The sequence below is a fragment of the Dactylosporangium sp. NPDC051485 genome, assembly GCF_040682015.1.
In the GTDB taxonomy this organism is placed as follows: domain Bacteria; phylum Actinomycetota; class Actinomycetes; order Mycobacteriales; family Micromonosporaceae; genus Dactylosporangium.
In genome coordinates, this window is sequence record NZ_JBFAZW010000006.1 from 93,160 (window position 1) to 148,300 (window position 55,141).

General features: G+C 73.1%; 54 protein-coding genes, 1 tRNA gene and 1 pseudogene (1 of these 56 cut by a window edge). 24 read left to right on the forward strand and 32 right to left on the reverse strand.

All coding sequences use genetic code 11. The annotated features are described in order from the left end of the window. Positions 1-18: 18 nt before the first annotated feature. Positions 19-1,203: pseudogene (locus AB0M46_RS05010) on the reverse strand (ABC transporter ATP-binding protein/permease); the annotation flags it as partial. 332 nt (positions 1,204-1,535) lie between these two features. Between AB0M46_RS05010 and AB0M46_RS05015 the strand changes: the two are divergent. From AB0M46_RS05015 to AB0M46_RS05040, 6 genes are read left to right on the forward strand one after another with little or no spacing between them, the layout of a single operon-like run. Further along, the gene (locus tag AB0M46_RS05015) at positions 1,536-2,069 is read left to right on the forward strand and encodes a hypothetical protein (RefSeq protein ID WP_363332996.1); all 534 of its coding nucleotides are present in this window, start codon (positions 1,536-1,538) and stop codon (positions 2,067-2,069) included. 8 nt (positions 2,070-2,077) lie between these two features. After that, positions 2,078-3,106 (forward strand): hypothetical protein, encoded by a 1,029-nt coding sequence (locus AB0M46_RS05020; RefSeq protein WP_363332997.1) that lies wholly within the window; start codon positions 2,078-2,080, stop codon positions 3,104-3,106. Beyond that, positions 3,103-4,434 carry a Dyp-type peroxidase gene (locus AB0M46_RS05025; RefSeq protein WP_363332998.1) on the forward strand — a complete coding sequence of 444 codons (1,332 nt, stop codon included), beginning with the start codon at positions 3,103-3,105 and terminating at the stop codon, positions 4,432-4,434. The genes AB0M46_RS05020 and AB0M46_RS05025 overlap by 4 nt, the downstream gene beginning before the upstream one ends. A gap of 2 nt (positions 4,435-4,436) precedes the next feature. Then, the gene (locus AB0M46_RS05030) at positions 4,437-5,330 is read left to right on the forward strand and encodes a hypothetical protein (RefSeq protein WP_363332999.1); all 894 of its coding nucleotides are present in this window, start codon (positions 4,437-4,439) and stop codon (positions 5,328-5,330) included. Positions 5,331-5,384: 54 nt separating this feature from the next. Continuing rightward, entirely contained in the window at positions 5,385-5,924 is a 540-nt protein-coding gene (locus AB0M46_RS05035; protein WP_363333000.1) for a MarR family transcriptional regulator, read from the forward strand. Continuing rightward, complete coding sequence (locus tag AB0M46_RS05040; RefSeq protein ID WP_363333002.1) at positions 5,924-6,304, forward strand: hypothetical protein; 381 nt, start codon at positions 5,924-5,926, stop codon at positions 6,302-6,304. The genes AB0M46_RS05035 and AB0M46_RS05040 overlap by 1 nt, the downstream gene beginning before the upstream one ends. 40 nt (positions 6,305-6,344) lie before the next feature. Here the strand turns inward: AB0M46_RS05040 and AB0M46_RS05045 are convergent, their stop codons facing one another. Continuing rightward, positions 6,345-7,325, reverse strand: a complete 981-nt coding sequence (locus AB0M46_RS05045; RefSeq protein ID WP_363333003.1) for a WYL domain-containing protein — start codon at positions 7,323-7,325, stop codon at positions 6,345-6,347. A gap of 93 nt (positions 7,326-7,418) precedes the next feature. Between AB0M46_RS05045 and AB0M46_RS05050 the strand changes: the two genes are divergently transcribed. Beyond that, on the forward strand, positions 7,419-7,787 hold the full coding sequence (locus tag AB0M46_RS05050; RefSeq protein WP_363333004.1) for a VOC family protein: 369 nt from the start codon (positions 7,419-7,421) through the stop codon (positions 7,785-7,787). A 454-nt stretch (positions 7,788-8,241) separates the two neighbouring features. Then, positions 8,242-8,826 carry a dihydrofolate reductase family protein gene (locus tag AB0M46_RS05055; protein WP_363333005.1) on the forward strand — a complete coding sequence of 195 codons (585 nt, stop codon included), beginning with the start codon at positions 8,242-8,244 and terminating at the stop codon, positions 8,824-8,826. Positions 8,827-8,995: 169 nt separating this feature from the next. Here AB0M46_RS05055 and AB0M46_RS05060 read toward each other — a convergent pair whose 3' ends face one another. After that, positions 8,996-10,003 (reverse strand): RNA polymerase subunit sigma-70, encoded by a 1,008-nt coding sequence (locus tag AB0M46_RS05060; protein ID WP_363333007.1) that lies wholly within the window; start codon positions 10,001-10,003, stop codon positions 8,996-8,998. Positions 10,004-10,477: 474 nt separating this feature from the next. Between AB0M46_RS05060 and AB0M46_RS05065 the strand changes: the two genes are divergently transcribed. The 4 genes from AB0M46_RS05065 (at position 10,478) to AB0M46_RS05080 (ending at position 14,068) form a co-directional block, all read left to right on the forward strand. Next, a complete protein-coding gene (locus tag AB0M46_RS05065) occupies positions 10,478-10,798 on the forward strand; it encodes a helix-turn-helix transcriptional regulator (RefSeq protein ID WP_363333065.1) in 321 nt (106 codons plus the stop codon). Further along, positions 10,798-11,877, forward strand: coding sequence for a hypothetical protein (locus AB0M46_RS05070; protein ID WP_363333008.1), 1,080 nt, complete (start codon positions 10,798-10,800; stop codon positions 11,875-11,877). Before AB0M46_RS05065 ends, AB0M46_RS05070 begins: the two co-directional genes overlap by 1 nt. Before the next feature lie 437 nt (positions 11,878-12,314). Further along, complete coding sequence (locus AB0M46_RS05075) at positions 12,315-13,046, forward strand: dienelactone hydrolase family protein (protein ID WP_363333009.1); 732 nt, start codon at positions 12,315-12,317, stop codon at positions 13,044-13,046. Between the two features lie 77 nt (positions 13,047-13,123). Beyond that, positions 13,124-14,068 (forward strand): acyltransferase domain-containing protein, encoded by a 945-nt coding sequence (locus AB0M46_RS05080; protein WP_363333010.1) that lies wholly within the window; start codon positions 13,124-13,126, stop codon positions 14,066-14,068. Positions 14,069-14,105: 37 nt separating this feature from the next. Here AB0M46_RS05080 and AB0M46_RS05085 read toward each other — a convergent pair whose 3' ends face one another. After that, on the reverse strand, positions 14,106-14,654 hold the full coding sequence (locus tag AB0M46_RS05085; protein ID WP_363333011.1) for an RNA polymerase sigma factor: 549 nt from the start codon (positions 14,652-14,654) through the stop codon (positions 14,106-14,108). Between the two features lie 46 nt (positions 14,655-14,700). Between AB0M46_RS05085 and AB0M46_RS05090 the strand changes: the two genes are divergently transcribed. Continuing rightward, entirely contained in the window at positions 14,701-16,125 is a 1,425-nt protein-coding gene (locus AB0M46_RS05090; protein WP_363333012.1) for a serine/threonine-protein kinase, read from the forward strand. Here AB0M46_RS05090 and AB0M46_RS05095 read toward each other — a convergent pair. The 3 genes from AB0M46_RS05095 to AB0M46_RS05105 all read right to left on the reverse strand — a co-directional run bounded on the left by AB0M46_RS05095 (position 16,079) and on the right by AB0M46_RS05105 (position 18,568). After that, a complete protein-coding gene (locus AB0M46_RS05095) occupies positions 16,079-16,717 on the reverse strand; it encodes a hypothetical protein (protein WP_363333013.1) in 639 nt (212 codons plus the stop codon). The genes AB0M46_RS05090 and AB0M46_RS05095 overlap by 47 nt on opposite strands. 486 nt (positions 16,718-17,203) lie before the next feature. Next, a complete protein-coding gene (locus tag AB0M46_RS05100; protein ID WP_363333014.1) occupies positions 17,204-17,992 on the reverse strand; it encodes an alpha/beta hydrolase in 789 nt (262 codons plus the stop codon). A gap of 9 nt (positions 17,993-18,001) precedes the next feature. Beyond that, positions 18,002-18,568, reverse strand: coding sequence for a hypothetical protein (locus AB0M46_RS05105; protein ID WP_363333015.1), 567 nt, complete (start codon positions 18,566-18,568; stop codon positions 18,002-18,004). A gap of 54 nt (positions 18,569-18,622) precedes the next feature. Here AB0M46_RS05105 and AB0M46_RS05110 point away from each other — a divergent pair. After that, positions 18,623-18,718, forward strand: a tRNA-Sec gene (locus tag AB0M46_RS05110). Positions 18,719-18,944: 226 nt separating this feature from the next. Beyond that, positions 18,945-19,649 carry a hypothetical protein gene (locus AB0M46_RS05115; RefSeq protein WP_363333016.1) on the forward strand — a complete coding sequence of 235 codons (705 nt, stop codon included), beginning with the start codon at positions 18,945-18,947 and terminating at the stop codon, positions 19,647-19,649. Here AB0M46_RS05115 and AB0M46_RS05120 read toward each other — a convergent pair. The 4 genes from AB0M46_RS05120 to AB0M46_RS05135 form a co-directional block, all read right to left on the reverse strand. Continuing rightward, positions 19,618-20,241, reverse strand: a complete 624-nt coding sequence (locus AB0M46_RS05120; RefSeq protein ID WP_363333017.1) for a hypothetical protein — start codon at positions 20,239-20,241, stop codon at positions 19,618-19,620. The two genes, AB0M46_RS05115 and AB0M46_RS05120, sit on opposite strands and share 32 nt — an antisense overlap. Before the next feature lie 8 nt (positions 20,242-20,249). Next, a complete protein-coding gene (locus AB0M46_RS05125) occupies positions 20,250-20,651 on the reverse strand; it encodes a MerR family transcriptional regulator (protein WP_363333018.1) in 402 nt (133 codons plus the stop codon). Positions 20,652-20,672: 21 nt separating this feature from the next. Beyond that, the gene (locus AB0M46_RS05130) at positions 20,673-21,434 is read right to left on the reverse strand and encodes an SDR family oxidoreductase (protein ID WP_363333019.1); all 762 of its coding nucleotides are present in this window, start codon (positions 21,432-21,434) and stop codon (positions 20,673-20,675) included. Positions 21,435-21,504: 70 nt separating this feature from the next. Next, positions 21,505-21,798, reverse strand: a complete 294-nt coding sequence (locus AB0M46_RS05135) for a hypothetical protein (RefSeq protein WP_363333020.1) — start codon at positions 21,796-21,798, stop codon at positions 21,505-21,507. Between the two features lie 166 nt (positions 21,799-21,964). Between AB0M46_RS05135 and AB0M46_RS05140 the strand changes: the two genes are divergently transcribed. Both AB0M46_RS05140 and AB0M46_RS05145 read left to right on the forward strand, forming a co-directional pair. After that, complete coding sequence (locus tag AB0M46_RS05140; protein ID WP_363333066.1) at positions 21,965-22,306, forward strand: PadR family transcriptional regulator; 342 nt, start codon at positions 21,965-21,967, stop codon at positions 22,304-22,306. After that, complete coding sequence (locus AB0M46_RS05145) at positions 22,303-23,076, forward strand: hypothetical protein (protein ID WP_363333021.1); 774 nt, start codon at positions 22,303-22,305, stop codon at positions 23,074-23,076. Before AB0M46_RS05140 ends, AB0M46_RS05145 begins: the two co-directional genes overlap by 4 nt. A gap of 159 nt (positions 23,077-23,235) precedes the next feature. On the opposite strand, the gene AB0M46_RS05150 is transcribed toward AB0M46_RS05145, so the two are convergent. The 11 genes from AB0M46_RS05150 to AB0M46_RS05200 all read right to left on the reverse strand — a co-directional run bounded on the left by AB0M46_RS05150 (position 23,236) and on the right by AB0M46_RS05200 (position 36,798). Continuing rightward, a complete protein-coding gene (locus AB0M46_RS05150) occupies positions 23,236-23,943 on the reverse strand; it encodes an ABC transporter ATP-binding protein (RefSeq protein ID WP_363333022.1) in 708 nt (235 codons plus the stop codon). Further along, positions 23,916-24,737, reverse strand: a complete 822-nt coding sequence (locus tag AB0M46_RS05155; protein WP_363333023.1) for an ABC transporter permease — start codon at positions 24,735-24,737, stop codon at positions 23,916-23,918. The genes AB0M46_RS05150 and AB0M46_RS05155 overlap by 28 nt, the downstream gene beginning before the upstream one ends. After that, entirely contained in the window at positions 24,734-25,699 is a 966-nt protein-coding gene (locus AB0M46_RS05160) for an aliphatic sulfonate ABC transporter substrate-binding protein (protein ID WP_363333024.1), read from the reverse strand. Before AB0M46_RS05160 ends, AB0M46_RS05155 begins: the two co-directional genes overlap by 4 nt. Positions 25,700-25,783: 84 nt before the next feature. Then, positions 25,784-27,544, reverse strand: a complete 1,761-nt coding sequence (locus AB0M46_RS05165; RefSeq protein WP_363333025.1) for an ABC transporter ATP-binding protein — start codon at positions 27,542-27,544, stop codon at positions 25,784-25,786. Further along, complete coding sequence (locus tag AB0M46_RS05170; RefSeq protein WP_363333026.1) at positions 27,534-29,306, reverse strand: ABC transporter ATP-binding protein; 1,773 nt, start codon at positions 29,304-29,306, stop codon at positions 27,534-27,536. Before AB0M46_RS05170 ends, AB0M46_RS05165 begins: the two co-directional genes overlap by 11 nt. Further along, positions 29,299-30,951, reverse strand: a complete 1,653-nt coding sequence (locus AB0M46_RS05175; RefSeq protein ID WP_363333027.1) for an ABC transporter ATP-binding protein — start codon at positions 30,949-30,951, stop codon at positions 29,299-29,301. The genes AB0M46_RS05170 and AB0M46_RS05175 overlap by 8 nt, the downstream gene beginning before the upstream one ends. Further along, positions 30,948-31,754: an ABC transporter permease gene (locus tag AB0M46_RS05180; RefSeq protein ID WP_363333028.1), complete on the reverse strand. Its 807-nt coding sequence runs from the start codon at positions 31,752-31,754 to the stop codon at positions 30,948-30,950. The genes AB0M46_RS05175 and AB0M46_RS05180 overlap by 4 nt, the downstream gene beginning before the upstream one ends. Beyond that, entirely contained in the window at positions 31,751-32,737 is a 987-nt protein-coding gene (locus tag AB0M46_RS05185; protein ID WP_363333029.1) for an ABC transporter permease, read from the reverse strand. Before AB0M46_RS05185 ends, AB0M46_RS05180 begins: the two co-directional genes overlap by 4 nt. Further along, entirely contained in the window at positions 32,737-34,377 is a 1,641-nt protein-coding gene (locus AB0M46_RS05190; RefSeq protein ID WP_363333030.1) for an ABC transporter substrate-binding protein, read from the reverse strand. The genes AB0M46_RS05185 and AB0M46_RS05190 overlap by 1 nt, the downstream gene beginning before the upstream one ends. A 28-nt stretch (positions 34,378-34,405) precedes the next feature. Then, complete coding sequence (locus tag AB0M46_RS05195; protein ID WP_363333032.1) at positions 34,406-35,596, reverse strand: acyl-CoA dehydrogenase family protein; 1,191 nt, start codon at positions 35,594-35,596, stop codon at positions 34,406-34,408. Next, a complete protein-coding gene (locus tag AB0M46_RS05200; RefSeq protein ID WP_363333033.1) occupies positions 35,593-36,798 on the reverse strand; it encodes an LLM class flavin-dependent oxidoreductase in 1,206 nt (401 codons plus the stop codon). Before AB0M46_RS05200 ends, AB0M46_RS05195 begins: the two co-directional genes overlap by 4 nt. A 137-nt stretch (positions 36,799-36,935) precedes the next feature. On the opposite strand from AB0M46_RS05200, the gene AB0M46_RS05205 reads away from it, so the two are divergent. Next, a complete protein-coding gene (locus tag AB0M46_RS05205) occupies positions 36,936-37,430 on the forward strand; it encodes a flavin reductase family protein (RefSeq protein WP_363333034.1) in 495 nt (164 codons plus the stop codon). Positions 37,431-37,466: 36 nt separating this feature from the next. Here AB0M46_RS05205 and AB0M46_RS05210 read toward each other — a convergent pair whose 3' ends face one another. The 5 genes from AB0M46_RS05210 to AB0M46_RS05230 all read right to left on the reverse strand — a co-directional run bounded on the left by AB0M46_RS05210 (position 37,467) and on the right by AB0M46_RS05230 (position 43,185). Then, the gene (locus AB0M46_RS05210; RefSeq protein WP_363333035.1) at positions 37,467-38,639 is read right to left on the reverse strand and encodes a rhodanese-like domain-containing protein; all 1,173 of its coding nucleotides are present in this window, start codon (positions 38,637-38,639) and stop codon (positions 37,467-37,469) included. Position 38,640: 1 nt separating this feature from the next. Beyond that, positions 38,641-39,948, reverse strand: a complete 1,308-nt coding sequence (locus tag AB0M46_RS05215) for an FAD-linked oxidase C-terminal domain-containing protein (protein WP_363333036.1) — start codon at positions 39,946-39,948, stop codon at positions 38,641-38,643. Continuing rightward, positions 39,941-40,939 (reverse strand): 2-dehydropantoate 2-reductase, encoded by a 999-nt coding sequence (locus AB0M46_RS05220; RefSeq protein WP_363333037.1) that lies wholly within the window; start codon positions 40,937-40,939, stop codon positions 39,941-39,943. The genes AB0M46_RS05215 and AB0M46_RS05220 overlap by 8 nt, the downstream gene beginning before the upstream one ends. A 187-nt stretch (positions 40,940-41,126) precedes the next feature. Then, a complete protein-coding gene (locus AB0M46_RS05225; RefSeq protein ID WP_363333038.1) occupies positions 41,127-42,230 on the reverse strand; it encodes an LLM class flavin-dependent oxidoreductase in 1,104 nt (367 codons plus the stop codon). 85 nt (positions 42,231-42,315) lie between these two features. Continuing rightward, the gene (locus AB0M46_RS05230) at positions 42,316-43,185 is read right to left on the reverse strand and encodes a LysR family transcriptional regulator (RefSeq protein ID WP_363333039.1); all 870 of its coding nucleotides are present in this window, start codon (positions 43,183-43,185) and stop codon (positions 42,316-42,318) included. A 57-nt stretch (positions 43,186-43,242) separates the two neighbouring features. Between AB0M46_RS05230 and AB0M46_RS05235 the strand changes: the two genes are divergently transcribed. Then, on the forward strand, positions 43,243-43,380 hold the full coding sequence (locus AB0M46_RS05235; protein ID WP_363333040.1) for a hypothetical protein: 138 nt from the start codon (positions 43,243-43,245) through the stop codon (positions 43,378-43,380). Positions 43,381-43,585: 205 nt separating this feature from the next. Here the strand turns inward: AB0M46_RS05235 and AB0M46_RS05240 are convergent, their stop codons facing one another. Genes AB0M46_RS05240 through AB0M46_RS05260 form a run of 5 tightly spaced genes read right to left on the reverse strand, consistent with a single transcriptional unit; the run spans position 43,586 to position 49,845 of the window. Beyond that, positions 43,586-44,779: a glutamate-cysteine ligase family protein gene (locus AB0M46_RS05240; RefSeq protein ID WP_363333041.1), complete on the reverse strand. Its 1,194-nt coding sequence runs from the start codon at positions 44,777-44,779 to the stop codon at positions 43,586-43,588. Further along, a complete protein-coding gene (locus tag AB0M46_RS05245; RefSeq protein WP_363333067.1) occupies positions 44,767-46,641 on the reverse strand; it encodes a chorismate-binding protein in 1,875 nt (624 codons plus the stop codon). Before AB0M46_RS05245 ends, AB0M46_RS05240 begins: the two co-directional genes overlap by 13 nt. Beyond that, positions 46,641-47,273 carry an isochorismatase family protein gene (locus tag AB0M46_RS05250; RefSeq protein WP_363333042.1) on the reverse strand — a complete coding sequence of 211 codons (633 nt, stop codon included), beginning with the start codon at positions 47,271-47,273 and terminating at the stop codon, positions 46,641-46,643. Before AB0M46_RS05250 ends, AB0M46_RS05245 begins: the two co-directional genes overlap by 1 nt. A 9-nt stretch (positions 47,274-47,282) precedes the next feature. After that, complete coding sequence (locus AB0M46_RS05255; protein ID WP_363333043.1) at positions 47,283-49,235, reverse strand: 2,3-dihydro-2,3-dihydroxybenzoate dehydrogenase; 1,953 nt, start codon at positions 49,233-49,235, stop codon at positions 47,283-47,285. Further along, positions 49,228-49,845 (reverse strand): NAD(P)H-dependent oxidoreductase, encoded by a 618-nt coding sequence (locus tag AB0M46_RS05260; protein ID WP_363333044.1) that lies wholly within the window; start codon positions 49,843-49,845, stop codon positions 49,228-49,230. The genes AB0M46_RS05255 and AB0M46_RS05260 overlap by 8 nt, the downstream gene beginning before the upstream one ends. Before the next feature lie 183 nt (positions 49,846-50,028). On the opposite strand from AB0M46_RS05260, the gene AB0M46_RS05265 reads away from it, so the two are divergent. The 5 genes in view from AB0M46_RS05265 to AB0M46_RS05285 are tightly spaced (at most 17 nt apart) and all read left to right on the forward strand, a layout consistent with a single transcriptional unit that may run on beyond the window. Continuing rightward, positions 50,029-50,946 carry a transposase gene (locus AB0M46_RS05265; protein WP_363333046.1) on the forward strand — a complete coding sequence of 306 codons (918 nt, stop codon included), beginning with the start codon at positions 50,029-50,031 and terminating at the stop codon, positions 50,944-50,946. Between the two features lie 16 nt (positions 50,947-50,962). Further along, positions 50,963-52,000: a ketoacyl-ACP synthase III gene (locus AB0M46_RS05270; RefSeq protein ID WP_363333047.1), complete on the forward strand. Its 1,038-nt coding sequence runs from the start codon at positions 50,963-50,965 to the stop codon at positions 51,998-52,000. Beyond that, positions 51,987-52,745 carry an arylamine N-acetyltransferase gene (locus AB0M46_RS05275; RefSeq protein WP_363333048.1) on the forward strand — a complete coding sequence of 253 codons (759 nt, stop codon included), beginning with the start codon at positions 51,987-51,989 and terminating at the stop codon, positions 52,743-52,745. Before AB0M46_RS05270 ends, AB0M46_RS05275 begins: the two co-directional genes overlap by 14 nt. Before the next feature lie 17 nt (positions 52,746-52,762). Further along, positions 52,763-53,851, forward strand: a complete 1,089-nt coding sequence (locus tag AB0M46_RS05280; protein ID WP_363333049.1) for an AMP-binding protein — start codon at positions 52,763-52,765, stop codon at positions 53,849-53,851. Further along, positions 53,852-55,141, forward strand: the 5' portion of a protein-coding gene (locus AB0M46_RS05285; RefSeq protein WP_363333050.1) for an aldehyde dehydrogenase family protein. The gene runs 69 nt beyond the window's last position; the window shows 1,290 of its 1,359 coding nt (coding positions 1-1,290); the start codon lies at positions 53,852-53,854; its stop codon lies off the right edge, out of view.

The window sequence follows — 55,141 nt, forward strand, 5'->3', positions numbered from 1 at the left end:
GGGGTCGAGCTCGCGCAGGTCGACGCCGTCCCACAGGATCGCGCCGCGGGTGGGGTCGTAGAAGCGGCACAGCAGCTTGACGAGCGTGGACTTGCCGCAGCCGTTGCGCCCGACGAGCGCGGTCGCGCGGCCGGCCGGGATGGTCAGGGTCAGGCCGCGCAGTACCCACGGATGGTTCGGCCCGTACCGGAACCACACGTCGCGCAGCTCGATGCCGGTGCGCAGCGGCGGGGCGGGAATACAGACCGGCGATACGGCCAGGTCGGGCGGGTCGGCGAGCACGGCCCGGTAGCTGTCGAAGAGCAGCAGGGCCTGGATGGCCTTGGCGGCCTGCGTCGCGGCCGTGGCCAGCGCGGTCTGCACGCCGAGCACCGCCGCGAGGAACATCGCGATGTCGCCGACGCTGTGCCGCCCGCCGCGGGACTCGGCGGTGACCACCAGCAGCGCGGCGCCGGCCACGACGGCCGCGGCGGCGGCCAGGCCGGCCTGCACGAGCATCGCGCGGCGGTCGGTGACGTGCTCGGCCGCCTGGGCGGTGCGCCGCTCGCGCAGCATCCGCTCGCGCAGGAACCCGCCGAGGCGGAACAGTCGCACCTCCTTCGCGGCCTGCTCGGTGGCGAGCATGTCGCGGTAGAACAGCTCGCGGCGCTTGGCCGGGCTGATGTCCCACTCGGTCCAGGCGCGTTCCCGGCCCAGGATCAGCTCGGCGGCCAGGACCGGCAGCCCGGACAGCAGCACGGCGACGGCGACCGCGGGGCTCACCGTCCACAGCGAGGCGGTGAGGCCGCCGACGGTGAGCACGGCGGCGAACACGCCGAACGCGCTGTCGATGACCTGGCCGGGGCCGCGGCCGCCGGACTCGTCGGCGAGCATGAGGCGGTCGAGGTACTCCGGGTCCTCGAACCGCGCCACCCCCACCACCCGGTCGACCGCTCGGAACAGGCGGTCCTTGGCCAGCAGCGCCACCGCCCGCTCGACGTCGGCGCGGCCAGCAGCAGCACGATCGCCGCCTCGCACCCGACGACGAGCACGGCGACCCGCCGCACGAGCCGCTCGGGCAGGATCGCCATGCGCCGCGTCGACCGGCGAAACGCCCCGAACGCGGCCGCACCGCGGAGCTTGGTGAAAGGCCGAGACCGCGAACACGGTCGCGATGAGTACCCTGCCGAAGAGCGCGACGTACAGCACCCGACCTCCCCCCATGCATCGCCGTGGGTCGATCGTGCTAGCGCAGCGTTGGAAATGCGTGAACTTTTCGTTGCACGCCTGGCCGCGGACTGTGACGAAGACAGGCGACCGACGCGACGCCCCCGCAACGCGTGGGACGGTACGGCCCGAGGACGGTCTCTCGTCCAGGACCGCAACCGAACGCGGAGGGTGAGGCCACGGGAGTTACGGTCTGCACCCCGACGGACGCCGCGGTAGCTCTATGTATGTCCTTCATCCACAGCAGGTGATGACTTGGCGTGTTCGTCGTCTGCATGGTTGACCGGTATCGAGGCTGCCGTCATGGTTGTTCGTCGTAGGAGTGCTGGATGCAGATCGTGCCCGAGGCCGTGGTCCTACCGGCGGACACCAGCCGGCTGCCGCAGGGCAAGCACGGGCCGGTGTATCCGCGGACGCCGGCGTGTTACGGGTTCACGGTCATCGCGACGGTCAAGCCGGGGCGCGCGGATGCGGTGCGCGGCTATGGGCAGACGCTGGCCAAGGCGCTGGAGGTGGACCCGCGGCTGCTCGCGCCGTTGAAACTGCACTACCTGCGGTGGGTGCTGTTCGACAACGACACCCGGTTCATGTACCAGGGAATCTTCGACACCGACTTCGACAAGTACACCGAGGACGCCGTCGCGTTGTTCATCAAGGCCGGCGTGGCCACGGTGTTCGAGAATCTCGAGGGCTTTCCGGAGGACTGGCGCACGAATCCGGATGCCTTCATCAGGTTCGTACGGGAACACCAGTGCCCGAGCTTCATGGAGTACGGCGAGTACCCGTACGTGACGGCCGACGAGATCAAGCGGGCCCTGCAGGTCAAGGACGCCTTGTCCACCATGCTGGATCAGCTGCAGTAGGACCGTCGATGGACCAGTGGAGCACCGCCCGCACGTACAACCAGCGCCACCAGCGCCGACCGGCCACACCGGGACGCCGGCGGGTGAGTGTCTACGTCGCCTGGAGCTATCCGGCCGAGGCCGGTCGCGACCCGGCCGAGCTGGACAACCGGTACTCGACGATGACCGAGGTTCGCCGGGCGGCGTGGCCGGCCTACGAGGACCCGCAGTGGTCGGATCCGGGCCGCTATCTGCAGGGCATCGCCGGCTCGCTGGAACTGTTCTTCCTGGCCTGGGAGCCGTTCCAGCAGTTCGCGCTGGAGGTGACCGGTCATCCGGTCGCGGTGTATCAGCGCGTCGACCAGGCGGGCGCCGCCACGCCGCTGGACGAGCGCGTGCTGGGCGACACCGACGTGCTGCTGCTGTTCGGCCTCGACCACATGGTGACCGGCCAGGAGGCCACCGACGCCGAGATCGAGGCGTTGCGGCAGTTCCTGACCCGGCCCGAGGCCCGGCTGGTGCTCGGCCCGCACCACGACGTCGGCGCGACGGACGACCTGCGGCAGCGCGACGCTGAGCACCACCATCACGGCGATCCGCTGGTGCCCCGCCAGCAACGCTTCGGCCGGTACACCCGCTCCGTCATGGCCGGGCTCGGCGTGCCGGTGGAGAACCGCTGGGGACTGCGGCCCGCGGTCCGCGACGATGGCGGCATCGCCCCGCTGTCGATCGACTCCGACCTTGACGAGCGGGGCTGGCTGGAGGGCGTCACCGGCTTCAACTTCCACCAGCACCTGCCGCACTACGCCGTGACGACGGACGCCCCCGATGTCGTGCGGGTGCTGGCCCGTCAACCCATCGACACCTCGCGGCCGCACCCGTTCGTCGAGGCGGGCAACAGCCAGTTCAACTCGCTGCTGTGGATGCCGCCCGACGCGCAGCGGGCCGCGGACATCCTGGTCGCCGACTCGACGGTCTTCAGCACGCTGTTCGGCGCCGACGACAGCCTGCGCCGGTTCTGGCGCAACCTCGTCACCGACCCGCGGCGCCGGACATGACGCGGGCCACCACGCGGCTGGACCTGCACGACATCCAGCGAGGAGTGCTCAGCCCCCGGCCCACGCCGTACGCGGCGACGTACCTGCTGCTGCGCATCGACGACCAAGCCGACGGCCGCCAGTTCATGCGCCGCGCCGCCGGGGTCGTGACGTCGGCCGCGGACGAAGCACACCCGTTGGGCGATACGTCGGTCAGTGTCGCGGTCACGTACCACGGGCTGCGCGCGCTCGGCGTGCCGCAGCGCTCGCTCGACACGTTCGCGTGGGAGTTCCGCCAGGGCATGGCGGCCCGCGCCGCGGCGCTCGGCGACACCGGCGACAGCGCCCCCGAACGCTGGGAACCGCCGCTGGGTTCGCCCGACGTGCATCTGGCGCTGACCGTGGTCGCGCCGGACAGCGACCGGCTCGCCGCCGCGATCGACCGCGCCCGCCCGGCCTACGCGGCGCTGCCCGGCGTGACCGCGATCTGGCGGCAGGACTGCCACGCCACGCCCGACGAGACCGAACCGTTCGGCTACCGCGACGGCATCAGCCACCCGGCCGTCGAGGGCAGCGGCATCCCCGGCTCCAACCCCCTCGAGACACCCCTGCAACCGGGCGAGTTCGTCCTGGGCTACCCCGACGAGCTCGGCGGCACCCAGCACGTCCAGCCGGAGATCCTCGGCCGCAACGGCAGCTACGTCGCGTTCCGCAAGCTCCACCAGCGCGTCGCGGCATTTCGCCGGTACCTCACCGAACACGCCGCCACGCCCGACGAGGAGGCCCTGCTGGCCGCCAAGTTCATGGGCCGCTGGCGCAGCGGTGCCCCACTCGCGCTCAGCCCGCACCACGACGACCCGGCGCTCGGCGGCGACCCGCACCGGCGCAACGCCTTCGGCTACGCCGACGACCCCACCGGGTACGTGACGCCCGGCGGGAGCCACATCCGGCGCACGAACCCCCGCGACGCCGACGTGGCCGGCGAACCGCGGTTGCACCGGATGATCCGCCGCGGCACCGTCTACGGCCCGCCGCTGCCCGACGGCGTCCTCGACGACGACGGCGCCGATCGCGGCATCATGTTCGCCTTCGTCGGCGCGCATCTGGGCCGCCAGTTCGAGTTCGTCCAGTCCGAGTGGATCAACGACGGCGTGTTCTTCGGCGCCGGCGCCGCCCGCGACCCGATCGCCGGCGAGCACCGGCCCGAAACCGACGACTACACCATCCCGCAACGACCGGTCCGCCGGCGCCTGCACGGGCTACCGCAGTTCGTCGTCACCCGCGGCGGCGAGTACGGCTTCATGCCCGGACTGCGCGCGCTGCGGTGGCTCGGCGACCTGCCCGGCTGACCATGGACGTCGTACTCCTGCTGGTCAACGTGGTCACGATCGTCTTCATCACCAGCACCATGTTCGGCGCCGGCCTCGGCTCCACCATCAGCGCGCTGACCGCCGTCGCCACCGATGTGCCGCTGCTGCTGCTCGCGCTGCTGGTCAACATCGTGCTCGTCCCGTTGGTCGCGTGGGCGCTCGGCGTCCTGTTCCACCTGAACGCCGCGGCGTTCATCGCGCTGGTACTCGTCGCGGCGTCGCCGGGCGGGCCGTTCGGCGCCAAACTCGCCATGATGCAACACGGCGACACCACCACCGGCGCCGCCATGCAGGTCCTCCTCGCCGCCGTCGGCAGCGTCACCTTCGCACCCGTCGCCAACACCGTCATCCGCGCCGCCGGCATCGCGGAAGGCTTCACACTCGACGTCGGCGCGCTCATCCGCACCGTGGCCCTGCTCCAGCTCGTCCCCTTCGCCATCGGGTTGCTGATTCGCCACACCCGGTCCGAACTCGCCGGCCGCTGGCAGCCGCGCACCGCCGCCCTGTCCAACGGCACCTTCCTCGCCGTCCTCGCCGGCATGCTCGCCGGGAACTGGCAGCAGATCGCCGCCCTGCTCGGCTCCCGTACCCTCCTCGCCGGGATCGTGCTCACCGCCGCGGCCGGCGTCGCCGGGACCCTCCTGGCCACGGGCGCCATGCCTCGCCGCACCACCATGGGCGGCGTCGCGGCCACCCGCAATGTCGGCCCTGCGCTCACCGCTGCCGGTCTCGCCTTCCACAACGACCCGGCGATCCTCGGCGCGCTCGCCGGAATCCTCGCCATCGGCATGGTCGTGTCCGTTCCCACCGCCGCGGTCCTCGGCCGCGGACGCCGTCCACCGGACGCAGCCGAGCAGCCGGCAACCGAGCCATGACCGCCACGGGCGTCGTGACAGATAGGGAAGTACGTACTAAAGTAGTGCTTCACTATGAAGGAAGAACTCAGCCGGGACTCGGACGACCTGCTGTTCGACCCACGGGTCCGGACCGCGCTTGCCCAGTTCACGCTCGGCGATGACACCGGTGCGCTGGAGGCCGCCGCAGCCCTCCGCGCAGCCGCTCGCGGCCTGGAGCGGCTGCAGTCCAGAGGCACCGACAGCCGCGGGCTCAGTCCGGGCGCGCTGGACATCCTGATCCGGCTCAGCGGGAACGAAGCGGGGATCAACATCAAGGACCTGGCCGGCTCCGTCGGGGTGAGCTCGAGGAACGTGACCGGCCTGGTCGACACCCTGGAACGAGGCGGACTCGCCGAGCGGGTTCCCGACCCGCACGACCGGCGTTCCGTGCTCGTCCGGATCACGCCGCCCGGACGGGCATGGCTCGACGAGTTCCGACAGCCCACCCAAGCGGCCATGGCAGCCTTCTTCCGCGGCTTCTCCCCCGCCGAGGCGGCCCTGCTGCGACACCTCTGCCTACGTGTCGTGCAAAACCAGCACCAGCTGGCCCACTATCTGGAGGAACAGACCTGATGACCAGCGCGACAACCCGGACCCGGCAGACCGTCCAGGCCTATCACCAGGCGAGGTTCACCGGAGACGTACCCGCCGCGGCCGCCCAGCTCGCCGGCACGTTCACCTTCCAGAGCCCGCTCATCAGCTCCGGCGACGCCGCCGGCCACTTGGCCGGGCTCACCGGATTCCTCCAGGTGGTCACCGGCGTCGAGATGATCAGCGAGCTGTACGGCGAATCGGAGGCCACGCTCGTCTATGACGTGCACACCGCCACGCCGGTAGGCATCCAGCGCACCGCCGAACACTTCCGGCTGCGGGACGGCCGGATCGAGTCCATCACCCTGATCTTCGATGCCACACGCTGGCACCCTGTCATGGCGGCAGCGTCCGCACCCTGATGGCGCTTGGAGATCCCCCGAGCCATGACAGTGTTGCTGTTCAGGACGTTGGTGACGGCGCGTAGTGGTGGGCAAGGTTGGTGGCGAGGGCGCGGAGGTGAGCCCTGGCTTCGGTGGGGCCGTGGACAGTGACGGCATTCCCGAACGGCAGCAATGCTCGCACGTCCTCCAGGTGCAGGAAGCGAATTGTTACCTTGTAGCCGGTGGCAGATTCTTCATCGTCGTCCCGGACGAGTCGTAGGCCGAAAATCCGTTGCGCTCGCTCGATCTGGGTCTGGTCGATGGTGGCGCTGACCTCTATCGCGTGGTTGTGTGCCCACTGATCAATGAGCGCTGCAGCGACGGTGGCCAGGGTTTGGTTCTCGCGGAGCCGTCGTGGCTGGTCGACTTCTTTCCACGTGGTGATCCGTTCGAGTCGGTACATCCGTGGCACTCGGGCACAGTCGGCAACGAGGTACCAGATGCCGGCCTTGGCGAGCAGCCCGTAGGGATCCACGACCACCTCGCGTGGGCATGATTCGCGTGGGCATGATTCGCGTGGGCTGTCGTACACGATCCGTAGCTGGCGACCCCGCCGCACTGCGCCGATCAGCGAAGCCGGAGTCGTGCCGGAAGCTCGTGTCTGGAGCCAGGGACGGCTGTCCACGTGCACGACGTCGGTGAGCGGCAGGAGCTCATGAACTCGACGTGACTGTGTCGCGGCGAGCTTGGCGAGCGCGCGTCGGCTTTCGGCCGATGCGTTGAGCTCCGCGCGTTGCTTCTCATCCAGCCCGATGAGCGAGAGATGATCACGCTCGCCAGGCGTGAGTCGCGTGAGGTCGAGCCCGGGCCCGGGCAGCATGGTCACGCCGCCGAGACGGCCCCGGTGCGCGGTCACCGGCAGACCGGCGTCGCGGAGCCAGTTCAGGTCCCGGGTGATGGTTCGGAGGGAAACCCCGAGCGCCGAGGCAAGTTCCTGGGTGGTCGCGCCATCCCTCGATTCGAGGAGCAGCATCAGGGCGAAGAAGCGGTCCGGGGTCACACACCAAGCTTTCCAGGAAATTGCGACACGATGCGGCGCATATTCCGGCCAGGCTGGTGGATGCGTACCTCCGACCTGTGAGAAGGAACAACCATGACCACATCCGTCGTGTCCATCGTCTATGTGAACGACGCTCCCGCCGCAGCTCGTTTCTACGGCGACCTCCTCGGCATCAGCCCTTCGTTGGAGACTTCGGGATACATCACCTTCGACCTCGGGCCAGGCGCTGAGCTCGCTCTGTGGTCCGGCCAGTTCGAGGATCTGTCGCCGGACGTCCCGCGTACCAGTGAGGTTTGCCTGGCCATCGGCGGTGGACGACCCGACGAGATCAACGCGATCTTCAAGCAGTGGCAGTCCAAGGGCGTCACGATCCTGCACGAGCCTCACGATGCGGGGTTCGGGCTGACCTTCCTCGCAGCCGATCCTGACGGGAACCGCATCCGGGTCGCACCGAAGGACTGAAAGGCCACAATGCGGCAGGCGCGCACGTCAGGTGTCGCGCCTGCCGTTGTCTGACTTCGAGAGGACGACTAGTGCCCACGCGAATGCGCCCCTGAGCGTCGAGGGCCGTAGGCGGCTCGCTTGGTGTGGTCTGGCCGCCGCGGCTGGGATGGCAGAGCGCCTTGGCGCGGTCGTAGTTGCAGAACAGGAACGCCACAGCGCCTGTTGCTGGTGGCCGTGGAAGGCCTTCCCGTCCGGGCAGACGGCAGCAGCGGTCGCGGAGAGCTGGCCATGGGTTCGCCGCTGCCCATACGAAGGTGAATCGAGATCCGGTGGGTGCTGCTCGAGCCCAGCCGAGTACGCCGTGCCGAGTCCGGGACGCGAGGACTACCTGCGGACGCAGATCGCGCACCGATTAGGTTTCCCCGCCGCGCCCGTCTGTACGTGTGAGACCAACTCACGGGAGGCTGGCACGATGCGGAAACTGATCTTCGGCATGAATGTGACCCTGGACGGCTACATCGCCGCGCCCGGCGACGACCTCGGCTGGAGTGGGAGTGAGGGACCGGACTCGTCGCCGGGCGACGAGCTGTTCCAGTGGTGGTCCGACCGGGTGGCGGCGACGGGCCTGGCGCTGTATGGGCGCAAGCTGTGGGAGACGATGAGTTCCCACTGGCCGACCGCCGACCAGCAGCCCGGCGCCACACCGGCGGAAATCGAGTACGCCCGCCGCTGGCGGGACATGCCGAAGGTGGTGTTCTCCTCGACCATCGACAAGGTCGACTGGAACACCCGCCTGGTCACCGGCGACGCGGTCACCGAGATCACCCGGCTCAAGACAGAGGACGCCGGCCCGATGGACATCGTCGGCGCGACACTCGCCGGGGCGGCCATGCGGGCCGGGCTGATCGACGAGTACGTGCTGGTCACCGCGCCGGTCCTGGTGGGCGGCGGCACGCCGTTCTTCACCGCGCTGGACAGCTGGGTAAACCTGACCCTCGTGGAGACGCGGACGTTTCCCGGCGGCGTGGTGCTGACCCGATACGAGACGAGGCGATGAGCACGGGCCAGCTGCTCGGCTCGTGAGGCCGGGTTCGTCGGGCATCGAGATGCCCCGCCGGCAATGCCGGCGGGGCGGTGGTGTTCAGCTGGTCGGGGTGTTCATTCCGCGGTGACTTCGGTGACGGCAGCCCGTGCGCTGGACTCGTCGACGATGGGGACTTGTCTGATCACAGTGTCGGGGGCAGGCCCAGCCATGGTTTGTCGGTGGCGTCGAATCCGGTGAGCTCGGCGATCTTCCCGTCGGCGATGTGCAGGACCGCGATGGCGAATAGCCGGTACTCCGGGTCGTCGGGGGTGCGCAGATACAGCACGGCGGCAGGCATGCGGTTGACCGTCGTGGTGATACAGCGCCAGTCGTCGTGGCCGGGCTGGAAGAGCCCACCGGAGACCCAGCCGTCCACCGCGTCCTTGGCCGTGATGACCGAGGTGCCCGCCTCGGGCAGCATCACGAAGCGCAGGTCGTCGCGCAGCAGGGACATCAGCCCGTCGAGGTCGTTGCGCTCATGGGCGTCGATGTACGACTTCACCACGCCGCGCTCGTCATTCGACAGCTCGTGGGTGGCGGGTCTCCGCCAGTCGAGGCGGCGGTCGGGCAGCCGCTCGCGCATCGTCACACGCGCCCGCTGCAGTGCGCTGGTCACCGATGCGATGGTCAGCTCGAGGGCGTCGGCGGCCTTCGCCGCCGGCCAGCCGAGGACGTCGCGCAGGATGAACACCGCCCGCTGCCGCGGCGGCAGGTGCTGGACGGCGACGATGAACGCCAGCTCGATCGTCTCCCGCGCCACCACCGATTCCTGCGGGTCCTCGGGGAGCATCCGATCGGGGTACGGCTGCAGGTACAGCACCTCGGAGCCGACGTCCGCCAGCTCGGACGGCACGGGTGTGCGGTCGTTGCGCTTCTCCAGGAAGTCGAGGCAGGCGTTCGTCGCGATCCGGTACAGCCAGGTCCGCAGGGCCGCGTGGCCCTTGAACGACTCCCGCTTGTTCCACGCTCGCAGGAACGTCTCCTGCGTCATGTCCTGGGCGTCGTCGTAGTTCGCGAGCATCCGGTAGCAGTGCACCTGAAGCTCACGCCGGTGGCGCTCCGTGATGAGCGCAAACCGCGCCGTGTCGTCTGAGCGGACCGCCGCGATGAACGCGGCCTCGTCGGCGCCCAGCAGTCTGGCGTCGGCCATGGTCATCAATCCTTCCACCGGTGCGAGAGGGCTAACATAACTGACGACGTGGCGGAGAATTTCTGATCGGTAAAGCCGCTGACACCGGGCCGTTCGCCAGGCCGGATGGGTCGGGTCGATCCATCCGGGACGTGCTCCTGGTCGCGGGCACACCCTCGATGTCGAGGTGGGGCCAGTGGCGACAAGGAACGCCCTGCGGTTAGCCTGCCAGTCCCCAATACAAGCCGACGAGCCAGACGGCTGCCATCTGACTCGCCAGCCGCTCCTCGCCGCGTGCGCCTCGCCATCCATGCCGGTTCACGATCCGGACGACCAGCATCCTGCGACGGGTCAGCGGTGGCCCGCCGGTCTTGGTAGTAGCGACTGACGCCGTCCGGCTTCTAGGGTGCGGGTCAAGGCGGGGCCTGCCGTAGCGGCGTGTCTGGTCGTTGACTATAGATTGATCATTTACATATGATGCCCGCGATGAAGGCTATGCGTGAACCAACGTTCCTCATCCTCACCGCGTTGGCTGGCGGGCCCCGGCATGGATACGGCATCGTGCAAGAGGTCCAGGTGGTGTCCGGTGGGCGGGTCGGCCTGCTGACCGGCACGCTCTATACGGCACTGGACCGGCTAAGCGCCGAAGGGCTCGTCGAGCCCGACCATGAAGAGGAGGTCGACGGGCGGATGCGCCGGTATTACCGGCTTACCGCGGAAGGGCTGGCCGCGCTCACGGCCGAGACCGCCCGGCTCCGCCAGCTCACCACAGCGGCCGAGGCTCGGCTGCGTGCCGTCCGCCCGAGGACCGCGTGATGACCGACAAGCTCGCCCGCCGGTACCGCCGGCTGCTGCTCGCCTACCCGCGCGCCTACCGCCGCTCGCGCGGCGACGAACTGCTCGGCGCGCTGCTGGACGCCGCTGCGCCCGGGCGGACCGGGCCGACCGTGCGTGAAGCCGCCAACCTGATCCGGCACGGGCTACGGGCCCACCTCGGCAGGCCAGCCAGCCGTACCGTCGTCGTCTGGGCCGTGCTCACTGTCGTGATCAGCGGCGTGTTCAGTGCCGCGTTCGCGACCCGCGCCGGATGGGAGACCGCCCGGCCGCTGCCACGTACCGCCCAGGCGCGGGCGATGCTCGCGGAGATCCTGCCCGGGCAGGACTTCACCGGCATCCACGACGCGCCCGCCCTGTTTGTCATCTATGGGCAGCCGCTGAGCTGGAACTCGGCCCGCGATCTGCTGTTCGGCGACGGGGGCGAATACGACCAGTCAGGGATCGCTGGCGTAGCCAGCGCTCCGACCCTTCCGCCACAGGAGACTGTCGAACTGGTTCAGCACAACCTGCGCGCGCACGGCTGGACGGTCTACTCGCTGAAGGTCCGCGACATATACACCTGTACTGAGCCCTGCGATCCGGGTGGGCAGTACACCACTATCGTGGCGCAGCGCGGCGACACCGTGTTCAGGATGGACGTGTACTCCCCACAGGTTCCGATATCGACGCCCATCTCGGCAGGCTTCGTACGGGCGACACCGTTCGCCGTGTACCCGTTCGGTCTCACCGGCGGGATCCTCGGCGCCGTGGTCGCGTTCCTGCTGTTCGGCTGGGCCAGCCGCCGGACCGAGGGACGCCACCCTGCCCGCGGCGTCGTGAAGCTGCTGCTGAGCGTCACGCTGTTCTTCTGGTGGGCACCGACGCTGTACGCGGTCCCGTGGATGGCGCGGCACTACCAAGACGAGCCGAACCCGTCCTGGCCCCCGATGTGGGAATGGCTCGGTCAGCCGACATTCTCCCTGCTGTTCCTCATCGCCTGCGGATCAGCACTGCTCGGCCTGGCGTTGGCGGCCCTCCCGCGGGGTGACCGCGAGCCGCTGAGCACCGCCGCCGTCTAGCTTGAGCTTTGACCTGTGCGGCGAGGTCGCGGATTGACCGACGCCGGCTGGCCAAGGCCCGGCGCGAGCCGTCGTGCGGCATTCGAGTCGGTCCGCCGGGCCCGCGCAGACCTTCTTCCCGAGCTGGCGCAGTCGTCACACGCGGTGGCTGCAGGGCTTCCCGCGCTGCTAGGTGGCCACAAGGACGACTTGCCGGGCTTCGCGCGCTTCCACGCCGTAGCCACGACGCTCCCGGAGCCGCTCTCCCGGTGGGACACCTACCTCACCTACACCACGCTGCGCTACCTCGACCTCTGCCTGGAGATTCCTGGTGCCCCATCCGTGCCACACGTTGAAGTAGACCAAGGTCGCTAACGGGGGTGCCCGGCCAGGTGATGTCCCCGCCCGGGTCCGGGATGGGCGCGAACGCGGCGGGCCGGGTCAGTAAGGTTCGCGGCATGAAGCTGCGCGAGGACGAGGTCATGGTGGCGGGCCGCGACTGCCCGATCCGCACGGCGGTGATCCGGCCGCTCGGCGACGAGCCGCGGCCCGGGGTGCTGCTGTACACCGACATCTTCCAGCTGACCGAGTCGACCCTGCGCAGTGCCCGGCGGATCGCCGGCGCCGGCTTCGTCGTCTGCGTGCCCGAGATCTACCCGCGCGGACCCCTCGCCGGGGTGGCGCTCGAGTTCGACGACGAGGGCAAGCGGGCCGGCCTGGCCGGCGCGGCGGCCACCACGACCGAGCAGTTCGACGCCGACCGGATCGCGGTCCTCGACCACATGCAAACCCGGGACGACGTCACGAACCTGTTCGCGGCCGGCTTCTGCATCGGCGGCCACCTCGCCTTCCGCGCCGCCCTGGACCCACGGGTCGAGGCCACCGTGTGCTTCTACCCGACCGGCCTGCACAACGGCGCCCTCGGCGCCGACCCCGACGCCGGCTCGCTCGCCGCGGCGGCCACCATCCGCGGCCGCCTGATGGTCGTCTTCGGCGCCCAGGACCCGCACGTCCCGGCCGGCGCGAGGGTACAGATCCTGGCCGGCCTGTACGCCGCCGGACACGACGACCTCGAGCTGCACGTGTACAGCGGCGGAGAACACGCCTTCATGCGCGACATCGGCCCGCGGCACGACCCGGTCCTCACCGACCTGGCCCTGACCGAGGCCCTCGCCTTCCTCAGGAGGTAGTCCCCAACGGCGCCACCGACCAGGCGTGCCTGCGCAGCCGATCGACGGCATGGTTGTGGATCGTTAGAGTCGTTTGCGTGGATCTGGACGAGACCGCCGCCCGGCTCGGGGTACCCGTCGAGGACGTCGAACGCGTGCACCGGCTCGCCGGCGACCGGCCGTCGGCTCCGCTGCCCGCCAAGGCCGGCGCACCCGCGATCCTCGACCGGCTCGCGGTGCGCCCGGACGACGCCGCCGAGATCATGGCGGGCTGGCCCGACCCTGACTCTCCACTGTGGACTCCCGAGCTGCGCTGGCTGCTCGACCGCTCGATCGCCCTGGTCCGCGCCGATCTCGGGGGCCACGGCTGGCTGTCGCCCGGTCCGGAGCTGCCGCGCGACCGGGGCCCCGCCTGGCGGCATCTCTACGTGTACGCGTACCTGGCCCTGGTCGACGTCGTCACGGGGTACCACCGCGACCACGGTATCGCCGATGCCGTGTCGTGGATGACCCTCGCGGACCTGGGCCGCAATCTCGCGGTCGACCGGCGGATGCAGCGCGAGGGCTGGCCGGTCATGCAGAGCTGGCTGACGCTGCACGCGCGCGGCGGCATCTACGAGCTGGGCCGGCTGCAGCACCAGCGCGGCGACACCGCCATCGACCTGCACATCCCCGACGCGGGGCCGATGAGCCCGGAGGCCGTCGCGGCGTCGCTCGACGAGGCCCGCGCGTTCTTCCCGCGCCACTTTCCCGACGAGCGCTACACGGCGTTCTCCTGCGGCTCGTGGCTGCTCGACCCGCAGCTGCTGGAGTACCTGCCCGAGGACTCCAACATCGCCCGGTTCCAGCGGAGGTTCGAGCTGGAGCCGTACGAGGAACCGGAAGGGCTGGACGCCGACGTCGAGGTGCTGCGGTTCGTGTTCCGCACCCTGAGCACGCCGCTCGACCGGCTGCCGCGCCGCACCGTGCTCCAGCGCGCGATCGTCGAGCACCTGCAGGCCGGCCGCCACTGGCAATGGCGCAGCGGCCGCTTCCCGATCTGATTGCCGCCGCATCGAGCGGGCTCGTCGTCCACCCCGGTCAGGTGGCCTGCAGCGACGCGCGGACGTGGCGGCGGGCGTCGTGGATGCGGGACTTGAGCGTGCCGACCGGCACCGTGAGGTGCTCGGCGATCTCCTCGTAGGTCAGCTGGCAGACGTCCCGCAGTACCAATGGCGCAACCAGCTCGGGGCGATGGGCCTCCAGCTGCTCCAGCGCGTCGAGCAGGTCGAGCCTCGAGCCCGCGATCACGCTCGTCGTGCGCGGGTCGGCGGCGTCGATCGGCAGGACCGGGGTCGGCCGCTCGTCGGCGCGGCGGCGCAGCGAGCGGTACGTCTGGCGCGCGCAGTTGGCCGTCACGGTGTACAGCCAGGTGGAGAAGCGCGACCGTCCGCCGAAACCGCCGATGTTCCGGGCCACCTGCAGCAGCGTGTCCTGACACGCCTCCTCGGCGTCCTGCAGGCACGGCAGGAACCGCAGGCACTGGCGCAGCACCTGAGGGCCGATCCGGGCCAGCAGCGCATCGAGCGCGTTGGCGTCGCCCGACGCGGCGCGGCCGGCGAGCTCCTCGAGGTCAAGATCGTCCGGCATGGATCGGATCCCCGTTCCGCTTCAATGTGTGGGCCATAATACGGGCGTGCCAGTCCCGGAAACGATCGGCCGATATCGCGTGGTGCGGCGCATCGGCTCCGGCGCGTTCGCCACGGTGTGGCTGGGCGCCGACGACGCGCTGGACGCGTTCGTGGCGATCAAGGTGCTGGCTGACAACTGGTCGTACCATCCGGACCTGCGCGAGCGGTTCGAGCAGGAGGCCCGGATCATGCGGCGCACCGACTCGAGCCTGCTCGTGCGCGTGCTCGACGTCGGCGAACTGCCCGACGGCCGGCCATATCTCGTGATGCCGTACGCCGCCGGCGGCACCCTCGCCGACCGGCTCGCCGAAGGGCCGCTGCCGGTGCGCGAGGCGCTGCGGGTGGCGACCGACATCGCCGGCGCCGTCGCGGTGCTGCACGAGGCCGGGGTGCTGCACCGCGACCTCAAGCCGTCCAACGTGCTGTTCCAGCCGGGCGGCGAGCGGGACCGGGTCCTCGTCGCCGACCTCGGCCTGGCCAAGGCGCTCGCCAACGCGTCCGGGTTCACCATCGCCGCCGGCACGCCCGGGTACATGCCGCCCGAGCAGGCGTCGATCGGCGGCGGGCTGGACGCCCGCGCGGACGTGTACGCGGTCGGCGCGACGCTGTACCACATGCTGACCGGCCGCCCGCCCGTCGCCGGCCGGGCGCCCGCGCGGCCCTCGCAGCTGCGCCCGGGCGTTCCGTCCACAGTGGATAGCGTGGTACGCCGGGCCCTGCAACCCGACCCGAAACAGCGCTGGGCGTCCGCCGAGGCGCTGATCGAGGCGCTGGGGCGGGCGAGCGCGTCGATGGAGCAGGTCCACCACCGCGGCCGGGCCCGCCTACGCCGGATCGCCGGCGCCGCCGTCGCGCTCGCCGCCGTCCTGGCCGCCGGCGCGTCGGCCGTCCCGGCCCGCTCGGGCTGGGTGCGCGTGCGCGACGTCAATGGCGTCGTCTCCGTCGCGGTGCCGCCGCGCTGGGCGGTGCAGCTGCGCCACGCCGGCTGGAACCCGGCGCTGCTCGGGCTACCCGCCGGCCACGCGCCCGGCCTCGTCGTCGCGCCGGACCTGGCCCGCTGGACCGACCCGGCCAGCGGCATGCCCGGCGTCTTCGTCGGCGTGAGCCGCGCGCTGCTGCCCGGCAACGCCGAGCCCGCGCTGCCCGGCCACGCCACGTGCGTCCGGCAGCCGGACCGCACGGTGGACGTGGCCGGGTTCCCGGCGCTGGTACGGCGGTGGACGTCGTGCGGCGCCGCGGTCTCCTACAGCGAGGTGGTGTTCGCGGTGCCGCCGCGCTTCGGCGTGTACGTCCAGATCAAGCAGGTCGGCACGGCCGACGTGACCGACGAGCTGCTGGCCGGCCTGCGCTGGTCCAGCGCGCTGGCGCCGCAGGCCGCCCCGCTCACTCGTAGCAGTCCTGGTTCCGCAGCTGCAGCGTCAGCTCGGTGATGACGCCGTTGCGCAGGGCGATGCGGTACACCGTCTTGTGGTCCCCACCGGGCGCCCACACCCCGCCGCGGCCGTTGTTCGCGTCCCCGTCGACGGGCTTCCACTCCGGGTAGATCCGGCGCATGTCGGCGGAGGACATGCCCACGTGCACGCCCTCCGGCGTCCTGATGCTGCCGTTGTACGCGTCGATGGCCGCGATACCCAGGGCCGCCGACAGGTGCACATACCCCTTGTCGCTCGGCGCGTCGCGCAGGTTGCTCGCAGTGCAGCTGGAGGCGGGGGTGCTCTCGAACGCCACGACCATCCCGGTCGCGTTGGCCTGCTGCCGGTTCATCCCGAGCTTGAGCGACCCGAAGCCGAGCGGCCCCAGCACGAGCGACCCGCCGGCGGGCTTGGTGGTGGTCGCCGCGGTGGACGGCGTCTGGGACGTCGCCGGCGACGTCGGCGTCACGGTGGCCGGCGCGCTGGCCGTCACCTCAGCCGATCCGGCCGGCGCCGCGTCGCCGCTCTGCACCTGCACCGGCTGCGGCCCGCACGCGGCGAGCAGCAGCAGGGTCGAGACGGTCGTCGCGAGGGTCAGGGCCTTGGGCATCGCACGCATTATGGCTCCCCGGAAGTTCGGTTGGGTTGATGACGTACCGTTCGATGCACCTCCGGCAAGGTTGGTTCGCCGCGCAGAGTCGCCAATCCGTCACCCCTCGCTGTCAACCCGGAGGCCCTCGCGAGCGTCCGCCCCGCCCGCCATTCCGTGTCGGTCTACACGTCGCATCCACAGCAGATCGAGGCCGTGCCCGGCAAGAGCGCGACGCACCGCGAGATGCCGGACGCTACCGCACCGATATGCAATCCTGACCGTGTGAGCTGCAGAGGCGGTACACGCTGGGCGCCACCCCGCGCCACAGCGTGAACTGCTCGCGCCGCCGTAACCGACTTGGCGGGTCACCTCCTCGACCGACAGGTTCGCCGTCTCCACCAGCTCCTCGGCGCGGTTGAGCCGAGGTGATCGGAAGGGTGACCCGCTCGACCGCGGCCGGCGACTCGGCGTAGGCGGGCCAGGGGGTCGGGGGGTCGGGGCCGGTCAGTCGGGGGCCGACAGGAAATCGTTGACCAGGGCGGGGAGGGTGGGATCGGCGGCCAGGTCGTAGTGGGTGCGGCCCGGAAGGATGGACAGGCGGTTGGCGACGCGCTTGGAGGCGTCCCACTCGGCATCGCGCAGCCCGCCGCCCAGCAGGGCGTAGAACTCGGCGGCGTGGGCGGTGGGGACGGAGTCGGCGTCGGCGTAGACCAGCATGGTGCGGGCGCTGATGCGGGCAGCCTCGGCGGTCCAGTCGTAGTCGCGGCGCAGCATGTCACCCATCTTGGTGGCCAGGTCGGGCCAGGCCTCCGGGTGCGGTGCGACGCGCTCGTAGGCCGCGTACAGCGGGGAGGCCTTCATCATCTCCGCCTGCTCCGGACCGATCTGGGCCATGCCGGCCAGTACCTCCGGGAACCAGCCCGTGCGGCGGACCGGGGTGGCGGCCACGATCAGGCGCCGAACCACATCCGGGTGCTGAATGGCGGTGCGCAGGGCGGCGCCGGCGCCGAGCGAGTAGCCCATCACGTCGGCGCGGGGCAGGCCCAGGTGGCGGATCAGGGCGGCCACGTCGTCGCCGAGGGTCTCGTAGCGCAGCGGCCGGTCGTTGTCCGCGGTGTGGCCGTGGCCCTGCAACTCGACGGCGATGACCCGGCGGCCCTGGGCGGCCAGCGCCGGCAGGAGCGGGCCGAACAGCTCGATGGTCCAGAATCCGCCGTGCAGGAGCACCAGCGGGGCGCCCTCGCCGTGCTCCTCGTACCACAGCGAGATTCCGTTCACGTCGGCGTACGTCACGATTCGACCCTAACCGCCGTAGTGCGCCAGGTAGTCGCGGACGCGCGGGCTGAGCTGGGTGAACGAACGGCGCTCGGCGACCACCTCCCACCAGGCGCTGTTCTCGATCCAGTGGCGGTAGAGGAACTCGTCGAAGGAGGCGGCGACCTGCACGAGGTCGTACTCCTCGGCGGAGCCGGCCAGCACCGGGCCCGCGGCGCCGCCGGGGTTGACCAGCAGATACCAGAACACGCAGCCCTGCGAGTCGGCGAGGAACCGCACCAGGCGGGCCCCGTCGCCGAACGCCTCCGGGGTGAAGCTCTCGGCAACGTCCCAGTAGCAGTCGGTCGGGGACGCGAACGCCTCCTGCAGGTCGGGGCGGCTGAAGAAGGCCTCCAGCGGCAGGCCGGCCACCACGTCCTCGGGCGCCTTGGTCACCTCCATCGGGTGGCCGTGCGGGTCGACGCCCTCCAGCCAGCCGCACCCGGCCGGGACGTCCAGCGGCGGCAGGCCGTCGGCGTCGTACAGCTCGTAGGTGTGGTCGGTGTGCCGATAGTGCCCGAGGCCGATGCCCCACCATCCGGTCGAGAGCTTCATGGGGCGACCGTAGCGGTGGGGTACGACAAAATCGGCCCGGCTAAGGTGAGCGGTGGAGGCGTGCGGGTGGCTGGTGCCCCTCCCGGTCTTCAACACCGAGGTGGTCCGGAATCCGGGCCAGGCGGGTTCGATTCCCGTCCGCCTCCGCCAACCAGCATCTTCACTGCCGCACCTCGATGACGTCGATGTCGGCGAGGTCGGCGAGGTCGGGCACGAGCTCAGATTCTGTCAGGGGCCGCCGGCCGGCATGCCGCGGGAAGGGGCGTTGATGTCGTTGCCGGAGCGCGGGCCGTGGCTCGTCACCGCGACCTCGTCGTCGGTCGACTGGGGTGTCGCGGCCGCCGCACTCGCCGCGACGTCCGGGGGCCGGGCCGCGGTGGTCGTCGTCGCCGGGGCCGGGGCCGGGGCCGCCGACCTGCCTCGCGCCCATGTCCTTCGCAGCCACGTCGCGACCCTGGTTGCGGTCGAGGGGGAACACCTGAGCCTCGATGATGTCGCCGCGATTGTGCGGGCCCTTTCGAGTACCCACGTCCGAGTGTTGGCGATTGCGGCCGACGGCCTCGTCACGCCCTTCGGCGATGGCGGCTGGACGGGGGCTGACCTTGCCGCCGAGGTCCGTGCGCCGGTCGCCGTCATCAGCGGCACCGGCGCCGACGCGGTCGGGCACGCGATCCTCATGCTCGAGGCGCTCGAAACCCGGCGCATTCCCGCGTCCGTCATCGCGGTCGGCGACGGCGGCGACTTCTCCGCGCTGCCTGTCCGGCTCGCCGGGCAGATCCCCGCTGACGCGCTCGAGCACCGGGACCGGTTCGCGGAGGCGGCCCGCGAGTGGGTGCATCCGCTGACCGGCATGGCCGAACCGGCGACCGCGGCTGGCAAGCCCGTGGAGACCGCGCCCGCCAGACCCGACCTCCAGACGCGCATCGCCAAGAAGGCGGCGCTGGGCCTGGCGGTGGCGCTGGTCGTGGCGCTGGTGGTGCTGTTCTTGTGCAACGGCGCCGGGATGCGCACATTCGCCATGGGCGAGCCGGCCGTCCGCACTTTCGCTGTCACACGTGCGGGATTGACCTCAGCTCGGTAATCTGCAGCCCCCACGGGTCGGCGCCCGTCGCGCGGTTCGTGTACGCGCCGTGCCGCACGAGGAACACGTACCAGTCGCCGTCGATCGGTTCGAAGACCTCGCCTTCGCTCCAGTGCGCCTCCGTCGGCGTTGTGCCCGGGCACCAGGCGAACCCGGATGCCTGGGCCATGCCCGGGCCGCGCAGGTTGTAGAGCACGCAGCCGCTGACCCGGCCTACGGAGTTGAACGAGTAGGGTCCGACGGCGGTGACCTCGTGCACCGGCGCCCGGTCGGCAAGGCGCTCCAGATCCGCCCGGTAGTGCGCGAATGTGGCCTTGCCGACGAGGTCGCCGGAGGACGCCCACCAGCTTGCCGTGAACACGGCCGGCACCACGACGAGCGGCCAAAGCCGCCATCGGGACTCAGGTGGGGAGTCTCCGAGCCACGCCACGCTGGTCACCAGCCATGCCAGCCCCACGATCGCCCAGCCCCACAGCGCCGCGACGAGGGTGTCGTAGTTGCCACCGGGGACGCTCACGCCGTACAGCATCAGGCCGGCCGGCACCACCACGGCCGCCGCGGCCCACCACGGCGACTTCCACCACGAATGCATGCCGCTCATCATGCCGCGGGGGCAGGGCCGGCGGTCTCGGCCGACCCGGCACCGGCCAGGGGTGTTCGCTGTCGGAGTGCGGCTTCCAGCCGGTCGCGGGCGTCGGTCTGGGCGGCGATGCGTTCGTTGAGGACGGCCAGCCGTTCCAATGCGACGCGCATGCCCTTGTCCGAGGGTGGTGCGGCAGCCACGTCGCCGTCCAGGCAGGGCAGGAAGACCCACACATCGTCCAGGGTGAGTCCGGCATCGAGCAGGTAGCGGATATTGCCGACGCGCACCGCGGCCCGTTCGTCGTAGATGCGGTAGCCGTTGGGGGCCCGCTCGGAGGAGATCAGCCCGGCCTGTTCGTAGTGCCGCAGCGCACGGGCGGTCGTCCCGGTCGCCTTGGCGAGCTCGCCGATGCGCACCATCGCACCCCCGAGTCGCTCCGGTCACGCCACGACCGCTCCTCCGTCGACCGGGAGTACCACGCCGGTGATGAACGACGCGCTCGGTGCGGCGAGCTGGCTGATCGCCAAGGCTACCTCCTCGGGCCGGCCGACCCGGCCCAGCGGGGTGTGCGCCAGCTGCCATTGCCGCACCGCGGCCATTTGCTGCGGCGTCAGGCCCTGATGTGCACCGATAGGGGTGTCGATCGCGCCGGGGGCAACTGCCACCACGCGAATGCCGCGGGGTGCCAGTTCGACCGCCCAGCTGCGGGTCAGCAGTTCCAGGGCGGTCTTGGTCGCGGCGTAGACCGCGCTGCCCGGCCAGGCCCGTTGCCCCACTGACGTGCTGACGTTGACGATCACCCCGCCTGAAGTCTCCAGGAAGGGCAACGCGGCTTGTGCCAGCAGGATGGGGGCGACGAGGTTGGTGGCGATCTGCGGCGCGATCGTCTCCGGTGTGACGGTGGCGAGGGTGCCGCCGCGTACGATGCCGGCGTTGTTGACCAGTACGTCCAACCGGCCGTAGGCCTTCAGCGCGGTTCGCACGATGCGCTCGGGCTCCCCCTCGGCCGTGATGTCGGCGGCCAGCGGCGTGATCCGGTCGTGCCCGGCGGCGGTCTCGTTGAGCGGTTCGACCCGCCGCCCGACAGCGAGCACGTGGGCGCCCTCGGCGGCGAAGGCCCGAGCGGTGGCCCGGCCGATCCCGGTGCCGGCCCCGGTGATGACGACGACTCTGCCGGCCTGTGATGTGGTGCTGCTTTCCATGCCGGGCATCGTCCAACCCTGCCGCCAGTGGCAAGGTCAAGTGCGATGCCCCAGGTGGATGTGGCCTGGCTCAGGCCGACACAAACGTGTGCGCCGGGTAAATCTCCGGCTCGTCCTTGATGCCGGCTTTCTCCAGGAAGGGCATGAAGCGTTCGCCGAATTGGCGGCAAGCCTCCTCGGACTCCCACACGTCGACTACCCGGAAGCCATGTTCGCCCTCTCCGGCGACGTGCATCAGCAGGCCCTCGGCGGGCCAGTCCGCAGGCGTCTCCATGCGGCTCTTACCGTCGGTGAGCCTCCGGACAGTTTCCTCGTACCGCTCCTGCGTGAAAGTCGGCCCCTGAAAGACCAGCACGACCGGCATAACGACCCCCTCGCAGATCTGGGACTCAACGTAAAGGATAGTCCGGGCCTGTGGTGGCTCGGCCGCAAGTTGCCCAGCGTCGCCGGAGTCGGTGGACGCTGGCCTGCTTGCTGCCCGCCGGGGTAGCACATACCGTGCGACGGTATATGCTTCGCCCGTGGAATCTATGAGCGAACAGGCGTTCCTGATCCTCGCGGCGCTCGCCGATCAGCCCCGGCACGGCTACGGGCTGGTGACGGAGGTCGCCGCGATGTCCGAGAACCGAATCCAGCTCCGGGCGAGCACGCTCTACGCGGCCCTGGAGCGTCTCGTCGCCCGCGGGCTCATCGAGCCTGAGCGTGACGAGGTCGAGAACGGCCGGCTGCGCCGTTACTACCGCCTGACGGACGCGGGTGCGGCGGCGGTGGAGGCCGAGACGCAGCGGATGACCGCCCAGGCCCGCGCGGCGAAGCGCCGCCTCGCCCAGCGTGCCCAGCAGTCGGCACCCCGGCTTGGGCTGACCGGATGAACCCCCCGGACCAGATGGGGCCGCTGGAACGCCGCTACCGCCGACTGCTGCGGCTGTTGCCCGCCGACCACCGGACCACCCGCGGTGAGGAGCTACTCGGGCTGCTGATCGACCTCGACGAGGGCCGCACCCGGCCCAGTCTCCGGCAGGCCGCCGGGGTGTTCGGCCTCGCGCTGCGGCTTCGCCTGCCCCGCGCCGCATCCCTGCTGTTCGCCGCGTTCCTCGTCGCGTACAGCACCGCGGTGCTCGACACCGTGTACAACATCAGCACCGGCGCCACGACGGTCGCGTTCGACAGCCGGCTCCCCGTGCACAACGTGACCCTCGCGCTGCTCATCCCCACCGTGCTCCGGCTCGGCCTCGCCGTGTCGTGGATCATCGGAGCCCGCCGCACGGCGGTGGCCGTCTTCGCCGCATTGCTCGCCCACTCGCTGCTCAACGTGGGACCCAACCTCCTCCGGTTCGACGCCCTGGTGCTGGTGGTGCTGGGAGTCGCCGTGGCGTTGCGGTGGCCGGCGCCGCGGCCCCGTGTCGTGCTGCTGGCCACGATCCCGCTCGCGATGCTGCTGTGGACGCTTACCGCGGCGGCGGGTAGTCACTCCGGCTACGGCGGGCTGCCGTTCCTCGTCGCCAACTTCGGCGGGATGCCGTCCATCACCGTCGTCGTCGCGCTGATCGGCGCAATCGGCGGTCGGTTGTCCCGGCGAACCTCCACGAGCGGTAGCGACCTGAGCGGACCGCGGGACGAGCCCGCACCCGCAACAGGCTGATCGGCTCATCGGTCCCGGGTTGCCGGTCCCGCGACCCGCAGACCCGGGGCCGACATGAACGTAGACAAGGGAAACCCGCGGTGCCGGATACCGGCGCCGCGGGTTCCTCAACATCGCGCGAAACGAACCATTGCCACGGTTCGGCGCGGCTGCCGCGCGTCATTGGACGTTGAGCAACCCCAGCAGCGCGCGGCGTTCGGCGGCGAAACCGGCGGCGTCGGCGGCGCGCGGGCGCGGCAGGGGCACCGGCCGGTTCTCCGCGATCCGGCCGGCGTCGAGGATCAGGATGCGGTCGGCGAGCAGCAGCGCCTCGTCGACGTCGTGGGTGACGAACAGCGCCGCGAATCCGTGATGCTCGCGCAGCCGGCCGAACAGGCCCTGCATCCGCAGGCGGGTCAGCGCGTCCAGGGCGCCGAACGGCTCGTCGAGCAGGAGCAGGTCCGGGCGGCGGACGAGGGCGCGGGCGAAGGCGACCCGCTGGGCCTGGCCGCCGGACAGCTCGGCCGGCCAGGCGGTGGCCCGATCGGCGAGGCCGACCTCGGAAAGCGCCTCCCGGACCCGGGCCGGCAGGTCGCCGCCGCGCACGCCCAGGGCCACGTTTGCCCCGACCCGCTTCCACGGCAGCAGCCGGTGCTCCTGGAAGACCACGGCGGTGGCGCCCTCGGTGCGGTACGTGCCGGTCGCCTCCTCGTCGAGGCCTGCGAGCACGCGCAGCAGCGTGCTCTTGCCCGAGCCGCTCGTGCCCAGCAGCGCCACCACCTCGCCGCGCGCGATGGTGAGGTCGACGTCGTCGAGGACCACGGTCGGGCCGAAGGCGCGCCGCACCCCGGCGGCGACGGCTACGTCGCCCGCAGGCCCCGGCGCCATGCCAGCGTCCTCCTCTCGGCGTATCGCAGCGCGAGGTCGGAGACCAGGCCGAGCAGCGCGTACGCGACCAGGCCGAGCACGACGACGTCGGTCTGGCTGAACTCGCGGGCCTCCATCATCATGAAGCCGAGGCCGCCCTGGCCGTTGACCTGCTCGCCGACGACGAGGCTGAGCCAGCCGGCGGCGAAGGCGAGCCGCACGCCGAGGAACAGCGAGGGCAGCGCGCCGGGGATGACGACGTGCCGGAGGCGCTCCAGGGCGCTCAGGCCGCAGGCCCGCGCCGCCTCCACCAGGCGCTCGTCGATGTTCCGGATGCCGGCATAGGTGTTGAGGTACACCGGGAAGAACGCACCCAGCGCGACCAGCGTGACCTTCAGTGATTCCCCGATGCCCACCCAGATGATGAGCAGCGGCACGAGGCCGAGGTGGGGCAGCATGCGGCCCATCTGCACGGTCGGGTCCACGAGATCGTCGCCGAGGCGGGAGAGGCCGGCGAGCGCGCCGAGGGCGAGGCCGAGCAGGCCGCCGACGAGCAGCCCGAGCAGCGCCCGCTGGATCGAGTCGAGCAGGTAGCCGCCCAGGGTGCCGTCAGCCGCGAGCCGCCAGCCGACCTCCAGCACGGCGCTCGGTGCCGGGAGCTTGTCGGGGTCGAGCAGCCCGGCCCGGACACCGCCCTCCCAGGCGGCGAGCAGGACCACGGGGGTGACCGCGCGCCGCCACCGCCGGGCGCGGGCCCGCCTGGCGGTGACGGGCGCGGCGGCGGTGGCCGCGGTGTTGCGGGCGAGGAGCGTCATCGCAGCAGGTCCGAGAACTGCTCGTCGACGCGGGCCTTGATGTCGACCTTGACCGGGATCAGCTGCAGGTCGGTGAAGCCGTCGGAGATCTGCTGCAGCTCGCCGCCGATCTCGGGGGTGATCGCGGCGAGCGGCTGGGCGCTGCGCTGCAGGGCGCGGCGCGCCACGTCCTCGGGGATGCCGAGCTCCGGGGCGAGGATCTTCACGCGCTCGTCGGGGTTGGCGATGCCCCAGTCGGTGACCTGCCGGTAGGTCTTGAGGAACTCGCGGATCTTGCCGGGCTTGGTCTTCAGCGCCTGCGGGGAGACGAGCAGGTATTCGCGGTTGTTCGCCAGGCCGGTGGCGTCGACGAGCACCTTGACGCCCGGCGTCTCGGCGAGGGCGAAGTACGGATCCCAGATGATCCACGCGTCGACCTGGTCGTTGTCGAAGGCGGGGCGGGCGTCGGCGGGCTTGAGGTACTGCACGTCGATGTCCTTGATGGTCATGCCGTTGGCCTCGAGCAGGCGCACGAGCAGCCAGTTGACGTTGGAGCCCTTGTTGAGGGCGACCTTCTTGCCGCGGAGGTCCTTGAAGGAGGTGTACCCCTTGCTCGCCTTGACCAGCACGGCCTCGCCCTTCGGCACGGGCGCGGACGTGCCGATGATCCTGAAGTCGATCTTCCCGGCGGCGGCGAAGATGGGCGGGGCCTCCCCCACCTGGCCGATGTCGATGGCGCCGGCCTTGAGCCCCTCGGTCAGCGCCGGGCCGCTCTCGAACAGCGACCAGGTGGTGCCGGGCGCCCCGGCCTTGCGGGCCTTGACCAGGCTCAGGCCGCCGAAGCGCTGGTAGCCCACGTGCAGCGGCTCCTCGGCCGCACCGGACGCGGCGGCGGGCTGGGCGGATTTATCGGCGCAGCCGGCGACCAGCGACGTGCTGAGCAGCAGCAGCGCGCCGGCCAGGACGGCCGTGATTCGACGCATCGGGGTACTCCCATATGGCGGTAGGGAAATCCAGTGACCCCGGACTATACCCACCATCCCTACCGTTTGAATAGGAGATCATTTTTAGGATTCGGCCCCTGCCCAGGCGGCGACGAGGTCGGCGTAGGGGCCCGGCCGGGCGGCGAGCTCCGCGTGGCTGCCGGACTGGACCAGGCGGCCGGCGGCGAAGACGAGCACCCGGTCCGCGGCCACGGCGGTGATCATGCGGTGGGCGATGGAGACGGTGGTGCGGCCGCGGGTCAGCACGGCCAGGGCGTGCTGCACCGCGACGTCGGTGGCCGGGTCGACGCCGGACGTCGCCTCGTCCAGCACGACGAGGTCCGGATCGGCCAGCGCGGTGCGGGCCAGGGCGACGAGCTGCCGCTCGCCGACCGAGAGCCGCTCGCCGCGCAGGCCGGCCGGGGTGGCCAGCCCGTCGGGCAGCGTCGCGAGCCAGCCGGCCAGCCCGAGCTCGCGCAGGACGCGCACCGCGTCGTGGTCGGTGGCGGCCGGCGAGCTGAGCCTGATGTTCTGCCCGATCGTGCCGTCGAACAGGAACGGGTCCTGCGGGACGATGACGACCCGGCCCGCCAGCGACGCGGCGGACAGCCGCCGCAGCGGTACCCCGCCGAGCCGGATGGCGCCGGCGGCCGGATCAAGGCGGCGGGTGAGCAGCTTGGCGAACGTGGACTTGCCCGATCCCGTGCGGCCGACGACGGCGACGTGCTCGCCCGGCTCGATGCGGACCGTCACGTCGCGCAGCACGAGCGGGCCGTCGCCGTAGCGCGCGGATACGTGCTCGACACCGACGCCGACGGGGCCGCCCGGGAGCGCGTCGCGGCCCTCGGCGTCGGCGCTGGGCGCGGCCGCCAGCTCCAGCGCGCGCCGCCAGCCGGTGAGCGCGTTCTGCGCCTCGCCGAGGCTCTGCACGAGGAACTGCAGCGGGCGGACGAAGAAGCCGACGAGGAACACCATCGCCACGACCTGGCCGGCGGTGAGGCGCGGGCGGCCCGGGTCGCCGGTCAGGGCCCACCAGACGCCGCCGAGCAGCACCGCCACGGTCATCGTGGAGATCGCCAGCTCGCCGAGCGAGGCGTTGGCGTGCAGCGGCGCGAGCGTGCGCACGAGGCCGTCGCGGGCCCGGTCGACGGCCGAGTCGAGCTTGGCCCGGGCCCGCGCGCCGGTGCCGGTGGCACGGATGACGGGCGCGCCGAGGACGGCCTCGGTCACGGCTGCCTGCATGGCGGACAGGTCGCGGCGGGCCCGGTCGTAGCGGCGGGCGATCACCCGCTGCAGGCCGAGCATCGCCCCGAACAACAGCGCGGCCAGCACGAGCACCGGCGTGGCCAGCAGCGGGCTGTAGGCCAGCATGACGGCGGTGGCGACGAGCAGCTGCGCGGCGCCGGTGAGGAACTGGGTGCCGCCGCCCTGCAGGAAGGTGGTCACCTGGTCGACGTCGGCGGTGAGCCGGGCCGTCACGTCGGCGGTGGGCACCCGGTCGGCGGCGGCGGCCGCCATCTCGTGGAACCGGCGCAGCCCGGCCCGGCGCACACCGGCGAGCGCCTCCTCGACCCGGGCGTGCAGCCGGCGGTTGAGCAGCGTGGAGGCGACCGCGGCCACCAGGACGGCCACGCCGCCGACGGCGACGGCAGGCCCGACGGCGCCCGGCGTGAGCCCCGCGTCGATCGCGTGCTGGACGGTCAGCGGCGCGATGACCCGGCCGGCGCCGCCGAGCAGCGCGAGCCCGCCGGTGAGCAGCAGGCCCCGGCGCAGCCGCGGCGAGACACGCAAGGCCGCGGGGAGCAGGTCCCGCGGCCGGATACCGGGGATGGGCTCAGTGGACACTGGAGCGCTCGTAGGCGGTCACGATGCGGCGGTACTCCTCGAGCTCCAGCAGTTCGGCATGGCCCCCGGCGGCCGCGATCCGGCCGGCGCCCAGCAGCACGACCTGGTCGGCGAGCGCGACGGCGGCCGGGCGGCTCGTGGCCAGCAGCACGGTCGGGCCGTCCCCGGCGGCGGTCAGCTCGGCGAGCCCGGCCAGGACCTGCCGCTCCACGCGCGGGTCGAGCGCCGACAGGGCGTCGTCGAGCACGAGCAGCCGCGGATCGCGCAGCACGGCACGGGCGAGGCAGATGCGCTGGCGCTGGCCGCCGGAGAGGGTCGCGCCGCGCTCGCCCACGACGGTGTCGAGCCCGTCGGGCAGACCCCGCACGACCTCGTCGGCGGCGGCCACGCGCAGGGCGCGCCAGAGCTCGGCCTCGGTGTAGGGGCCGGTACGGCGGGGATGCCCGGACAGGACCAGGTTGTCGCGGACCGACTCGGCGAACAGGAACGAGGTCTGGGCGACGACGGCGACGTCCCGCGCCACGGCGTCCTCGGCGAGCTCCCGCGCGTCGAGGCCGTCGAAGAGCACGGCGCCGCCGGTCGGGTGGTCCTGCCCGGCGGCGAGGTCGAGCAGGGTGGTCTTGCCGGCGCCGACGGGGCCGACGACCACGGTGACCGTGCCGGGCTCCAGGACCAGGTCCACGCCGTCGAGCAGGCGATGGCCGTCCCGGGTGACGCCGGCGCCGCGCAGCTGGACCCGCAGCGGGCGCCCGGCGGCCAGCCGTCGCCGGCCGGGCCGTGGCGGGCCCGGGTGCCGCAGCACGGCCTGGACGCGGGCCAGGCCGGCGGCGGACATCGGCAGCATGGACAGGAAGCGGCTGATGACGTTGAGCGGGATGGAGATGGTGATCAGCAGGTACACCACCCCGACGAGGTCACCGACGGTGAGGCCGCCAGGGTGGGTCCACGGCGCCCCGACGGCCAGGACGGCGAGCACGGCCACGGTCGGCAGCAGCTCCAGCAGCGGGTCGAACACCGCGCTGACGGCCGCGATGCGCAGGTTGGCGGCGCGCAGCCGCTCGACGGCCGGCGCGAGCCGGGCGTCCTCGGCCGCGGACAGGCCGAGGCTGCGCACCACCGGGCCGCCCTCGACCGACTCGTGGGCGACGCCGCCGACAGCGCCGCGGGCGGCCTGCGCCTCGTGGGCGCGCGGCGCGAGCAGCCGCTGGTATACGGCGTTGAGGGCGAGGACGAGCCCGACCAGCCCCAGTCCGACCAGGCCGAGCCCGGGATCGCGCAGGAACAGCTCGGCCAGTGCGAGCAGCAGCATGAACACCATGCCGGCGGCGAAGTACGCGAACTGCATCGGCGACCACAGCGCGTCCACGTCGGACACGGCGTGCGCGAGCAGCCGGCCGGGCGGATGCCCGCGATGCCAGGCCGGCCCGAGCTCGAGGTAGCGGTGCGCCACGGCCCGGCGGGTCTCGGCCTGCGCCCGGTACTGCACGCGCCCGGTGGCGATGCCACGCACGAAGATGGTGCCCCACCGGACCGCGGAGACGCCCAGGATGAGCAGCGCACTGGTCCACCAGACGGCCGCCGAGGCGGGCCGGCCGGTCAGGGAGGGCACCACGAGGTGGTCCGTCGCCCAGCCGATCGCGACCGCGCCGAGCACCATCGTGGCCCCGTTGAGCAGGCCGGTGACGGTGGCCAGGGCCGCCGGGCCGGGATGGGCGCGGGCACCGGCGAACTGGGCCGCGAGCGCCGAGTGCCGCTCAGGCATGCACGTCGGCGGCCGGACGGCGGTCCGCGGCGCGGCCGGGGACGGCGTCGAGCAGCTCACGGGTGTGGGGGCTGCTCGGGTTGGTGAAGACCTCGGCGACCGGCCCCTGCTCGACGACCCGGCCGCCGTGCAGCACCGAGACGGTGTGGGCGATCTCGGCGACGACGGCCAGGTCGTGGGAGACGAACAGGTACGACAGCCCCAGCCGCTGCTGCAGGTCGGCCAGCAGCCGCAGGATCTGCTCCTGGACCAGCACGTCGAGCGCGGAGACCGGCTCGTCGAGCATGAGCAGCCGCGGGTGCAGCGCGAGGGCGCGGGCGATCGCCACGCGCTGCCGCTGGCCGCCGGACAGCTCGGCCGGGCGCCGGTCGAGGTAGGCGGCGGGCAGGGCGACCTGGTCGAGCAGTTCCCGGGCGCGCGCCTCGCGGGCGCGGCGGTCGCCGACCTTGAACGCGGCCAGCGGCTCGGTGATCGACTGCCGGACGGTGAACCGGGGGTCGAGGGCGGCGAACGGGTCCTGGTGCACGAGCTGGGCGGTGCGGCGCAGCGGGCGCAGCTCGTTCCAGCCCAGCCCGGCGATCTCGGTGCCGTCGAGCACGACGGAGCCGCTGGTGGGCGCCTCGAGGCCGAGCGCGATGCGCAGGGTGGTGGTCTTGCCGCACCCGGACTCGCCGACCAGGGCGTGCGTCTGCCCGCGCGGCACGGCGACGCTGACCCGATCCAGCGCGTTGAAGCCGCGCCGGCCGCGCCGGGGGTCGGTGGTGGCGAAGGTCTTGCTCACGTCGGTGAGGGTGAGGATCGGCTCGGGCGTCTCCTGGTCGCGCACGTCGAAGCGGGGCACGACCTGGCCGGCGTGGGCCAGGCGCGGCGCGGCGGCGATGAGCCGGCGGGTGTACTCCTGACGGGGCTCGGTGAGGATCGCGCCCGGCGCGCCCTCCTCGACCTTCCGGCCGCCCTGCATGACCAGCACCCGGTCGGCGCGGTCCGCGGCGACGGCGAGGTCGTGGGTGATGACGAGCAGCGAGATGCCCTGCTCGCGGACCAGCCCGCCGAGGTGGTCGAGGATCTTCTGCTGGACGGTGACGTCGAGGGCGCTGGTGGGCTCGTCGGCGATGATGAGTTTCGGCCGGCCCGCGAGGGCAATCGCGATCAGCACCCGCTGGCGCAGGCCGCCGGACAGCTCGTGCGGGTACTGCCGGATGCGCGACTCGGGGTCGGGCACGCCGGCCTGGTCCAGGTAGCGCACGACCTCCTCGCGCGCCGCGGGCCCGCCGATCCCCCGCCGCGCGACGGCCTCGCCGACCTGGGCGCCGACGCGCGTGGTGGGGTTGAGCCCGACCATCGGATCCTGCGGGATCAGCCCGACGACGCTGCCGCGCAGCCGGCGCAGGGTGCGCTCCTTCGCCCCGGCGATCTGCACGCCGTCGACGAGCGCGGACCCGGCGGTGATCCGGCCGTTGGGCGGCAGCAGGCCGATGAGCGCGTTGGCGGTGGTGGTCTTGCCGGAGCCGGACTCGCCGACGATCGCGACGACCTCGCCCGCGTTGACGGTCAGGTCGAGCCCGGTCACGGCCGGGGTGAGCGTGCGGTGCCGTGCGTAGCCGATGTCGAGTCCGGCGATCTGCACGAGGGGCTGGGCCGTCATCGCGTGATCTCCTGCAGCGTCTTGGAAATGTGGTTCAGGCTGAGCACGAGCAGGGCGACGAACAGGCCGGGCAGCAGGCTCAGCCACCACGCCGTCACGAGGTAGTTGCGGCCGTCGGCGATGAGGGTGCCCCACTCGGCGGCCGGCGGGGCCGCGCCGAAGCCGAGGAAGCTCAGCGACGCGATGGCGATGATCGCCACGCCGCCGTCGAGCACGGCGAGCACGGCGACCGGGCCCCACGAGTTGGGCAGGATGTGCCGCAGCAGCACCCGCGACCAGGAGGCGCCGGCGGCCCGGGCGGCCTCGACGTACGGCAGCGTCTTGACCCGCAGCACCTCGGCGCGGGTGGTGCGGGCGAAGCCGGGCACGATCCCGACGCCGACGGCCACGGCGACCGGGATCGTGCCGTAGCCCAGCGCCGTGACGATCGACAACGCCAGCAGCAGGCCCGGGATGGCCAGCAGCACGTCGATGACCCGCATGAGCAGCGCGTCGGTGACGCCGCCGAAGAACCCGGACACGATGCCCAGGCTCAGGCCGGCCACCAGCGCGATGCCCAGCGCGATGAGGGTGGCCTCGATGGTCAGCGGCGAGCCGTACAGCACCCGCGTCCACAGGTCCCGGCCGTAGGTGTCGGTGCCGAACAGATGGCCGGGCCCGGGCGGCAGGATCGCCGCCTCGGGGTGGGTGTCGTACGGGCCGGCCGCGGTGAACAGCCGCGGCCAGAACGCCGAGACCACCACGAAGAGCAGGTAGCCCAGCGCGACGAGGAACACCGGCTTGCGCGCCAGCTGCCCGATCACAGCGCACCTCCGTCCGCGACCGCCGCCGGTGGGCGTGCCCGGCCGCCGGCGTAGGAGATCCTCGGGTCCAGCAGCGGGTAGAGCAGGTCGACGAGGAGGTTGACCAGCACGAAGATGCTCGCGGCGACCGTGACCACGCCGAGCACGACGGGCACGTCCTGCGACAGCACCGACTGCTGGGCGAGGTTGCCCAGCCCCTCGCGGGTGAACACCGTCTCCACGACGATCGAGCTGGTCACGGTGAGGCCGACGATGACGCCGAGGATCGTCATCGCCGGCAGCGCCGCGTTGCGGAAGGCGTGGCGCAGGTGCACCGCCGAGCGGGACAGGCCCTTGGCCCGCGCGGTGGCGATGTAGGGCTGCCCCAGGGCCTCGTCGAACGTCTTGATGAGCACCTGCGCCAGCACGGAGGAGGTGAGCACCGAGATCGTCGCCACCGGCATCACCAGCGACGCCGCGCCCTGCGTGCCGGTGGCCGGGAACCAGCCGAGCTGGAACGAGAAGAACTGGATCAGGAAGAGCGCCACGAAGAACTGCGGGAACGAGGCCCCCAGCGCGGGCAGCCGGGTGAGCAGCAGCCGTACCGGATGGAAACGCACGAACGTGGCGAGGTAGGCCAGGGCCGAGCCGACCACCAGCGCCACCACGGCGGCGCAGGCGCTCAGCAGCAGCGTCTGGCCGATCCGGGCGCCGATCAGCTGGGTGACCGGCACCCCCTGGGTCAGCGAGATGCCGAGGTCGCCGCGCACGAGGCCGGACAGGTGGTGCCAGTACTGGGCCCAGATCGGCTCGTCGAGGCCGAACCGGTGCCGCATCCCGGCGTACTGCTCGGGGGTCAGGCTGTCCTGCTGGACGCCGGCGGCGGCCAGCTGCAGCTGCATCGGGTCGCTCGGCAGCAGGTAGAGGATCGCGAAGGTCAGCGTGAATGCCGCCCACAGCACACCCACGGCCTGGCCCACCCGGCCCGCGATGTACCTGGCCATCAGTCCTTCCAGACGTCGTTGAGCCGCAGGAAGCTCTCGGAGGTGAAGGCGAAGCCGTGCACGTGGCTGCTCACGCCGGCCTTCTGGACCCGCTCGAACAGCGGGAAGGTGACGCCGGCGTCGATGAGGTAGTCCTGCAGGTCGGCGTACGCCTGTTTGGTCTGGGCGGCGTCGGTGGTCTGCAGCGCCTTGCCGAACAGGTCCTGGATCTTGGAGATGTCATTCGGGGCGGCGGAGCGGCGGGCGAGCGCCTTGGAGTTGGCCACGTCGGGGTTGAGGATGAACTGCAGGGCGCCCGGGTCGGCGCGGGTGAAGTACGTGCCGGTCAGGTCGTACTCGCCGTTGGTGATGTACGTGGTCTGCTGCGCGGTGGTGAGGGTGCGCAGGCTCAGGTTGATGCCGACCTTCTTCAGCTGTGCCTGCAGCAGCTCCGAGCCGGCGGTGAACTGGCTGGTCGGGTAGTCGATGGTCAGCTGGGTGCCGTTCTTGAACCGGAAGCCGTCCTTGCCCACGCTCCAGCCCGCCGCGTCGAGGATGCGCTGGGCGCCGTCGGGGTCGTAGGCGAGCTTGCCGCTCTGCGGCGCGAAGAAGGGGGTGGTGGCGTCGAAGGCGCCCTGGACGACGGGGTAGGTCGCGCCGAACACGGTGGTCGCGTAGGTCTTGCGGTCGATGGCCTTGTTCAGCGCCTGGCGCACCTGCGGGTCGGCGAGGACGCGCCCGTCGGCGGTGTTGGCGAAGAGGGTGTAGGACACGCCCGGCAGCGCCCGCTGCTCGACCTTGGCCCCGGAGCGGGTGATGAGCTGCTCGTCCTGCGGCGTGAAGGGGTTGCGCGGCCAGGCGATGTCGGTGGCGCCGCTGACGAGGTTGCCGGTGCGGACGCTGTCCTCGGCGATGTAGTTGAACACGACCTTGTCGAGGTACGCCTCGCCCTGGTTCTTCGACAGCGCCGATCCCCACTGGTGGCCGGCGCGCTTGGTGAGCACCGTCTCCACCTTGGGGGTGTAGTGGTCGAGCACGAACTGCCCGGATCCGATGACGCCCTTGCCGGTGCAGCGCTCGGTCGGGGTCAGCCGGTACTCGGCCGGGTCGGTGATGGCCAGGTTCGTCGTCGACGTCGCCTGCAGGAACGACGAGTTCGGCCGGCTGAGGTGGAACGCGACGGTGCTCGGGTCGACGACGGTCGCGCCGGTGAGGCCCTGCACGTAGGAGGCGCCGTAGGCGGCGCCGTTGGTCTCCTTGACCGTGGCGATCCATCCCGCGGCGTCGTCGGCGACGGCCTGGGCGTCGACCTTCTTGCCGTTGCTGAACGTGACCCCGTCGCGCAGCTTGAACGTGTAGGTGAGCCCGTCCGGGCTGACCTGCCAGCTGCTCGCCAGCCATGGCACGATCTCACCAGTCTGCGGGTCCTGGTCGGTCAGCGAGTCGGCGTAGTTGCGGATGATCGAGCGGCTCTCGATCCAGTACACCTGGAACGGGTCGATGCAGGCCAGGTTCGCGTTGTCGGGGAAGAACGAAACCTTCAGCGTCCCGCCGCTCTTGGGCGGCCCCGCATCGCCGGCGGCAGCCGGCGCGGTGCCGCCGCCGCAGCCCGCCAGCGCGAGCAGCGCGGCACCGGCGGCCAGCAGTCGAAACTTGTCCATGGAATGTCCTTTTCGATTCGAGGGGGCTTCAGGTGCCGAGGATCCGGCGGCCGCTCGCGAGCAGCACGGCGTCCTCCTGCGGCGGGTGGACTCGGATGCACAGCGCGTCGCGCAGGTGCCGCTCCAGCGGGTGGTGCCGGGACAGGCCGGGGTTGCCCAGCGCCGCCACCGCCGCCTGGGTGGCGGCGATCACCGAACGCGCGATCGCCACCTTGACGGCGGACAGCTCGGGCAGGATCGACTGGTCGCCGGCCTCCAGGCGCAGCAACGCGCCGTGCAGCAGCGTCTCGGCCTGCACGATCTGCAGATCGATCTCGCCGGCCACCGTCTGGATACGCTCGGTCTGGGCGATCGGCCGGCCCAGCGCGGCGGGCACCCGCTCGCGCGCGAACGCGGCGAAGGCCGACCGGGCCGCGCGGGCGACGCCGACGTACAGGGAGACGTGGCCGAGGCTGCCGGGGCCGGCGGCCGCGGCGGGGTCTCGGTAGACGCCGTCGGGCCCGCGCGGGATCTCCACGAACGCGTCGGCCGGGACCTCGACGTCGCTGTAGATGACGTCGTGGGTGTTCGAGGCGCGCAGCCCGAGGTGGTCCCAGGTGTCGACCCAGTCGATGCCGGGACGGTCGCCGGGCACGATGACATGGCCGACGCGGGGCCGCTGCGGGTCGCCGCCCGGCTCGTCGGCGACGGCCCACACGACGTGGTAGGCCAGGCCGGCGCCGCCGGTGGCGTAGGCCTTGCGCCCGTTGAGCCGCCAGCCGCCGGCGGTGCGGGTCGCGGTCGTCTTCGGCAGCCCGCCGCGGGCCGGCGCGCCCAGCTCGGGCTCGGCGCGCACGGCGTTGGCCAGGGCCGGGCCGTCCTGCGAGCGGCGCAGCAGGTCGTCGTAGGCGGCGGCCGGCCAGCTCGGGTGCGCGGCCTGGCCGGCGTGGGTCAGCAGCAGGTTCGCGGCGAGCAGGCCGACCGAGGCGTCGCCCTCGCCGATGGCGGTGAGGATGCGGGCGACGTCACGCGGCCCGGCGCCGGGCCCGCCGTACTGACGGCCGACGGCGGCGGTGAGCAGCCCGGCGCGGTGCGCGGCGTGCAGGCCCGCCCAGGGCAGCTCGGCGGTGCGGTCGTACTCCGCGGCGGTCCCCGCGATCTCGGCGGTCACCGCCGCCAGGGCAGCGTCGGACAGGTCCGGGGCCGCGAACGTGTGCGCGGGCGCCTCGACGCCGGTCACGGCCGGACCGCCGTGGCGTACTGCGCATAGTCGGCGCCGTAGTTGCCGGGGTGCTCGGCCTGCAGGGTGCCGCGCCGGCCGGTCGCGCGGCGGTGGGCGAGCTCCTGACGGACCAGCGGCAGGATGTACCGGCCGTAGTCGACGGCGTCGGCAAGCGTGTCGTAGCCGCGGATCGACACCAGCGACGCGCCCTGGTCGACGTAGTCGAGGATCGCCGCGGCGACCGTCTCCGGCGAGCCGACCAGGGCGGTGGAAGCGCCGGCGGCGTTGGTGACGGCGGCGGTGCGGGTCCACAGCGCGCGGTCGTAGAGCTCCGAGCGCTCCGCGAATGCAAGGGCGCGCTGCGAGCCGACGTTCTGCGGGGTGTCCTGGCCGTACCGCTGGTTGCCCAGGCCGTGGCGCTGGAAGTTCTCGCCGATGCGGGTGACGTAGCGGTGGGCCTTGCGCCAGGCCAGCTCGTCGGTCCGGTCGATGATCGGGCGGAACGTGACCCAGATCCGCGGCAGCGTGGTGCGGCCGGCGGCGCGGGCGATCGTGTGCACCCGGTCGATCTCGGTGCGCAGGTCGGCCAGCGGCTCGCCCCAGAAGCTGAAGATGTCGGCCTTGGCGCCGCCGACGGCGAACGCCTCGTCGGACTGGCCGCCGATCGAGATCGGGATCGGGGTGTCGTAGGGCGCGAACCCGGGGCCGAACCTGTCGAACTTGTAGAACTCGCCGTCGTGATCGAACGGGGCGGGCTCGGTCCACGAGCGGCGCAGGATGTCGATGTACTCCGAGGTCCGCGCGTAGCGGCGCTCCTTGGGCAGGTAGTCGCCCTGCCGGGCCTGCTCGGCGTCGCTGCCGCCGGAGATGAGGTGGACCACCGCGCGGCCCTCGGTGAGCTGGTCGAGGGTGGCGAGCTTCTGCGCCCCTACCGTCGGGAAGGTGGTGTTGGGCCGCAGCGCGACGATCGGCCTGATCCGCTCGGTGAGCTGGCCGACCGCGCTGGCCACGACGAACGAGTCCGCGCTGCCCGACCCGTACGGCAGCAGCGTGTAGTCGTAGCCCGCGTCCTCCAGCGCGCGCACGTACCGCCGGAAGTACGCCAGGTCGATCCCGCGGCCCGGCACCGGCTCCAGTTCCGTCGACGGGTTGAGGTGCGACAGGCTGATGAACTCCACCTCGGGCGAGGCGGTCGGCGGAATGGTGGTGGCGCCCTGCACGGCATCTCCTATCATACCTATCAGCTTGATAGGGAATATCTGAGGTGTCCAATGCGAAATCGAGGTCGGCACCGACCGCGATATTCGATCGGTCCGAGCCTTGCCCATTCCTATGCTCCGAGTAGGAAAATAGAAGCATGAGCATGAGCGCGGTACTGCACCCTGCCGAGCTGCGCCGGGTCTTCGGCGCCTTCCCCAGCGGGGTCACGGCCGTGGCCGCGCTGGTTGACGGCGTGCCGGCCGGGCTCGCCGCGAGCTCGTTCACCTCGGTGTCGCTGGACCCGCCGCTGGTATCGGTCTGCATCGCCCGCACGTCGAGCACCTGGCAGGTCCTGCGCCGGGCGGCACGGCTGGGCGTCAGCGTGCTCGCGGCGGACCAGGAGCGCCTCGGCCGGCAGCTCAGCGCCAGGGGCGTCGACCGGTTCGCCGGCGTGACGTGGCGGGCGACGCGTGGCGGCGAGATCCTGCTCGACGGCGCCTGCGCCTGGCTGGACTGCAGCATCGAGCGCGAGATCCCGGCCGGCGACCACGACATCATCCTGCTGCGCGTCCATGCCCTCGACGCCGACCGCAGCGTCGCGCCGCTGGTGTTCCACCAGAGCACGTTCGGCCGGCTGCACCGGGCCGCCTGAGCGCGGCGCCGGGCAGCCGGCCGATGCCGGTTGCGCTCAGGCCTCGACGGGCAGTCCCGCCTCGGCCCAGGCGGCGAAGCCGCCCTCCACGTGCGCGACGTCGGTGAATCCCTGCTCGATGAGCGCCGCGGCGACGGGGCGGGAGCCGTCGACCGATCCGCACACCACCACGACGGACGCCTGCCGGTGCGGCGAGTCCGGCCCGAAGTGCGCCCCGAGGCCGTTGCGGTCGGCGATGAGCGCACCCGGAATGACCCCGTCGGCGGCCCGGCGCGGCGCGCTGCGCACGTCCACGAGCACCGCGCCCGCCTCGACGCGGCGGGCCGCCTCGGCCGGCGACACGAGCGGCGGCTCCGGGCGGGGCCCGGCGCCGACCACGGCCGGGCGGCCGGGCAGGGTCGCCCACTGGGACCACGAACCGGGGTACAGCACGACGTCGTCGATGCCGGCCAGCCGCAGCGCGGCGATCTCGTGCGCGGCCGTCACGCCGGAGCCGCAGTAGACGCCGACGCGGCGGCCGGGCGTGACACCGAGGGCGGCGAAGCGTTCGGCGAGCTCGGCCGGGTCGCGGAAGGTGCCCTCGGCGGTGAGATTCTCCGTGGTCGGGGCGCTGAGCGCGCCGGGAATGTGGCCCGGGCGCGGGTCGATGCTGTTGGGCTCGCCGCGGTAGCGCTCGGCGGCCCTCGCGTCCAGCAGCACCCCGCCGTCCGCGACCAGCTGGGCGACCGCGTCCGGGCCCGCCGACGGCAGCGCGCCGGCGGTGAGCACCACGTCGCCCGGCTCCCCCTGCTCCTCGCCGATCGCGATCGGGTGCCCGGCGGCCCGCCACGCGGCCAGGCCGCCGTCGAGCAGCCGGACGTCGGCGACGCCGGCCCAGCGCAGCAGCCACCACGCCCGGGCGGCGGCGAGGTTGCCGTTGTCGTCGTAGGCGACGACGGTGTCGCCCGCGTTGATGCCCCAGCGACGGGCGGCGGCCTGCAGGTCGGCCACGTCGGGCAGCGGGTGGCGGCCGAGCCCCTCGGCCGGTGGGGCGGCCAGCTCGGTGTCGAGGTCGGCGTAGGCGGCGCCGGGGATGTGCCCGTCGAGGTACTGCTCGTGGCCGGTCGGGTCGCCCAGGCGCCAGCGCACGTCGAGCAGTCGCACCTCGCCCCGGGCAGGGTCGGCGAGCTCGGCGACGGTGATGAGGACGGGTCCGGGGGGCTGGGTCATGTCAGATGGCCTTTCCTGGGTTGAGAATGCCGGCGGGGTCGAAGACCGCTTTGATGCGCCGCTGCAGCGCGAGCACGTCCGGCCCGAGCTCCCTTTCGAGCCAGGCGCGTTTGAGCAGGCCGACGCCGTGCTCGGCGCTGACCGTGCCACCGAGGGCGAGGGCGAGGGCGAAGATGTCGTCGGCCGCGCGCCGCTCGGCCGGCGGGATGGTGCCCGGCGCCGTGCCCGGGCCGAGCAGGATGATCGGGTGGAGGTTGCCGTCGCCGGCGTGGGCGAACACGAAGACGTCGGTGCCGGTGGCGGCCGCGATCGCGTGCACGCCGTCGACCGCCTCGGCGAGTCGGGACCGCGGCACCGCGATGTCCTCGATGAGCGCCCGGCCCTTCGCCTCGATCGCCGGCAGCGCGTCGCGCCGGGCCGCGGACAGCGCCGCCGCGGTGCCGGCGTCCTCGGTCGTCTCCACCGACCGCGCGGTGCGGCCGAGCACGGCGGCAACGGCCGCGATCTCCTCGCCGGCGCCGAAGCCGTCGGCCTGCACGAGCAGCAGCGCGCCGCCCCGGCCGGCGTGGCCGGTGCCGCGCAGCTCGTCGATGGCGGCCAGGGTCTTGCCGTCGACGAGTTCCAGCACCGCCGGGCGCAGGCCGGCGGCGCCCAGCGCGGTCGCGGCGCCCGCGGCGGCGGCGACCGAGGCGAAGTAGGCCACCGCGGTGGCCACCCGCGTCGGGCGGGGCAGCAGCCGCAGCGTCGCGCCCACCACCACGCCGAGCGTGCCCTCCGACCCGACGACCAGGCCGGCCAGGTCGAGGCCGACGACGCCCTTGACGGTGTCGCGGCCCAGGCGCAGCAGGGTGCCGTCGGCCAGCACGACGTCGAGGGCGAGGACGCTGTCGCGGGTGACGCCGTACTTGGCGCCCCGCAGGCCGCCGGCGTTGGTGGCGATGTTGCCGCCCACGGTGCAGATGGCGACGCTGCCCGGGTCGGGGGCGAACATCAGGCCGTGCTCGGCGGCGGCCCGGTCCAGCTCGGCGGTGATCACGCCGGGCTCGACGCGGGCGATGCCGTCGACCGGGTCGATGCCGAGGATGCGGTCGAGCCCGGACACGTCGAGCACGATCGCCCCCGGGCCGGCGACCGCGCCGCCGGCCAGCCCGGTGCCGGCGCCGCGGGTGACGACCGGCGTGCCGGTGCGGCTGGCCTCGGCCAGGGTGCGCTGGACGTCGGCGACGGTCCGGGCCCGCACGACCGCCCGCGGCGGCCCGTCCGGCGCCCAGCCGGACCGGTCGGTGAACAGCGCCGCCGGGCTAGACAACGGCGTTCGCCGCCAGCAGCTCGCCCACCTGGTGGGTCCCGGGCGGCGCATCGGCGGCCGCCTGCGCCCCGAGCAGCCGCTGCAGCCGCTCGTTGACCGGCGTCGGCACGCCGGCGCGCCGCCCCAGCCGCACGATCTCGCCGTTGAGATGGTCGACCTCGCTCGACGTGCCACGGGCGAAGCTCTGCCAGGTCGACAGCCTTCCCGGCACGTGGCCGGGGACGGGCGCGAAGCTGAGGTCGGCGCCGGCGCGCATGGCCTCCGCCGGGGCCGGGGTGATCCCGGCGGCCGCGTACGCCGCCTCGGCCTCGGCGACGAGCAGCTCGCCGGCCCGGGTCTTCTCCTGCGCGGTACCGTCGAGCAGGTCGAGGCCGTTGCGGACGTTGCCCAGCAGCTTGCGGGCCTTCCAGGCGGAGATGTCGGGCACGCTGTGCGCGGCGAACCCGGCGGCGGTGAGGTCCCTGGCGAAGCGCTCCTGGGCCGGGTCGGGCCGGTCCGGGTAACGGCCGAGCCACACGGCGCCGACGACGGGGTGCGACGGGTTCACCACCTCTCCCGGGACCAGGTAGCTGGCGGCGACGGCGACGGTGCCGCCGTACACCTGCCGGAACCGCCGCAGCGCCGCCTCCTCCGTGGCCAGGCCGTTCTGCAGGGTCAGCACCGGCAGGTCCGCGCCGAGGCGCGCCGGCCCGCCGGTGGGGTCGGCGACCGGCTGCCACGCCCAGTCGGCCAGGGCCGCGTCCGCGTCCTGGGCCTTGGTCGCCAGCACGAGCACGTCAGCGGTGGACAGGCGCACCTCCCCGGGGCCGCCGGCGACCGGCACCGGCACGACGTCGTCGCCGTGCGGGCGGCGGATCCGCAGCCCGCCGGCCCGGATCGCGGCGAGCTGGGCGCCGCGGGCGACGAGCACGGTGTCGATGCCGGCCAGATGCAGCTGCGCGGCCAGCAGCCCGCCGACCGCGCCGGCGCCGATCACCACGTACCGGCTCATGCCGTCACCTCCGCCCAGTCTGGCTCGATGGGGCTTCGCACTGATCGACCCAGACCAGGCGCCGCTTCGCTCCGGCGCCGGCCTGAGCCAAGCCTGTGCTCATTGATCGCGGCCCCAACGCCAGGTCTGGCTCGACGAGGCTCCGCGGCAGTCGACCCAGACCAGGCGCCGCTCCGCTCCGGACCGCTCATGCGACCGTCACCGCGCCGCGGCGGGCCAGCTCCTGACGGACCAGGGGGATGACGTACCGCCCGTAGTCGATGGCGTCGTCGAGGTTGTCGTAGCCGCGGATCGAGATGAGCTCGGCGCCGAGGTCGATGTAGTCGAGGATGGCCGCGGCGACCGTCTCGTAGCTGCCGACCAGCGCCGTGGAGGCGCCGGCCGCCCCGGTCGCCGTCGCCGTGGGCGTCCACAGCGCCCGGTCGTGCACGTCCTGCCGCTTGGCGATCGCCAGCAGCCGCTGGGAGCCGACGTTCGCCGGCGCCTCGCCCCCGCCCCACCGCTGCTTGGTCGACCACAGTCCCGCCCCGGACCGCCCCTGCAGGATCTGCAGGATCCGTTCGGCCTTCTCCCAGGCCAGCGCGTCGGTGGCGGCGACGATCGGGCGGAAGGTGACCCAGATCCGCGGGGTGTCGGCGCGGCCGGCGCGGCGGGCCTCGGCCGCGACCCGGTCCATCTGTTCCTTGGTGTCGGCGAGGGGCTCGCCCCACAGGCCGAAGATGTCGCCCAGCGCGCCGCCCACCCGGTAGGCGTCGTCGGACGAGCCGCCGACGGAGACCGGGATGGTGCCGTGCACCGGGCGCACCAGCGAGACGAAGTTCTCGAACGAGTAGTACTTCCCCGCGTGGTCGAAGGGCTCGGTGGAGGTCCACACCCTGCGCAGGATCCGGATGTACTCCTCCTCGCGCTCGTAGCGCTCGCTCTTGCTCAACCGGTCGCCCTCCCGGGCCTGCTCGGCGTCGCTGCCGCCGGCGATGAAGTGCACGACCGCGCGCCCGCCGGACAGCTGGTCGAGGGTGACCAGCGCCTTCGCGGCGACGGTCGGGTACATCGTGTTGGGCCGCAGCGCGACGATGGGCCGCAGCCGCTCGGTGACCTGGGTGAGCGCCACGGCGACGCCGAACGGGTCGTGGAACGAGGAGTTGTAGGGCACCAGGGTGTAGTCGAAGCCGCCGTCCTCGAGCACCCGGGCGTAGCGGCGCAGGAAGCCGACGTCGATGGCCGGGTCGCCGCGGCCGTTGACCTCGTTGCTGGCATTGACGTTGATGGCACTGATGAACTCGACCGGCATACCGAAAGCCTATTGAACCAGTGGGAATTCATCCAATGCGGTTTACGGCTCGGCACCGATCGGCGCAGACGATCGGTGCCGGACGTCAGGCGACGCTGCGCAGGTGCGCCCGGGTCGCGAAGAACTCCTCGATGACCTCGCGCGCCATGCGCTCCAGTTCCGGGTCGATGCCCCGCCGGGCGGCGACCTGCAGCCCGACCGTGCCGACGTCCGGCAGCTGCCGCAGCGCGGTCAGGCCCGCGGGGGCGCGCCCGGTGCTGGGCAGCAGCGCCACGCCGAGGCCGGCCCGGACCGCGGCCACCACCCCGTCGAGGCTGGTCGACTCGGCGATGATGTCCGCCGGCTCGCCGGCCGACTCGAGCGCCTGCAGCGCCCGGCGCCGCAGGCCGCACGGCTCCTCGAACGCCACGATCGGCCACGACGCCCGATCCCGGGGCGGCACGAACTGCGGCGCGGCGTACCAGTACAGCGGCAGCTCCGCCACCTGCGGGCCGGCCGGCTCGGGCCCGGCCAGCACGACGGCGAGGTCGAGCGCGCCGCGGGCGACCACCTGGGTCAGCTGGGTCGAGCGGTCGATACGGAAACGCACGGTCCGGCCCGGAAACCCGTGCCGCATCACGTCCAGCAACTGCGGCAGCATCTGATCGGCCGCGTGCTCAGTGCAGCCGACCAGGATCACCCGCTCCGCGGCGACCTCCAGACGGCGCAGCGACTCGTCGTGCACGGCCAGGATCCGCCGCGCCTCGACCAGCAGCGCCTCCCCCTGCAGGGTGAACCGCACCCCGCGGCCGGCCCGCTCGACCAGCGGCTCCTTGAGCCGCCGCTCGAGCAACCGGACATGCTGGCTCACCGTCGACTGGCTCACGCGCAGCACCGCCGCGGCCCGGTGGAACCCGCCGCATTCGGCGATCGTCACCAGGGTCTTCAGGTGGACGAGGTCGAGAGGGTCGGGCATGGCGTCATTCTCCTGGCACTATTGCTGCTAAATCGACGGGCACAGTATGTTTTTGCGATGGTCGTGGTCGCACTGCTGTTCGTCGGTGCCTTAGGGGCGCTCCTGCTGCACCACGAGGTGGCCTTCTGGGTGCTGGCCGGACTCGCGATCGCGTGGCAACTGGCCCTGCTGGAGTGGGATCGGCGGCGCGGCTGACCACGGCACGGCCCGCAAGCGGGACCCGGGCGGGCGGCCGGCCCGCTTCATCGACCGCACCGCAACCGCCCGCAACATACCGGCAGCGTAACAAGTACTCTATCGTTTCGATAGGATTTACGGTCGGGCGTGACCTCGATAACGAGGGACCCGAACCGGCGGCGGATCGGAGGCCGCCGCCCGGCGACGGCCTCCGCCGGTGATCTCAGAGCGGGTGGTACAGATGCGGCCAGGCACGGCGGAAGCGCCGCTCGATCACGGTGCCGACCTCGTCCAGCAGCGGCGCCGGTAGCCCGTCGCGGGCCAGCACCCGCAGCGCCAGGTCGAGCAGCGGCGGCGCGGTCGCGGCGATGACCTCGTCGGTCAGCCCGTAGCGGGCCGCCTCGATCCACCGGCCCGCGGCGGGCGCGGCCAGGTCGCGGGCGGCGTCGATGGTCGGGCCGTCGGACAGCAGGGCGCAGAGCACGGCGACCGGGGCGAACCAGTCGCCGCCGGGCTGGGCGTCCAGGTAGCGCACCTGCAGCCGGCCCTGGGGGCGGACCAGCGGGAAGAGCGTGCCGAGGTGGTAGTCGAGGTCGTCATACGTCGGGCGGCCGCCCAGCGCCCCGCCGATCCAGTCGGCGAAGGTGATGCCCGGCGGGACGGTCCAGCTGATGCCCGGGCGGCGCACGCACAACAACGGGGCGCGCAGCGCGTAGCGGGCCCAGGCGGCGGCCGGGTCCGGGCCGGTCGGCACGATCCCGGCGCGGGCAGGGTCGATGCCGTACCACGTGCGCATGCGGGCCGACGCCCAGCCCGTGTCGCGGCCGGCGAAGACGGGTGAGTTGGCGAACAGGGCCAGCAGGGTCGGGCCGAGCTCGTGCGCGGCCGCCCAGCGGGCCGCCAGCTGCCCGGGCGGGCCGGCGTCGAGGATCGGGCGCAGGCCTGCGGTGCTGCACATCATGGCGCGGCCGTCGCCGCTGCGCCGGGCGAATGAGGCGGCCATCGCGTGATACCGCCGGGACGACACCAGCCGCCGCGGTGCGCGGTGCGGGTCGATGCCGGTGCCGGCGATGCGCAGGTCCGCGGCGGCGACCAGCTCGCCGAGCCGGTCCAGGTCGGCGTTGACGGTGGCATGCAGCCGGGCGAGGGACGGCTGCGGCCGCGCGGCGAGGCTGATCTGCCCGCCGGGGCCGAAGGAGACGCCACCGGCGTGGGGCAGCGGGGCGAGGGCGGCGGTAACCGCCTCGAGGTCGATGGGCTGGGCGGGGTGGCCCGGATGGTGCAGGATGTGCTCGACTTCGACGCCGATGGAGTCGGGTGGGCCGGTCTTGAAGCAGATCGACGCGATGTAGCCCTCCGCGTCCTCGATCCGCCCGATCTCGGCACCCACGTCGATCGCATGTGCTAAGGGCTGCATGCGACGGATGCTACGCCCACCCCCACCGATCCAGCACCATCTGTACTTCCGGCCCCACTCTGGGTAAAATCGCCCAGTCCACCGAGGAGGCCGGCCAGAATACGTGGCCCGTCGACCGTCAGCACCGACTCCGGATGGAACTGCATCGACGCGAAGTGCGCACCGCGCAGCGCGTGCACCTCGCCGGTGGCCGGGTCCCGGGCAACCGCGACGCCGCGGTGCTCGTCGTCGCCGCTGTACGCGGCGAAGGTGTTGTAGAAGCCGACGAGCTCCTCCCGGCCGAAGAGGTCCACGGCGCGCTGCAGGCCCTGGTTGGGCACCGGGCGACGGGTCACCCGCAGTCCCAGCGCCCCGGCGAGGACCTGATGGCTCAGGCACACCGCCAGGAACGGCCGCCCGGCGGCGAGCAGCTCGTCGATCAGGCCGCGCAGCCGGGCGATCTTCGGGTGCTCGCCCGCGCGCGGGTCGCCTGGGCCGGGGCCGAGCACGACGAGATCGTGGGCGCCGACGGCCGGCGGGGTCGCGTGCGGCACGACGTCGACGGTCAGCCCGAGCGCGCGCAGCTGCAGGGCCAGCATGGCCGTGAACGTGTCCTCCGCGTCGACGATCACGGCGGTGCGCCCGGCCAGCGCCGGGGGCGCGGCCGCCGCCCGGTCGGCGCCGGTCAGCCAGAAGCGGGCCAGGCCGGCGTTGCGCCCGGCCAGCGCGCCGCGGACCCGCCGATGCTCGGCCAGGCCGGGTCGCGCGGCCGGCCGGTGCGGGGCAGCGGCCGGCGCGGACGGGGCGCCGGCCAGCGCGGCCAGCAGCGCGGCCGCCTTGGCGTCCGTCTCGGCCACCTCGGACTGCGGGTCGGAGTGGCGCACCAGGGTGGCCCCCACGTCGATGTGCACCCGGCCGTCGGCGGCGATGTCGGCGGTGCGGATGACGATCGCCGAGTCGAGCTCGCCGGGCCCGACGAGGGCGGCGATGCCGCTGTAGTAGCCGCGGCCGCGCCGCTCGTGCCGGGCGATCACGCGGCACGCGTTCTCCAGCGGGCTGCCGGTGACGGTCGGCGCGAACAGGGTCTCGCGCAGGATGTGCCGCGGGTCGAGGGCCGTGCGGCCGCGGATGAAGTACTCGGTGTGCGCCAGCCGGGCCATCTGCCGCAGGTACGGGCCATCGACCCGGCCGCCGTCCGGGCAGACGCGGGCCATCATCTTGAGCTCCTCGTCCAGCACCATGGCCAGCTCCTCGCGCTCCTTGCGATCGGCGAGGAAGTCCAGCACGCCGGGCAGGGTCGGGCCGGTGGGGCCGTACCGGTACGTGCCGCTGATCGGGTTCATGACCGCCTCCCCGTCGCGGACGCTGATGTGCCGCTCCGGCGTGGCCCCGACCAGGGTCCGCTCCCCCGTGTGGACGAGGAAGGTCCAGTAGGCGCCCGACTCGTCCAGCAGCAGCCGCCGGAAGCAGGCCAGGGCGTGGGCGAGCCGGTAGTCGTCGATCGCGGCGCGGAAGGTGCGGCGGATGACGAAGTTGGCCCCCTCGCCGGTGCCGATCTCCTCGGCGACGACCCGGCGGACCGTCTCGTCGTAGCGCTCGCCGTCGAAACCGGCGCCCGACAGCGGTACCGTCACATCCGGCAGCAGCGCGGTGGCGAGCGGCACGGGGAGCACGGACCGGGTGGCCACGCGCATCGCGAGCAGTCCCGCGCCGTCCTCGACGCAGGCGTACCCACGCTCGGCGACCTGCCGGAACGGCACCAGGACGAGCGCGGGCCCGTCGACCGGCACGTCCGCGAGGGTGTCCACGGTGGACATCGGGCCGGCGATCACCTCGACACCGTCCACGGTGGACGGCCGGTGCAGCAGCGCGAACGGCTCCATCACACACCCGCCTCGGCGAACAGGTCCGCGGTCGTGGTGACCACCGCGCACCGGCGGGCCGCGTAGGCGACGGTCCGGTGATGGTCCTCGGCGCTGAAGTCGCCCACCGCGTCGGCGACCAGGAAGGGCTGGATGTCATGGCTGAATGCGTCGATGAGGGTGGCCAGGATGCCGACATGGGCGTAGACGCCGCACACGACGAGCTGATCGCGGCCGGCGGCGCGCATCCGGGCCAGCAGGTCGGAGCGGAAGAAGGCGCTGTAGCGCCACTTGGTGAGCCGCCAGTCGTACGGCGCCGGGGCGAGCGGCTCCACCACCTCCCGGTCGGCGGGGTCGACCCGCATGCCGGGGCCCCAGAAGTCGACGAGGAGGCCGCGCTGGGACGGGGTCATGCCGCCGGGCTGGGCGGTGTAGGCGACCGGCACGCCGGCGGCGGCAGCGTTGGCGCGCAGTCTCGCCGCGTTGGCCACCAGCCGCTCACGCAGCCCGGGGGCGAAGGGGCGCAGGAAGTACCGCTGCATGTCGTGCACCAGCAGGACGGTGCGCTGCGGCTCGGGCCGCCAGGTGGCCACGTTGGCGGGCAGGTCCGCCGCGGCGGGCAGCGGGTAGTCCGGGATGTCGGCAAGGCTCATCGGTTTCTCCTAGACGCCGAGTGCGGCGCCGCCGTCGACGGTCAGGGCGTGCATGGTGATGTGCCCGGCCCGGTCGGACAGCAGGAACACCACCGCATCGGCCACGTCCTGCGGGCTGGCCAGCTTGCGCAGCGGGATGCCGACCCGGTAGGCGTCGAGCCGGCCGTCGATGGTGGCCCGGCGGGCCGCGTCGTCGGCCCACATGCCGTGCAGCATCGGCGTGTCGGTCGAGCCGGGCGCCACGAGGTTGCACCGGATGCCGTGCCCGGCCACCTCGAGGCCGAGGCACTTGGTGAACATGGTCGCGGCGGCCTTCGACGCGGCGTAGGCGGCCATGCCCTGCCGGGGCGTGTCGGCCGCGTTGGAGGCGACCGTCACGATCGCGCCCCGCCCGCGCGGCACCATCCGGCTGACCACGGCCCGCGAGACGTGGAACACGCCGGTGGCGTTGACGGCGAAGCTCGCCTGCCAGTCCTCGTCGGTGAGCCCGGCGGCGTCGGCCAGGCGCAGCACGCCCGCCGCGTTGACCAGGTACTCGATCGGGCCGTGGCGCTCCTCGACGGCGTGCACGGCCGCCTCGACCTCGCCGCGGAGGGTGACGTCGGCCGGCAGCGCCAGCACGTCCAGCCCCTCGGCCCCGAGCTTGCCGGCCAGCTCGTGCAGCCGGTCGGCGTCGCGGTCCACGGCCGCGACCAGTGCGCCCTGGGCGGCCAGGGCCCGCACCACGGCGGCGCCGATGCCGCCGGCCGCCCCGGTCACCAATGCGATCTTGTGCTGCATTCCGACCTCCTCAGCCACGCCACGCCACGCCGCGATCACCGACATGGCCTGTTCCGGGTTGAGCCGTGGGTCGCACAGGCTCGTGTACTTGTCGCCGACCCGCTCGACGTGCCCCGCGTCCGCGGCGCACTCGGTCACGTCGTCGGGTGTGGTCTCCAGGTGCAGGCCGCCGGCGACCCCGCCGGAGCCGCGGACCGCGCACTGGAAGGCGCGGACCTCCCGCACCACGGTGTCCAGCAGCCGCGTCTTCAGGCCCTGGGCGGTGGTGACGGTGTTGCCGTGCATCGGGTCGACCAGCCACACCACCGGATGGCCGGCGGCCCGCACGGCCTCGACGAGGGTGGGCAGGCGGTCGGCCACGGCGGCCGCGCCGAGCCGGGCGATGAGCGCGAGCCGGCCCGGCTCGCGCCGCGGGTCGAGCCGCTCGCACAGCGCAACGAGGTCGGCGGCGCTCATCGACGGGCCCACCTTGCAGGCGACGGGGTTGACGACGCCGGCCAGCAGCGCGACGTGGGCGCCGTCGAGCGCGCGGGTGCGCTCGCCGATCCACGGCCAGTGCGTCGACGTGAGCAGCCACCGGCCGGTCGCCGTGCGGCGCAGCTGGGGCAGCTCGTAGTCCAGCAGGAGCGCCTCGTGGCTGGTCCAGGTGGCCGGCGCGGCCCGGCGCGGACCGAGCCAGCCGAGGTGGGTGAGCACCTCGCGCGCGGTGCGGTGACCGGCGACCAGCCGGGAGGGGTCCGGGCGGCGCGACCGCGGGTCGGGCTCCGGGCCGTTGACGAGGTGCCCGCGGTACACCGGCAGCTCCTGCCCGCCGACGAGCTCGACGGGCCGGCTACGCGGCTTGGCGAGCTGGCCGGCCATCCGCCCCACCCGCAGCACCGGCTGGCGGGTCTCCTGCTGCAGGGCGCCGGCCAGCATGTCGATGAGGCCGGCCTTGCGGGTGACGTCGCCGTAGGAGCACTCGGCCGGGTCCTCGGCGCAGTCGCCGGTCTGCATCACCGCCGCCTCGCCGTCCGCCACCCGGGCCAGGTGGGCCCGCAGCTCGAGCACGTCGGCGGCGCGGACGAGGGGTGGCTGCTGCGCCAGGTGCGTCCGGGCGGTGGCGAGCCCGGCCGCGTCGCCCCAGTCGGGCTGCTGGCCGGCCGGGCTGGCGCGCACCCGGGCGGCGAGGTCCTCAGCCATCGCGCAGGCCGGCGGCGAGGGCCGTGGCGATCGCCACGGACCGGCGGGCCTGGAACTCCGCGGCGGCGAGGTTGTCGTCGCCGACGTTGCCGGGTTGGTTGCGCGAGACGTTGCTCGCGCCGTAGGGGTTGCCGTTGTCCGGCCGGAAGAGCACCGGGTCGGTGGAACCGGTGGACACGATGACCGCGCCCCAGTGGCAGAACGCGTTGTGCAGGGCCAGGATGGCGCTCACCTGGCCGCCGTGCGGGGCCGAGCCGGAGGCGAACGCGCCGGCGACCTTGCCCGACAGCCGGCCGGCGATCGACAGGGCCGCGGTGGTGTCGACGAAGTGCAGCACCTGCGGCGCGGGCGAGCCGAAGCGCACCGGCGTGCCCAGCAGCACGGCGTCGGCCCACTCGAGGTCGTCCAACGTGGCCGGCGGCACCTGGGCGGTGGCCTCCGTGTGCCGCCGCCAGGCCTCGCGGTCGGTGACCGGCGGCTCGTCGACCAGCTCCGGGATGCGGTGCAGCCGCACGTCCGCGCCGGCCTTGACGGCCGCGTCCGCGGCGGCCTCCGCGAGCCGGAACACGTTGCCCGTCGAGGAGTAGTAGAGGACTGCGACGTTGGTCATGGCGCCCATCGTCGGGCCGCGCCGACCGGAGGCTCAATTCCTATCCGCCGAGTATGTCAAGTACGGCGCCGATGAGGGCCGCCGCCACCGTTTCCGGCGCGAGGACGGTTGCGGCAGCACCTAGGCAGCCGGCGGTGCGCCCGGGCACGGTGGCGTTGCGACCCCGCACCAGAGGGAGGACCGATGGCCCATGACGCCGCGCTGACCGAGCCCTACGAGGCGTTGTGCACCGCGTTGTTCGCCGGCCTGCCGCGCAAGGACCAGCGCCGCCGGGGCGCCGAGTACGTCCACGGGCTGCTGCACACCCCCGGCCGCAAGTCGATCCGCAACATCGCCGGGCACGCCAACGAGCAACGGCTGCACCACTTCGTCAGCGACTCCACCTGGGACTGGACCCCGGTACGGCGGGCGCTGCGTCAGCACCTGCTGCAGGTCGCGCCGCCGCAGGCGTGGGTGATCCGCCCGCTCGTCGTGGCCAAGTCCCGCCGCGCCCGACCGGCGGTCGGGGTGTGGGCGGCGGCCCCCGGCTGGGCGGTGCCGGTCGGCTGGCGACTGCACCGGCCGGGCGACTGTCTCGCCGACGCCTACCTGGAGCTGTTCGACGGCCACCACGACCGGCCCGTCGTCGTGGACGCCCGCGGCACCGGCGCGACAGGGCTCGTGCGGCGGCTGCGAGCGGCCGGCGCGCCGGTGCTCGCCCGCGTCGACCCGGACACGCCGGTGCGGGCCGGCGCGCGCACGCCGGGGCACGGCGAGTGGCCACTGCCCGCGGCCCGGCTCTTCGGTGCCGGCGGCGGGCCCGTCGCCGTCTGCCCGGCCCGGCTGGCCGGCCCCGGGCGGGAGGACGAGCTGACACTGCTGGGCATCCGCGCGGGGGGACCGTGGCCGGACGAGGTGTGGCTCACCGACCTCACCGGGCACCCGCCCGCGCACCTCATGCGGCTGCGCCGCCTCGTCGAGCAGGTCGACGCCGACCTGGCGGCAATCGGCGACCGGGTCGGGCTGCGCGACTACTCCGGCCGCTCCTACGCCGGCTGGCACCGCCACGTGACCCTCGCCTCCGCGGCGCACGCCCTCGTCGCCCTGCGCCAAGCCGGCTGAAGAAGGGAACCGCACCGTGCTCACCGTGCACGACACCACCGCCGGGCCGCCCGTCGCCATTCTGGGCACCGGCGTAGGCCTGCCCGACCAGGTGATCGACAACGAGACCGTGGCCGGGCCGGCCGGCGTCACGCCCGAATGGATCCGCAGCCGTACCGGCATCCGCACCCGCCGCTGGGCCAAGCCCGACCAGGCCACCTCGGACCTCGCCGTCGCCGCCGCCCGGGCCGCCCTGGCCGACGCGGGCCTGCGCGCCGCCGACCTGAGCCTGGTGCTGGTCGCCACCTCCACACCCGACTCGCCGCAGCCGCCGACCGCCAGCCTCGTCGCCGACGAGCTCGGCGCCCCGCCGGGCATCGTGGCGTTCGACGTCAACGCGGTGTGCAGCGGCTTCGTCTTCGCCCTCGTCACCGCCGAGCGGCTGCTGCGGGCGGGCGGCGGCCACGCGCTCGTGCTCGGCGCCGACGTCTACTCCCGCATCCTCGACCCGGCCGACCGGCGCACCGCGGTGCTCTTCGGCGACGGCGCCGGCGCGGTGGTCCTCGGCCCGGGCGCGCGGCCCTCGCTGGCCGCCGCCCGCCTCGCCGGTTACCCCGAGGCGCACGGGCTCATCCGGGTGCCGGCCGGCGGCAGCCGCATCCCCGCCTCCGCCGACTCGCTCGACGCCGGGCTGCACCACTTCGCCATGGAGGGCCGCGCCGTGCGCGGCTTCGTGCTCGACGTGGTCGCCCCGGCCGCGCGCGCCTTCCTGCGCGACTGCGGGGTCGGGCCGGCCGACCTCGCCGCGTTCGTGCCGCACCAGGCCAACCCGAACCTCGTCGCCGACCTCGCCGCGGCCGTCGGCGTGCCGGCCGGGCGCACCGCCACCGGCGGCGGCGAGCACGGCAACACCGGCGCCGCCGCGGTGCCGATCGCACTGCACGACGCCCGGGCCGCGCTGCGCCCCGGCGACCTGGTCCTGCTGGCCGGCTTCGGCGGCGGCATGGCGGCCGGGTTCGCACTGCTGCGCTGGCCCGGCCCCGACCGACTGGAGACAACCGATGGACATCGATGAGTACCTGGACCGCATCGGTGCCGCCCGCCCGGCCCGGCCCGACCTCGAAGGCCTGCGGCACCTGCAGGAGCGCCACGTCCTGACCGTGCCGTTCGAGAACCTGTCGTACCACCTCGACGAGGACATCCACCTCGGCGGCGCGGTGGTGGACAAGATCGTGCGGCAGCGCCGCGGCGGCGGCTGCTACGAGACCAATCCCGCGTTCGGGCTGCTGCTGGCCGCGCTGGGGTACCGCGTCGAGATCCTCCCCGGCCGGGTGTTCCGCCCCGACGGTCTCGGACCGCCGTACTGCCACCTCGCGCTGCGCGTCACCGTCGGCGGCGAGCCGTGGCTGGTCGACACCGGCTTCGGCCGCAACAGCCGCCACCCGCTGCGGCTGGACACCGCCGAGGCCCAGCCCGACCCGCACGGGACCTACCACGTGCGCGACGGCGAGGTGTCCCGCAACGGCCGGCCGCTGTACCGCGTCGAACCGCACCCGGCCGAGCTCGACGACTTCCGCCCGACGCTGTGGTGGTGGCGCACCTGCCCGGACTCGCCGTTCCTGCAGGAGGTCTTCTGTTCCCTGCCCACCGCCGACGGGCGGGCCACCCTCAAGGGCCGCCGGCTCACCGTCGACGGCGCCACCACCGACCTCACCGACGACGCGGCCGTGTTCGCCGCCTACCGCAAGCACTTCGGCATCGACCTCGACCGGCTGCCGCGCGACCCGCTCGCCGTCGCCGCCGGCGTCATTCTCGACTGAGCCCCCTGGAGTCTTCCGTGACGAACATCCTCGACCTGCCCCATGACGCCGCCGTCGACCCGGACGAGTATCTTCGCGCCGCGCTGCGCTGGCACTTCTCCCCCGCCACCGGCTCGCCGTTCTGGCTGGAGCGGGCCGCGACGCTGGGCTTCGACCCGATCGCCGACATCACCGGATTCGACGACCTCGCGCGCTTCCCGAACGTCGCCAACGACCTTCGCGCCGCGCGGGTCGAGGACCTGATCCCCAGCGGCTACGGCCCGCGTCCCGACGTCGTCGGGGTCTTCGACAGCGGCGGCACCACCGGCGCCCCGAAACGCGTCGTGCTGCTGCGCGACTGGCTGCAGCGCCTGCTGGCCTGGAGCAGCGCCCAGCTCGACCGCCACGGCGTGCCGCAGGGCGTCAACTGGCTCTCCGCCGTGCCCTCCGGCCCGCACATGGTCGGCCCCGTCATCGCACACCAGGCCGCCCTGCGCTCCGGCCTCACCTTCGCCGTCGACCTCGACCCGCGCTGGGTCAAGCGCCTCGTCGCCGAGGGCAACGCCACCGAGGCGGCCGCCTACGGCGAGCACATCGTCGACCAGATCGGCCACGTGCTGCACAGCCAGGACGTCGGGGTCCTGATGATCACACCCCCGGTCCTGGAACGCCTGGCCCGCCGCGAGGAGCTGGTGAAGCTCGTCAACGACAAGGTGCGCGCCATCAACTGGGTCGGCACCCAGATGGACCCGGACACCCGTCACCTGTACCGCACCGAGATCTTCCCCGGCATCGCCCTCTACAGCGGCTACGGCAGCACCATGATCCTCGGCAACGCCAGCGAACGGCCGGGCCTGACCGACGACGACCCGTGCGTGTACGACCCGTTCTCCCCGCACATGAGCTTCCACGTCGTCGACCCGGAGACCTCCGAGCCGGTCCCCTACGGCGAGCGCGGCCAGGTCGTCATGCACCACGTGAGCAAGAGCCTCTTCCTGCCGAACAACCTCGAGCGCGACACCGCCCTGCGGGTGCCCGGCCTCGACGGGCAGATCGGCGACTCGGTGGCCGACGTGGCCCCCGTCGCCACGTTCGACAACGAGGCCGTCATCGAGGGGGTGTACTGAATGATCTCCCTCGACGCCCTCGGCCCGCGCGGCCCGCTGCGCTCCCGCCGCCGCCTGTCGGTCACCGACGTGACCGGCGCCGAAGTGATCGACCTGAGCCTCGTCCCGCGCCTGTTCGTCGCCCGGGCCATGGACGCCCTGCGGGCCGCGCGGCCGCTGCCGTACGAGCGGCGCATCGAGGCCCTCGCCGCGGCCGCCCACCACTTCCGCGAGGACCGCATCGCCGGACTCTCCTTCGACGAGTACGAGCGGGCCGTCGCCCGGGTCTCCGGCGTGCCGCTGGCCGTGGTGCAGGACGCCACGGCGGCGATCGGTGCCTCGGCGGAGCTGGCCGGCGAGACCACCCCGCTGCCCCGTCCGCTGGGCGCCGCCGCCGACTGGCGCGACCCCGCCACCCGCCGGGGCAACGCGGTGTGGACCCGCCGCGGCGAAACCTTCGCGGTGCACGCGGCCGGCAACCACCCCGGCCCGCACGGCCTGTGGCTGGAGGCGCTGGCCCTGGGCTACCGCGTGGCGGTCCGCCCGTCCCGCCGCGAGCCGCTGACCCCGCACCGGCTCATCACCGCCCTGCGCGCGGCCGGCTTCGGCGACGATCACGTCGTGCTGCTCCCGACCGACCACGACGCCGCCGGCGAGGTGCTGCAAGGCGCCGATCTGGGCCTGGTGTACGGCGGCGACGAGGTGGTCGAGCGCTACGCCGGCTCGGCGGTACTGCCCCAGGGCCCCGGGCGCGCGAAGATCCTGCTGACCGCGGCCGCCGACTGGCGCGAGCACCTCGACACGATCGTCGACTCGGTCGCCGGGCAGGCCGGGGTCGCCTGCATCAACGCCACCGCGGTGCTCGTCGAGGGCGACCCGGCCCCGTTGGCCGAGGCGCTGGCCGAACGCCTGGCCGCCCTGCCCAGCCGGCCGCCCGAGCACCCGAAGGCCGTCCTGCCGGTGCAGCCCCTGGCCGCGGCCCGCGCGCTGGAGTCCTCGCTGCTGGCCCGCGCGGAGGGGACCCGAGCCTGGCTGGGCGGCGGCGGCATCGCCGACGACCTGGGCGACGGCAGCGCCGCCCTGCGCCCGGCCGTCTTCCAGGCCGACCGTCCGACCGCCCCGCAGCTGCGCCTCGAGCTGCCGTTCCCCTGCGTCTGGCTGGCCCCGTGGACCCCGGCCGACGGCCTGGCCCCGCTGCGCGACACGCTGGTCCTGACCGCCATCGGCGCCGACGACACGCTGATCGACGCCCTGGTGGACGAGCCGACCATCAGCAACGTCTACCTCGGCGACCACCCGACGCACTGGCTG

Coding starts and splice junctions, on each gene's coding strand:
- AB0M46_RS05015 (WP_363332996.1), top strand. CDS start 1,536: ATGCAGATCGTGCCCGAGGCCGTGGTCCTACCGGCGGACACCAGCCGG.
- AB0M46_RS05020 (WP_363332997.1), top strand. CDS start 2,078: ATGGACCAGTGGAGCACCGCCCGCACGTACAACCAGCGCCACCAGCGC.
- AB0M46_RS05025 (WP_363332998.1), top strand. CDS start 3,103: ATGACGCGGGCCACCACGCGGCTGGACCTGCACGACATCCAGCGAGGA.
- AB0M46_RS05030 (WP_363332999.1), top strand. CDS start 4,437: ATGGACGTCGTACTCCTGCTGGTCAACGTGGTCACGATCGTCTTCATC.
- AB0M46_RS05035 (WP_363333000.1), top strand. CDS start 5,385: ATGAAGGAAGAACTCAGCCGGGACTCGGACGACCTGCTGTTCGACCCA.
- AB0M46_RS05040 (WP_363333002.1), top strand. CDS start 5,924: ATGACCAGCGCGACAACCCGGACCCGGCAGACCGTCCAGGCCTATCAC.
- AB0M46_RS05050 (WP_363333004.1), top strand. CDS start 7,419: ATGACCACATCCGTCGTGTCCATCGTCTATGTGAACGACGCTCCCGCC.
- AB0M46_RS05055 (WP_363333005.1), top strand. CDS start 8,242: ATGCGGAAACTGATCTTCGGCATGAATGTGACCCTGGACGGCTACATC.
- AB0M46_RS05060 (WP_363333007.1), bottom strand. CDS start 10,003: ATGGCCGACGCCAGACTGCTGGGCGCCGACGAGGCCGCGTTCATCGCG.
- AB0M46_RS05065 (WP_363333065.1), top strand. CDS start 10,478: ATGCGTGAACCAACGTTCCTCATCCTCACCGCGTTGGCTGGCGGGCCC.
- AB0M46_RS05070 (WP_363333008.1), top strand. CDS start 10,798: ATGACCGACAAGCTCGCCCGCCGGTACCGCCGGCTGCTGCTCGCCTAC.
- AB0M46_RS05075 (WP_363333009.1), top strand. CDS start 12,315: ATGAAGCTGCGCGAGGACGAGGTCATGGTGGCGGGCCGCGACTGCCCG.
- AB0M46_RS05085 (WP_363333011.1), bottom strand. CDS start 14,654: ATGCCGGACGATCTTGACCTCGAGGAGCTCGCCGGCCGCGCCGCGTCG.
- AB0M46_RS05095 (WP_363333013.1), bottom strand. CDS start 16,717: ATGCCCAAGGCCCTGACCCTCGCGACGACCGTCTCGACCCTGCTGCTG.
- AB0M46_RS05105 (WP_363333015.1), bottom strand. CDS start 18,568: ATGAAGCTCTCGACCGGATGGTGGGGCATCGGCCTCGGGCACTATCGG.
- AB0M46_RS05120 (WP_363333017.1), bottom strand. CDS start 20,241: ATGCATTCGTGGTGGAAGTCGCCGTGGTGGGCCGCGGCGGCCGTGGTG.
- AB0M46_RS05125 (WP_363333018.1), bottom strand. CDS start 20,651: ATGGTGCGCATCGGCGAGCTCGCCAAGGCGACCGGGACGACCGCCCGT.
- AB0M46_RS05130 (WP_363333019.1), bottom strand. CDS start 21,434: ATGGAAAGCAGCACCACATCACAGGCCGGCAGAGTCGTCGTCATCACC.
- AB0M46_RS05135 (WP_363333020.1), bottom strand. CDS start 21,798: ATGCCGGTCGTGCTGGTCTTTCAGGGGCCGACTTTCACGCAGGAGCGG.
- AB0M46_RS05140 (WP_363333066.1), top strand. CDS start 21,965: ATGAGCGAACAGGCGTTCCTGATCCTCGCGGCGCTCGCCGATCAGCCC.
- AB0M46_RS05145 (WP_363333021.1), top strand. CDS start 22,303: ATGAACCCCCCGGACCAGATGGGGCCGCTGGAACGCCGCTACCGCCGA.
- AB0M46_RS05150 (WP_363333022.1), bottom strand. CDS start 23,943: ATGGCGCCGGGGCCTGCGGGCGACGTAGCCGTCGCCGCCGGGGTGCGG.
- AB0M46_RS05155 (WP_363333023.1), bottom strand. CDS start 24,737: ATGACGCTCCTCGCCCGCAACACCGCGGCCACCGCCGCCGCGCCCGTC.
- AB0M46_RS05160 (WP_363333024.1), bottom strand. CDS start 25,699: ATGCGTCGAATCACGGCCGTCCTGGCCGGCGCGCTGCTGCTGCTCAGC.
- AB0M46_RS05170 (WP_363333026.1), bottom strand. CDS start 29,306: ATGCCTGAGCGGCACTCGGCGCTCGCGGCCCAGTTCGCCGGTGCCCGC.
- AB0M46_RS05175 (WP_363333027.1), bottom strand. CDS start 30,951: ATGACGGCCCAGCCCCTCGTGCAGATCGCCGGACTCGACATCGGCTAC.
- AB0M46_RS05185 (WP_363333029.1), bottom strand. CDS start 32,737: ATGGCCAGGTACATCGCGGGCCGGGTGGGCCAGGCCGTGGGTGTGCTG.
- AB0M46_RS05190 (WP_363333030.1), bottom strand. CDS start 34,377: ATGGACAAGTTTCGACTGCTGGCCGCCGGTGCCGCGCTGCTCGCGCTG.
- AB0M46_RS05205 (WP_363333034.1), top strand. CDS start 36,936: ATGAGCATGAGCGCGGTACTGCACCCTGCCGAGCTGCGCCGGGTCTTC.
- AB0M46_RS05210 (WP_363333035.1), bottom strand. CDS start 38,639: ATGACCCAGCCCCCCGGACCCGTCCTCATCACCGTCGCCGAGCTCGCC.
- AB0M46_RS05220 (WP_363333037.1), bottom strand. CDS start 40,939: ATGAGCCGGTACGTGGTGATCGGCGCCGGCGCGGTCGGCGGGCTGCTG.
- AB0M46_RS05225 (WP_363333038.1), bottom strand. CDS start 42,230: ATGCCGGTCGAGTTCATCAGTGCCATCAACGTCAATGCCAGCAACGAG.
- AB0M46_RS05230 (WP_363333039.1), bottom strand. CDS start 43,185: ATGCCCGACCCTCTCGACCTCGTCCACCTGAAGACCCTGGTGACGATC.
- AB0M46_RS05235 (WP_363333040.1), top strand. CDS start 43,243: ATGGTCGTGGTCGCACTGCTGTTCGTCGGTGCCTTAGGGGCGCTCCTG.
- AB0M46_RS05240 (WP_363333041.1), bottom strand. CDS start 44,779: ATGCAGCCCTTAGCACATGCGATCGACGTGGGTGCCGAGATCGGGCGG.
- AB0M46_RS05245 (WP_363333067.1), bottom strand. CDS start 46,641: ATGGAGCCGTTCGCGCTGCTGCACCGGCCGTCCACCGTGGACGGTGTC.
- AB0M46_RS05250 (WP_363333042.1), bottom strand. CDS start 47,273: ATGAGCCTTGCCGACATCCCGGACTACCCGCTGCCCGCCGCGGCGGAC.
- AB0M46_RS05255 (WP_363333043.1), bottom strand. CDS start 49,235: ATGGCTGAGGACCTCGCCGCCCGGGTGCGCGCCAGCCCGGCCGGCCAG.
- AB0M46_RS05260 (WP_363333044.1), bottom strand. CDS start 49,845: ATGACCAACGTCGCAGTCCTCTACTACTCCTCGACGGGCAACGTGTTC.
- AB0M46_RS05265 (WP_363333046.1), top strand. CDS start 50,029: ATGGCCCATGACGCCGCGCTGACCGAGCCCTACGAGGCGTTGTGCACC.
- AB0M46_RS05275 (WP_363333048.1), top strand. CDS start 51,987: ATGGACATCGATGAGTACCTGGACCGCATCGGTGCCGCCCGCCCGGCC.